The 42,175-nt window shown below is 32.5% G+C and carries 39 protein-coding genes; 25 read left to right on the top strand and 14 right to left on the bottom strand.

All coding sequences use genetic code 11. From position 1 onward, the window contains the following. Positions 1–107: 107 nt before the first annotated feature. The 3 genes from ACVC08_RS02770 to ACVC08_RS02780 all read right to left on the bottom strand — a co-directional run bounded on the left by ACVC08_RS02770 (position 108) and on the right by ACVC08_RS02780 (position 4,680). A complete protein-coding gene (locus ACVC08_RS02770; RefSeq protein ID WP_452600915.1) occupies positions 108–992 on the bottom strand; it encodes a hypothetical protein in 885 nt (294 codons plus the stop codon). A 119-nt stretch (positions 993–1,111) separates the two neighbouring features. After that, entirely contained in the window at positions 1,112–1,708 is a 597-nt protein-coding gene (locus tag ACVC08_RS02775) for an alpha/beta fold hydrolase (protein ID WP_452600916.1), read from the bottom strand. 122 nt (positions 1,709–1,830) lie between these two features. Continuing rightward, positions 1,831–4,680: a WD40/YVTN/BNR-like repeat-containing protein gene (locus tag ACVC08_RS02780; protein WP_452600917.1), complete on the bottom strand. Its 2,850-nt coding sequence runs from the start codon at positions 4,678–4,680 to the stop codon at positions 1,831–1,833. A 207-nt stretch (positions 4,681–4,887) separates the two neighbouring features. Between ACVC08_RS02780 and ACVC08_RS02785 the strand changes: the two genes are divergently transcribed. Further along, positions 4,888–5,472 (top strand): Crp/Fnr family transcriptional regulator, encoded by a 585-nt coding sequence (locus ACVC08_RS02785; protein WP_452600918.1) that lies wholly within the window; start codon positions 4,888–4,890, stop codon positions 5,470–5,472. Positions 5,473–5,585: 113 nt separating this feature from the next. Beyond that, the gene (locus ACVC08_RS02790) at positions 5,586–6,878 is read left to right on the top strand and encodes an aminopeptidase P family protein (RefSeq protein ID WP_452599495.1); all 1,293 of its coding nucleotides are present in this window, start codon (positions 5,586–5,588) and stop codon (positions 6,876–6,878) included. Positions 6,879–6,950: 72 nt separating this feature from the next. Here ACVC08_RS02790 and ACVC08_RS02795 read toward each other — a convergent pair whose 3' ends face one another. Further along, the gene (locus tag ACVC08_RS02795; protein ID WP_452600919.1) at positions 6,951–8,288 is read right to left on the bottom strand and encodes an aspartate kinase; all 1,338 of its coding nucleotides are present in this window, start codon (positions 8,286–8,288) and stop codon (positions 6,951–6,953) included. A gap of 304 nt (positions 8,289–8,592) precedes the next feature. Here ACVC08_RS02795 and ACVC08_RS02800 point away from each other — a divergent pair, with 304 nt between their 5' ends. Both ACVC08_RS02800 and ACVC08_RS02805 read left to right on the top strand, forming a co-directional pair. Next, the gene (locus ACVC08_RS02800; RefSeq protein ID WP_452599497.1) at positions 8,593–9,240 is read left to right on the top strand and encodes a hypothetical protein; all 648 of its coding nucleotides are present in this window, start codon (positions 8,593–8,595) and stop codon (positions 9,238–9,240) included. Positions 9,241–9,453: 213 nt separating this feature from the next. After that, positions 9,454–10,767, top strand: coding sequence for an APC family permease (locus tag ACVC08_RS02805; protein ID WP_452600920.1), 1,314 nt, complete (start codon positions 9,454–9,456; stop codon positions 10,765–10,767). 99 nt (positions 10,768–10,866) lie between these two features. Here the strand turns inward: ACVC08_RS02805 and ACVC08_RS02810 are convergent, their stop codons facing one another. Continuing rightward, on the bottom strand, positions 10,867–12,771 hold the full coding sequence (locus ACVC08_RS02810; protein ID WP_452600921.1) for a flavin monoamine oxidase family protein: 1,905 nt from the start codon (positions 12,769–12,771) through the stop codon (positions 10,867–10,869). 217 nt (positions 12,772–12,988) lie between these two features. Here ACVC08_RS02810 and ACVC08_RS02815 point away from each other — a divergent pair, with 217 nt between their 5' ends. Beyond that, positions 12,989–13,360, top strand: a complete 372-nt coding sequence (locus ACVC08_RS02815; protein WP_452600922.1) for a nuclear transport factor 2 family protein — start codon at positions 12,989–12,991, stop codon at positions 13,358–13,360. A gap of 71 nt (positions 13,361–13,431) precedes the next feature. Here ACVC08_RS02815 and ACVC08_RS02820 read toward each other — a convergent pair whose 3' ends face one another. From ACVC08_RS02820 to brnQ, 4 genes are all read right to left on the bottom strand, one after another. Further along, positions 13,432–13,812: a cupredoxin domain-containing protein gene (locus tag ACVC08_RS02820; RefSeq protein WP_452599501.1), complete on the bottom strand. Its 381-nt coding sequence runs from the start codon at positions 13,810–13,812 to the stop codon at positions 13,432–13,434. A gap of 60 nt (positions 13,813–13,872) precedes the next feature. Continuing rightward, positions 13,873–14,430, bottom strand: a complete 558-nt coding sequence (locus tag ACVC08_RS02825) for a carboxymuconolactone decarboxylase family protein (protein ID WP_452600923.1) — start codon at positions 14,428–14,430, stop codon at positions 13,873–13,875. 417 nt (positions 14,431–14,847) lie between these two features. Beyond that, complete coding sequence (locus ACVC08_RS02830) at positions 14,848–15,687, bottom strand: helix-turn-helix domain-containing protein (RefSeq protein ID WP_452599503.1); 840 nt, start codon at positions 15,685–15,687, stop codon at positions 14,848–14,850. 7 nt (positions 15,688–15,694) lie between these two features. Then, positions 15,695–16,999 (bottom strand): branched-chain amino acid transport system II carrier protein, encoded by a 1,305-nt coding sequence (gene brnQ, locus ACVC08_RS02835; protein WP_452600924.1) that lies wholly within the window; start codon positions 16,997–16,999, stop codon positions 15,695–15,697. 64 nt (positions 17,000–17,063) lie between these two features. On the opposite strand from brnQ, the gene ACVC08_RS02840 reads away from it, so the two are divergent. Together ACVC08_RS02840 and ACVC08_RS02845 are read left to right on the top strand one after the other, a co-directional pair. Next, entirely contained in the window at positions 17,064–17,837 is a 774-nt protein-coding gene (locus ACVC08_RS02840) for an alpha/beta fold hydrolase (RefSeq protein WP_452600925.1), read from the top strand. A 96-nt stretch (positions 17,838–17,933) separates the two neighbouring features. Then, positions 17,934–18,176: a DUF1660 family phage protein gene (locus ACVC08_RS02845; protein WP_452600020.1), complete on the top strand. Its 243-nt coding sequence runs from the start codon at positions 17,934–17,936 to the stop codon at positions 18,174–18,176. Positions 18,177–18,179: 3 nt separating this feature from the next. Here ACVC08_RS02845 and thiL read toward each other — a convergent pair whose 3' ends face one another. Next, a complete protein-coding gene (thiL, locus tag ACVC08_RS02850; RefSeq protein ID WP_452600021.1) occupies positions 18,180–19,226 on the bottom strand; it encodes a thiamine-phosphate kinase in 1,047 nt (348 codons plus the stop codon). Positions 19,227–19,442: 216 nt separating this feature from the next. On the opposite strand from thiL, the gene ACVC08_RS02855 reads away from it, so the two are divergent. From ACVC08_RS02855 to sufD, 11 genes are all read left to right on the top strand, one after another. Beyond that, positions 19,443–20,942 (top strand): choice-of-anchor B family protein, encoded by a 1,500-nt coding sequence (locus ACVC08_RS02855; RefSeq protein ID WP_452600926.1) that lies wholly within the window; start codon positions 19,443–19,445, stop codon positions 20,940–20,942. A gap of 182 nt (positions 20,943–21,124) precedes the next feature. Beyond that, the gene (locus ACVC08_RS02860; protein ID WP_452596619.1) at positions 21,125–22,621 is read left to right on the top strand and encodes a choice-of-anchor B family protein; all 1,497 of its coding nucleotides are present in this window, start codon (positions 21,125–21,127) and stop codon (positions 22,619–22,621) included. Positions 22,622–22,632: 11 nt separating this feature from the next. After that, complete coding sequence (locus tag ACVC08_RS02865; protein WP_452596620.1) at positions 22,633–23,952, top strand: choice-of-anchor B family protein; 1,320 nt, start codon at positions 22,633–22,635, stop codon at positions 23,950–23,952. A gap of 8 nt (positions 23,953–23,960) precedes the next feature. Then, a complete protein-coding gene (locus ACVC08_RS02870; RefSeq protein WP_452596621.1) occupies positions 23,961–25,307 on the top strand; it encodes a hypothetical protein in 1,347 nt (448 codons plus the stop codon). A gap of 9 nt (positions 25,308–25,316) precedes the next feature. Next, the gene (locus ACVC08_RS02875) at positions 25,317–26,099 is read left to right on the top strand and encodes an MbnP family protein (protein WP_452600927.1); all 783 of its coding nucleotides are present in this window, start codon (positions 25,317–25,319) and stop codon (positions 26,097–26,099) included. Positions 26,100–26,101: 2 nt separating this feature from the next. Further along, a complete protein-coding gene (locus tag ACVC08_RS02880) occupies positions 26,102–27,178 on the top strand; it encodes a cytochrome-c peroxidase (RefSeq protein WP_452596623.1) in 1,077 nt (358 codons plus the stop codon). 111 nt (positions 27,179–27,289) lie between these two features. After that, positions 27,290–27,619 (top strand): HesB/IscA family protein, encoded by a 330-nt coding sequence (locus ACVC08_RS02885; protein WP_452596624.1) that lies wholly within the window; start codon positions 27,290–27,292, stop codon positions 27,617–27,619. Positions 27,620–27,706: 87 nt separating this feature from the next. Beyond that, entirely contained in the window at positions 27,707–29,155 is a 1,449-nt protein-coding gene (gene sufB, locus ACVC08_RS02890) for a Fe-S cluster assembly protein SufB (protein ID WP_452596625.1), read from the top strand. 63 nt (positions 29,156–29,218) lie between these two features. After that, entirely contained in the window at positions 29,219–29,638 is a 420-nt protein-coding gene (locus ACVC08_RS02895) for a hypothetical protein (RefSeq protein ID WP_452596626.1), read from the top strand. A 4-nt stretch (positions 29,639–29,642) separates the two neighbouring features. After that, positions 29,643–30,395 carry a Fe-S cluster assembly ATPase SufC gene (gene sufC / locus ACVC08_RS02900; RefSeq protein WP_452596627.1) on the top strand — a complete coding sequence of 251 codons (753 nt, stop codon included), beginning with the start codon at positions 29,643–29,645 and terminating at the stop codon, positions 30,393–30,395. A gap of 56 nt (positions 30,396–30,451) precedes the next feature. Next, complete coding sequence (gene sufD, locus ACVC08_RS02905) at positions 30,452–31,765, top strand: Fe-S cluster assembly protein SufD (RefSeq protein WP_452596628.1); 1,314 nt, start codon at positions 30,452–30,454, stop codon at positions 31,763–31,765. A 30-nt stretch (positions 31,766–31,795) separates the two neighbouring features. On the opposite strand, the gene ACVC08_RS02910 is transcribed toward sufD, so the two are convergent. Together ACVC08_RS02910 and ACVC08_RS02915 are read right to left on the bottom strand one after the other, a co-directional pair. Further along, positions 31,796–33,454, bottom strand: a complete 1,659-nt coding sequence (locus tag ACVC08_RS02910; RefSeq protein WP_452600928.1) for a serine hydrolase domain-containing protein — start codon at positions 33,452–33,454, stop codon at positions 31,796–31,798. Continuing rightward, positions 33,448–33,621, bottom strand: coding sequence for a hypothetical protein (locus tag ACVC08_RS02915; protein WP_452596630.1), 174 nt, complete (start codon positions 33,619–33,621; stop codon positions 33,448–33,450). Before ACVC08_RS02915 ends, ACVC08_RS02910 begins: the two co-directional genes overlap by 7 nt. A gap of 189 nt (positions 33,622–33,810) precedes the next feature. Between ACVC08_RS02915 and ACVC08_RS02920 the strand changes: the two genes are divergently transcribed. The 7 genes from ACVC08_RS02920 to ACVC08_RS02950 all read left to right on the top strand — a co-directional run bounded on the left by ACVC08_RS02920 (position 33,811) and on the right by ACVC08_RS02950 (position 39,184). Then, positions 33,811–35,025 carry an aminotransferase class V-fold PLP-dependent enzyme gene (locus ACVC08_RS02920; RefSeq protein WP_452596631.1) on the top strand — a complete coding sequence of 405 codons (1,215 nt, stop codon included), beginning with the start codon at positions 33,811–33,813 and terminating at the stop codon, positions 35,023–35,025. A gap of 150 nt (positions 35,026–35,175) precedes the next feature. Then, on the top strand, positions 35,176–36,252 hold the full coding sequence (locus ACVC08_RS02925) for a M43 family zinc metalloprotease (protein ID WP_452600929.1): 1,077 nt from the start codon (positions 35,176–35,178) through the stop codon (positions 36,250–36,252). A gap of 89 nt (positions 36,253–36,341) precedes the next feature. Beyond that, on the top strand, positions 36,342–36,833 hold the full coding sequence (locus ACVC08_RS02930; RefSeq protein ID WP_452600930.1) for a hypothetical protein: 492 nt from the start codon (positions 36,342–36,344) through the stop codon (positions 36,831–36,833). A gap of 49 nt (positions 36,834–36,882) precedes the next feature. Continuing rightward, complete coding sequence (locus ACVC08_RS02935) at positions 36,883–37,308, top strand: SufE family protein (protein ID WP_452600931.1); 426 nt, start codon at positions 36,883–36,885, stop codon at positions 37,306–37,308. 42 nt (positions 37,309–37,350) lie between these two features. After that, on the top strand, positions 37,351–37,680 hold the full coding sequence (locus ACVC08_RS02940; RefSeq protein WP_452599570.1) for a DUF59 domain-containing protein: 330 nt from the start codon (positions 37,351–37,353) through the stop codon (positions 37,678–37,680). A 6-nt stretch (positions 37,681–37,686) separates the two neighbouring features. Next, positions 37,687–38,193 (top strand): DUF2480 family protein, encoded by a 507-nt coding sequence (locus tag ACVC08_RS02945; protein WP_452600932.1) that lies wholly within the window; start codon positions 37,687–37,689, stop codon positions 38,191–38,193. A gap of 103 nt (positions 38,194–38,296) precedes the next feature. Next, on the top strand, positions 38,297–39,184 hold the full coding sequence (locus tag ACVC08_RS02950) for a DUF3078 domain-containing protein (RefSeq protein ID WP_452600933.1): 888 nt from the start codon (positions 38,297–38,299) through the stop codon (positions 39,182–39,184). Between the two features lie 645 nt (positions 39,185–39,829). Here ACVC08_RS02950 and ACVC08_RS02955 read toward each other — a convergent pair. Together ACVC08_RS02955 and ACVC08_RS02960 are read right to left on the bottom strand one after the other, a co-directional pair. After that, positions 39,830–41,746: an OmpA family protein gene (locus ACVC08_RS02955; RefSeq protein WP_452600934.1), complete on the bottom strand. Its 1,917-nt coding sequence runs from the start codon at positions 41,744–41,746 to the stop codon at positions 39,830–39,832. Between the two features lie 29 nt (positions 41,747–41,775). Then, positions 41,776–42,175 (bottom strand): type IX secretion system membrane protein PorP/SprF (locus tag ACVC08_RS02960; protein ID WP_452600935.1); only part of this gene is annotated, 400 nt, incomplete at its 5' end.

The raw sequence follows: 42,175 nt of genomic DNA on the forward strand, positions 1-42,175 counted from the left end.
ATTTAATTAGGAGACCAATATAGTCATCAACAAAACGCAAACTTTACGCCTTTAGTTTATTTTAACAGAAAAAAAACAGGATTTAGAATAACTCTAAATAATTTTATTTAATTAGAAATTGTTGGTATCAACCCTCTAATACCCATATCTACAACTTGTTCACCTGCAGCTGGTTCATACTTTCCATCTTCAGTAACTTCTGTCCATTCAAAACTATTATTTACAGAAAAAGACAAAACAACTTCTATATCTTCTGTTTCTTCTCCTGTTACAGTAAAAGTGCTCTCAAATTGCCCTGTCACTACACAGGATCCATCTGGTATTGGAGAGGTATCAAATAATGGATTTGGCACTGTAGTTGCCCCTACCGGCGCTTGCCCTTGTGTTGTAATCCCCATAGTTTCAAAAGCCCAAAAACCTTGTAATTTATTATCATTTACTTCTAATGCGCTTCCATTTAAATCGAATGTAGTTATATAATTATTATACCCTACAAAACTTGCCAATGTTCCAGTGTAATCATTTCCATCTGCTGCTAAAAAGTCTATTGCTCCTTCTTGATACGATAGTGATATACGCACCCAGTTATAATCTCCAACAGATAATTGACTTAATGGTATACTTACATACGTCTCATTATCTCCTGCAAATGATGCATTTTGAAAATCTATAGCTAAATCCCCTCCAGCTTCGGTTTCTACTCCCGAAAAGAGTACAGCACCTTCTCCCAATAGTGTTGTTGCATTTGGTGAAAACTCTATATAGTTAGCACTCATTTTGCTTATTACAGGAGATTGCGCTGCATTACCAGATGGAATTGTTGAGGGTTCTCCTAAATTGTTTAATCGCTCTTGAGTTGGATCGAACTTAAATTTTATAATAAGATTTGCTGGTGGTTCTGGAATAACCTCATTTAAAGACTCATCATTATCCACAACACATGATGTTAGCGTAATTACTAATAATAGTACAGCAAGTTTTAAGTATTTCATTATTTTAAAATTTTATTCAATGACTAATATATGCTAAAATAGTATTTAATTTTCTCAAAAAAAATGAGAACCAAATAGATAACGCATAAATTCAGGTTATATTCTTGACTGAATTTTAATTAAAAAAACTCTCGAATAGAACCTTGTATTGTTTCTGGTGATTCCAAAGGCAACATATGGCCACTATTATCCACAATAGTTAATGTAGCATTTGGCATTTTACTCTGCATTTTTCTCACTGCATTTATAGGCACTAATTTATCTTCTACAGACGCAATTATATGTATCGGGTTTTCTAAACCCGCTAACTGCTCCAACAAAGAAACTCGTTGAGATGTTGCTTTAAGCTGTTTAATTAACACCTCTTTTCCTAAAGTCGCATCCATTTGTTTAATAATTTGAATAAGCTCCTTATTTTGGTAATTTTTTGGATGTAAAAACTGTAATACTCTTGTTTTAGAAATACCGCTATATTTATGAGTCTCCAAAAACTCTATAGTATTTTTTCGTAATTGCAATTCCTCTTTACTTAATCCATTAGCCGAAACCGCAATAATCATAAGTTTTGCTATTCTTTTTGGGTAAGTTATTGCAAAATGCAATGCAGCATACCCACCCATAGAAAAGGCTACAACAAAAGCATTTTTGCTTAAGATACTATCTAGCATCGCATCTATTTCTATAAACGACGTCGCTAAAGTAGTATCTACATACATTCAATTGTAAGTAGACAAATTAGATTGAACTTTACTCCAAAGTTCTGGAGTACACATAGTACCTGATATAAAATAAAGCTTTGGCTTACTATTCATTAATTAAAAATGACTACAGTAAAAAATTATTCTATTATTAAATCTGTGTTTCTTTTTAATTTAGCACTAGATATTTCTACAGTATAATTCCCTTTTGGCAAGTAATACTTTCCGTTTTTAGCTTTATTAATGTCTATACTTGTATTTTCTTTCAATAGTTTTTTTCTTCCTTTTTCAGAAATAGTTAAATCGTAATCTACATAATTAAAACCTTTACTAACGTCTACTTCAATTGTATTTAAAAGTGTATTTTGACTTGAACGGATTTGCACAGTTTGCTTACCTGATTTAGCAGAATAAAATTTAATTATTGTTGAAGGTTCATAAGGTTTTAACCACTTACTCCAAGAGCTTCCCCAACGCGACGAATACCGAATTTTATTTATATCAAAAAACACGATTTCGTTAGTATTTGTTAATATATTTTTATGTTGTAATGGTGCTATGTTGGCTGTGTATATACTACGCCCATGGGTTCCAATTAATAAATCGTTAGTAGCACTTTGTATTATCATATCGTGTACTGCAACCGCTGGCAAGCCATTAGAAAAGGCTTCCCAAGAACTGCCATTATTAAAGGAAACATACGCTCCATTATCAGTTCCTAAATATAATAGCGCATCGTTTACAGGGTCTTCTCTTATAACATTTACTGGAGAATCTGGCACATTGTTATTAATTGCTTTCCAGTTTTTACCATAATCATCACTCATATATACATAAGCCGTAAAATCGTCCCATCTATAACCATTTAGGGTTACATACACTCTGTTTTTATGGTGTTTTGATGCTATTACTCTTGTTATCCATAAGTTTTCAGGGAAAGATGATGAGACATTTTCCCAACTTCCTCCAGAGTTTTTAGTAACTTGTACTAGACCATCATCTGTACCTACATATATAACTCCAAACTCAAAAGGCGATTCGCTAATACTGGTGATAGTACCATAAGCTACATTCCCTTTTTTACCTCCTTTGGTTAAATCTGGAGAAATAGCTTTCCAATTATCTCCTTTATCCATAGAACGCATTAACTTATTACCGCCTAGATATAAAATATCTTGATTATGCTTAGATAATTGTATTGGTGTTTGCCAATTAAATCTATACGGACTTTCGCCTAATTCATGTTTTGGCTGAATATATTTTTGCCTCCCTGTCTCTCTATTTATTCTGTAATAGTTTCCAAATTGGTAGCCTGTGTAAACAATGTCTGGGTTTCTTTCATCAATTTCTATTTGCATACCATCTCCACCCATAATACTCTTCCATGGGTATTGTCCGTTTTGGTGCCACGCTTTATTCTCTCTTGCATTATGTGGTCCAACCCAAACACCATTATCTTGCAATCCTCCATAAACATTATATGGGGTTTGATTGTCTACATTAATAGCATAAAATTGCCCAACCGATGGTGAGTTATTCTTTATCCAGTTTTCTCCGTCATCGTAAGAAATATTTACACCTCCATCGTTTCCATTTATTAAATGATTAGGGTTTTTAGGATTTATCCATAATGCATGATGATCGGCATGTACGTTTTCTTTACTTATTGAGGCAAATGTTTTTCCGCCATCTTTAGATTTTAAAATTGGCACACCGTAAACATATATATTATCTTTATTATTTGGAGCAACGTAGATATGTCCAAAATAATATCCGTAGCTGTAATACAGACCATCTAAATAATCATCATGTGTTTTTTTCCAAGTCTTTCCGCCATCTATACTTTTATATATTTCAGCGCCAATTACTGGTGTATCAAACAGCATAGAGTTTGCATCTTCAAGATAGTTTGCTAGGTCAACGGGTTTTACGTTACCGCTCCTTACCATTTGTTTTACGTTTTCTGCTCGGTATTTTTCTTGAAATCCATTTTGTTTTAAAAACCTATTTAGCTTTTTATCTTCTAAATTTAAGAATTTAGAGACTGCCATGGTTTTAAAGTCTTCTTTAGTTAACCCTCTTTTTTCTTCTTTATCCGCTTCTGGCTCTCTTCTAAATTGACTGTCGTGAATTGCATAAATAGTAGTATCATCGTACATAGCAACACCTATTCTACCAACGCCTCCCCCTGTTGGAAAACCACTTTTTTTGGTAGATACGTGCTCCCATGTTTCTCCAGCATCGGTACTTTTAAAAATAGCTGAGTTATTACCACTTCCATTAAAATTCCAAGCTTTTCTATCTTTTGTCCACGATGTTGCAAACATCACATTATAATTATTAGGTGCGTGTTGTAAATCTATTACTCCACTAACTTCATCTACAAAGAGGGTTTGAGACCATGTTTTTCCACCATCTTTAGTTTTGTATATTCCACGTGCTTTATTTGGAGAGTACAAATGCCCTGTTACACCTACAACTAGCTCATTTGCATTATTAGGATTTATTAAAATTCTACCTATATGGTGAGAGTCCAACAACCCCATATTCTCCCACGTTTTTCCATTATCTGTAGATTTTAAAAGACCAATTCCTGCATACGATGATCGTGAGCTATTATTTTCTCCTGTACCAACCCAAATAGTCCTAGTTTTCCAATCTACAGCAATATCTCCTACATTTTGTGTTGGTGCTGAATCTAAAATTGGGGTAAATGTCGTACCGTTATTTACAGTATGCCAAACACCTCCCGATGCGTAGCCCACATAAAATTCGGTTTCATTTTCAGGGTTTACAGCTAAATCTGTAACACGTCCACTCATTACAGTTGGTCCTATATTTTTAAACGGAATGTTTTTTACTATAGATTGTTCTTGCAATATTGCTTTTTGCTGCAATGCTTCGGTAACTGTATTTGCTGAGGAAGTTGTTTGCTGTGCATTAGATAATACTGCAATAGTAAATAGAAGTGTAAATAGGTTGGTTTTCATTAGTTTTTGTATTGTTTTATCTGTTTAGGGCGTAACATTATAACAAAGGCCCTTCATTTTTCAGGTTAATACTATTAAGGTATGAAAGGTAATTAAAAGTTATTTTAGTAACAAAGTTCCCTAGTTAAAAGACCTTTATTAGCCTAATAATTAACATTTATTGAATTTATATTTTTAAATTCGACATACGAAACTACAGTATATGTAATGACTATCTCAAAAGCACATTTAGCACTTTATTTAAAACAGGGGATTAAAAACAATGCTTTACAGGAACGTATTCCTTCAATTTTGGAGCATTTTTCTCTTCTAGAATTAAAGAAGCATTCTTTTTTTGTTGAAGAAGGCCAAATTTGCAAATACTTTTGCTATATAGAAACTGGAATTTTACAACATGCTATTAGGGTTTTAGACGAAGAAAAGACTACTTATTTAGCTTTAAAGAATTCGTTAACTTCTGCTTTAAACAGTTTTAAAAACCAAATTCCTTCTCGAAAAAGCATCCGTGCCTTAAGTGATTGTAAACTTTGGGTAATAGACTTAACTACGTTTAATGATTTAATTAAAAATAATCCTGCGTTTTATGCGTTCTACTACAACTTAATTGAAAATCAGATTTTTCTAATTGACGATTATCGTATCGATTTACTCACTTTAACTCCCGAAGAGCGTTATAAAAAACTATTGCTTAATGAGCCCGAATTGCTTCAAGAAGTACCACTACACTATTTAGCTTCTTTTTTAGGAATTTCATCAAGACACATGAGCAGAATTCGTAAAAACATAAAATAGTGCCAAATGGCTACCAGATTACACATGGTATTTAATTATTTTTGGGGAACATCAAAAAAAAAATCAAATAACAAAAAATTCTCTTTTTAAGAGGACTAAAAATACATTTTCCAATGAAATATCATAAAATAGATCGTAACCTCTTCATTAAAAACCGTAAAAACTTTGCTGCAAAAATGCAACCCAATAGTATTGCTGTGTTTAACTCTAACGATATTTATCCTGTAAGTGCAGATAGTACATTGCCTTTTGAACAACACAGAGACATCTTTTATTTAAGTGGTGTAGACCAGGAAGAAAGTATATTAGTGTTATTTCCAGATTGTCCAAATCCAAAACATCGAGAACTACTATTTTTAACAGAAACTAACGAGCATATTGCCATTTGGGAAGGCGAAAAACTAACTAAAGATGCAGCTTTTGAAACCAGTGGTATAAAAACCGTGTACTGGCTACAGGATTTACATAAGGTTATGGCAGAAATTATGTCGCAATGCGAAACAGTATATATTAATACTAACGAACATTATCGTGCTAATGTTGAAACTGAAACTCGAGAAGACCGCTTTACAAAATGGTTAAAAAATAAATATCCTGCGCATCGCGTAGCAAAAAGCAATCCTATTTTACAACGTTTACGCTCTGTAAAAGACCAAATAGAGTTAGATTTAATTCAAAATGCCTGCGATATTACTGAAAAAGGGTTTCGTAGAATTTTAAATTTTGTAAAACCAGATGTTTGGGAATTTGAAATTGAAGCCGAGTTTATGCACGAATTTTTAAGAAACCGTTCTAAAAAATTTGCTTACACACCTATTGTAGCTTCTGGTAATAATGCTAACGTATTGCATTATATAGAAAACAATCAGCAATGTAAGGCTGGCGATTTAATATTATTAGATGTCGGTGCCGAGTATGCTAATTATTCTAGCGATATGTCACGTACTATTCCTGTTTCTGGAACATTTACAGCTAGACAAAAGGATGTTTATAATGCAGTTAATAGAGTAAAAAATGCTGCAACCAAATTATTAACTCCAGGAACTATTTGGGCAGATTACCATGTAGAAGTTGGTAAATTAATGACGAGTGAATTATTAGGTTTAGGTTTAATTGATAAAGCCGATGTACAAAATGAAGACCCTAACTGGCCTGCTTACAAAAAGTATTTTATGCACGGAACCTCTCACCACATGGGCTTAGATACTCATGATTATGGTATTTTAACCGAACCTATGCAAGCCAACATGGTATTTACTGTAGAACCTGGCATTTATATTCCAGACGAAGGTTTTGGTATTCGTTTAGAGGATGATGTTGTTATACAGGAAAGCGGAGAGCCATTTAATTTAATGCGTAATATTCCTATTGAAGCAGATGAAATTGAAGAGCTTATGAATTCTTAAATAAAGAGTTTATAAAAAAACAGGAGCTATATGCTCCTGTTTTTTATTGCCTTATCTTCTTTTTCATCATTTTTATATTGAAGCTAATACTGGTGGAAATGTTTCAAAAACGTAGCGCTGTAGTTTTTGTAATGTTTCTAGTTTATCGCTAGTATTTACCAATAACGATATATTATTATTACTTCCACCATAGGCTATCATTCTTACGTTTACATCTTGCAACACCTGAAATAAACTAGGTGTGTCTGGGTGGTATATAATAGTATTGCCTACCAAACAAATAATACTCATATAGTCATCGACTTCTACGGCTGCAAACGTTTCAAGCTCAGCAACTATGGCTTCTAAATGGGTTACATCATCTATAGTTAAGGACACGGCTATTTCCGAAGTGGTTATCATATCTATAGACGTCTCAAACCTTTCAAAAATTTCGAACACCTTTTTAAGAAATCCATGCGCCAGCAACATTCTAGCCGATTTAATTTTAATTGCAGTAATATTATCTTTTGCGGCTATAGCTTTAATACCTTCTCCATGAATAGTATTAGTTATTAAAGTTCCATAAGCTTCTGGAGCCATTGTGTTTTTTAAACGTACAGGAATGTCTAATGCACGAACAGGCATTACGGTTTGTGGGTGTAATATTTTAGCACCAAAATAAGCTAGTTCTGCTGCCTCATCAAACGATAAATTAGAGATTGCTTTAGTATTATTTACAAACCTTGGATCGTTATTATGAAATCCATCAATATCGGTCCATATTTGTACTTCTCTAGCTTCTAAAACTGCCCCTATTATTGTTGCTGTATAATCGCTTCCACCTCTATTTAAATTAGAGATTTCTCCATCTGCATCTAGCGAAATGAATCCTTGCGTTATATAAATATCTGCTTCTGGAACTGTTTTAAATAAACGATTAAGATTTTGTTTTATATAAAAATTATCTGGTTCATTATTTCTATCTACACGCATAAAATCTAATGCAGGTAGCAATACAGCATTTAAGCCTTCTTGCTGTAAAAAACGACTAAAAATAAAGGTGGATAATAATTCGCCTTGTGCTACAATGGTATTATGTAAAACTAATGTATGCAGTGTATTTACCGAGCGTTCTAATGCATTAAATATAGCGTTTACATAACTAGTAACCTCTGCTTTTATAGTTTTGTTATTAAACAACTCGTTAAGAGTTATTGTATAAGATGCTCGCAACTTTTTAAGGCAAGCTAATGCGTTTTTTACTTCTGCTTGTTTAATGTTTTCCGATAGCTCTACAAGTGCGTTTGTAGTTCCAGACATTGCAGATAATACCACGACCTTTTTAGTAGTGTCATTAATGATATTTTTTACAGTAATCATATTTTCTACAGATCCTACCGATGTTCCACCAAACTTTAATACTAACATATTTTATTATTTAATATACTGGATATATCAGTAGCGTCAATCTGAACTCGTTATAGCATCTCATATAAATTAATTAACCAAAATGAAACCTATGAGATTCTGACCTACTATAATCAGAAAGCTAAACAAGTTCAGATTGACGCACTGACTGTTTTAGAAGATAAAAGTACATTTAGTTCTTCCTTTATAATTAAAAATGAAAAAATTAGTCTAATTTTACACATCATGTTAATTATTTAACAATAAATAATGTGTAATTGTAGATCTAACTCTTTCATTAATGAAAGGTTAAACAATAATATTTATGAAGACAATTGCCTCTTGTGTAGAAGACATTTTAATTACCCAACCTTTTCTAGAAGAAGCTTTATCTAGAAGCATTATTAATTTTTCTGCCTTAGCCGAAGAGTTACAAACACCTGTAAGCAAAATGCTACGAAAACCTGTAAAAACAGGCGCCATAATGATGGCTTTACGGCGCTACAACCCACCTAAATACCTCCGCCATTCTAAAAAACTAAGGTCGGTTTTAAAAGATTTGGGAGATATTACTGTACGGTCTAATTTAATCGATTTTACTTTCGAAAACTCAAAAACCCTAATCCATAGCCATGCTAAAATATTAGAGAGTATTAATACAGAGGTATTTTATGGATTTTCAAGAGGTATTTTCGAAAGTAATCTTGTTATTTCTAGCTCAGAAAAACAAACCGTTTTAGAGGCTTTTAAAAACGAGACTAAAACTGGTTTACAAGAACAGCTTTCTGCTATTAGTATTCGTTTACCAAAAGACAATTCTAAAATATCTGGGCTATACTATCAAATTTTTAAACGGTTTGCATGGGAGGGTATTGCTATCTACGAAGTAATTTCTACAACCAATGAGTTTACTGTTTTGGTAGAAGACCACCTTGTAGATCAAGCGTTTTCTACTATAAAACGTTTGCATTAATCCTTTTATTAATAACTAATAATAGCTTATTTAAAATATATACATATACAACTTAGCAAAAAAACCTATAATTAACCTAACTTTCAAGTTCATAAAAATACTATTCGGTTTTTATTTGTTAATTTGGATATTTAACTACGTAACTATAAACATACTACAAAGACTTTATATCTCATTACAAGAAAAAACGAATAAAAATGATAATAACAACCAATGACTCAACATAGAAATAGAAATAAAAAATTAGGTCTAGCAGAATTAATAGCTATTGCTCTAGGCGGTATGGTTGGTGGTGGAATTTTTACTATTCTAGGTATTTCTGTATCAATGATTGGTAATTTAACCCCAATTGCAATTATTATTGGCGGATTAATTGCGGCATTAGCGGCATATTCTTATGTAAAACTAGGGTTATATTATCGGGATGAGGGTGCAACTTATTCTTTTTACAAAAGAACCTATCCAAACTCAAGGTTTTCAGCTTCTGCTATAGGTTGGTTTATTATTTTTGGCTACATAAGCACGCTTGCTCTGTATGCTTACACGTTTTCTTCTTATGCTATTAGTAGTTCTGATTTTGCAGATAATGTTTGGATTAGAAAAGCGATTGCAATTGGGGTTATTGGCATTTTTACCCTTATAAATATATGGAGTGTTAACGGGATGGGAAAGATTGAAGACTTAATGGTCTACACAAAATTAATCATTTTAACCATTATTTCATTTGTTTTAATGCAACACGGAACAACCGATTTTGAAACATTTATTGACAATTTAGCTTTAGATACCAAAAACTCTAGTCTTTTTTCTATTCTTATTGTTGCTTCTATAACATTTGTTGCCTATGAAGGTTTTCAGCTAGTTATTAATGCTGTAAATGAAATGACTAAGCCAGAAAAAAACATTCCAAGAGCCATATATTCTGCAATTGCTTTAGCTATTTTAATTTATGTAATTATTTCAATTGGTGCCTTATTTGCAATTCCAACTGAAGATATTGTAAAAAACAAAGAGTATGCCCTTGCAGCTGGAGCTGGAGAAATATTAGGAGATTTAGGCACCTATCTTGTAATAATTGGTGCACTTTTAGCATCTAGTAGCGCCATTAGCGGTACAGTTTTTGGATCTTCAAGACAACTATCTGTAATAGCCAAAGATGGTTATTTCCCTAATTGGTTATCTATTAGAAAAAACAATAGCCCACAAAATGCTATTATTGGAATGGCTGTTATGGCTAGTCTTTTAATTCTTATTGGTGGGCTAGAATTAATACTAGAGTTTGGAAGTATTACCTTTCTTTTAGTATCATTATTAATGGCTGTTGCCAATTATAGAATAAGAACTAAAACTAATTCATCAAAACTATTAACAGTATTATCAATAATAGGTTTGGGTAGTGGTGGCATACTTATTTTATATTATGAGTTTACAACCAAATGGGAACAAATGATTGCTATAGTAGTCCTTTATGTTTTATTAGGTATTGGGGCTTGGTTCTATTCTAAGAAAGAAGAAAAAAACAAGTAACATCTTACTAATTATAGTCTCTTTTAAAAGGGTATAAAAATCAAAAAAACCACTTAACAGATGTTGTTAAACGGTTTTTTCTTTTGATAATACTATTTATTAAATACCTTCTACCATTAAACGTGTATCTGGTAGTTTTGCTAATGGTGCAATTTCTACATCTGGTTTTGCCATACGACTAATAACATTAATTGCTGCTGCTATCGCGCCTTCTTGCCAACCTGGCAAAGACGAGATTTGATCGCCTACAATAAAAAAACAAGGATCATTATAAGTCTTACTCTTCTCATTATATATGCCAGTTCCTTGAGTAATAGCGTTAAATTGCCTTGTAGAGTATTTAGAGTCTCCCACTGCTTGCCAATACGCCCAACCGCCTTTTATATGTGGCATGTTTTGCCATGCAATTGCCAAACCATCATCCAATCCTTCTGCAAATTTCTCATTAAATTTACTAGCATCTTTTCTCGCTTTGTCTAGCCTTTCGCTTATTGGTAATTTTCCCCACTCGTTAGCTATTTTATCAAAATTGTAAGCTCCTGTTAAAACGCCTTTTTCATCTTGATATCCTGTAGACGGATACCAAATTTGTTGAATTTCGCTATCGGTCCATGAAATTCCCCCAAAGATAGGGACGACACCTATTTCAGATTTTTTAACGCCTCCTGCTTCTGGTTTTATCGAACTTCCTTGCCATAATTCCCTATTAGCCTGCCAACCAACTTTAGAGGTACTTGCTAAAAATTTTGGTACGTAACCATCTTCTCTTGCTTTGTAACCAGGAGCCTTAGTAGGAGTAAATTGTGCAACATAAACTGCTTCAAGTGCTTCTTTAAACCTATCTTCGAACCCAGTATTCCCAGTTTTCATCAGTTTGTCTGATACTATATTTTTTAAAAACGGCATTGCAAGATTACAAATACAATAATCTGCCTTATATTCTATTAAATCTTCTGTTCCTACTTGACTTACATAGATTTTAAATTTCTGACTTTCTTCGCACCAGTCAATTTTTTTAACAGGGCTATTTAAATGAATATCGCCACCCAAAGCTGCTACTTGCTGTGTAAAAGCATGTTGTACTTGATCCATACCTCCTACTGGCTGAAATAGTGTTGGCTGCCATAAAAAATCTGCGGGTTGATAAAACTTAGTGCCTTCCCAAAATTTAGATTTCAATAAATTATCAAAACTCAGCACATCTGTCACAATCCCTGCTGCTACACCTGGTAGTACAGAATAACCTGCTCTTGTTTTACCGTTTTCAAAACCTACAGAACCAGCAGTAGCCTCATACTTTCCATTTGCATCAAGTTCCCCAAAACTAACCATTAAGCTCTGTAGCTCTTCTACACGAGTTTTTAAATCGTCTTTGCTAATATTCAATTCTGGGTCACTTAATAGTTTTTCTGCTTTACTATAAACTATTTGTGCTAACCAACCTCGTGTATTATGATCTAAATGACGATATACCATGGCCTCGCCACCAAAACTACTATCTTTTTGTACTAAGTTAGACTCTGAGTTCATAACGTAAACCTCAACATCTACAGAGAATTTTTTCAAATAATCTAATAACCGTTTATGGCTACTTGGTATTCTACCAGGTCCAGCATTAAGATAAGGTTCTGAGTCTCCTACTGGTCTTTTAAAGCGTACAACTTGTGTTTCTCCTGGGGTAGAGTTAAATAAATCGCTATTAATATCTTCTGTTAATGTATCTCCTGTTCGCAAGCTTAAACAACGCCCTCCTGTTCTGTTTAAGGCTTCTAATACCGTTACTTTTGCACCAGATTTTTGTGCCAATATCTCGTAAGCAGTGGTAAGTCCTCCAACTCCAGACCCTATAACAATAACGTCCTTTCCTTTTAGTTGACCTGGCTTTAATTGTATTGCTTGATCTGTAATTTGTTTTTGTCTGCGTGTAGCCTTATCTAATGCAGCAAATGCAGATGCTTTTGGGTTGTTCTGCAAAAACTCTTTACGACTTTTATACTGTGTCATTTTAAATTTATTTTATTTGGTTATACATATTATGGGTTGATATCATAAAACTACTATATTCAAGTATTACCAAACAAGCGTATAAATACCCCTTTTTGCTATTAAGTATTTTAAAATAGGCCTCTGAGCAAATGAAATAACAGTAAAAAACAACTGCGTATAAAAATAATGCTTAGCTTTATTTTTCTTCTAAACTATTAAACCCATTTATTTCATTATGACAAAAAAAGAAATCGCTATTAAATACATAGATTATCTTGAAAAAGGAGACATTAAAAATGTAGTTAATTTATTTAATATAGATGGAATAGTCGACTCCCCTCTGTATGGTATAAAAAAAGCAGATGAATTTTATTATGAGTTAAGTAGTGACACAACAAACTCTCAACTTCACTTATTAGGAATTTTCGAAGATGGTGAGTCTAATAATCTAGCGCTATACTTTACATACAAATGGACCTTAAAGAACAATGAAAGGGTTGAGTTTGATGTTGTAGATATTATAGAGTTTGATTTGGAAAATAAAATAAGCAAATTAAAAATTATTTACGATACTGTAATTGCTAGAACATTAAAGGAACAATTATAGCCTTTAAAAAGCAACAAAAAAGCGAACTCTAATTAAAGAATTCGCTTTAAAATAATAAACTAAATAACTAACTACTCTACAGTTAATGTGTACTGTGGTGTTTTATTAAAAGGACAGAAATACTTATATGTTCCTTTTTTAAGTGTCACCGCTTTTGATGATTCTGTTTTACCATGCTTTACCATTTGAGATACGTAAGCATCTGCTATGTGATTTTTTGGGTTAGTTCCATCTTTTCCATCTTGTATTAATACTAATCCAACTTCTGGTGCCGCATTGCTATTTGTTACATTAAAAACATAAGTTCCTTCAGATAATGTTAATCCTTTTTGAGTAAATTCTCCTTTTGTTTGTTCTAAAGCTACTGTTTTTACTGCTTTTTTCATTTTGTCTTGTGCCTGTGCAACAAATGTGAAGGCTACTAAAAATACTCCTAATACTAAATTTTTCATTGTTTTTGTTGTTTGTGTTCCCTTCAAATAGGGGTTTATTGATTATTGTTAATTATTATTTTATTGAGTTACTGTAAATTTACCTGCTTCTACAGATGGAAAATCTACTTCTGTTTCTGCGATGTGGTTAACATAGTTTGTTAATGTATTAGAAACCACATTTAATACAATTTCTAAAATATCGCCATCGTTAAATCCTGCAGCTTTTACTTCTGCAATAGCTTCTGAAGAGACTTGACCTCTATTTTCTGTTACTGCTTTTGCAAATTGTAATCCTGCTTGAGCTTTATCATCGTTTGCAAATCCTTGGCGACTTTGTTCTGCCTGCTCTTCGCTTAAACCATTCATTTTTCCAATTGCTGTGTGCGCAGATAAGCAGTAATTGCAAGCATTACTTTCTGCTATTGCTAATGCCAGTTGCTCTCTATATTTATTAGAAAAATTTCCGCTTCCTGTTAATTCCCCTAAACTTAAATAGGTTTGTAATGTTGCTGGAGAGTTACCAAACACTTTAATTAAATTAGGGATAAAGCCTAATTTACTTTGTACTGCATTAAATAATTCTTTCGATTTACCTGTTGTTGTTTCTGGGTTTAATGTTTCAATTCTTGTACTCATATTATTATTATTTTTACCTACTAGAATAGGTTTTTATTTATTAATTTATTTTCTATTTATTTTCTTTTGTGCATTCGCACATTTTTTGCTGTGGTTGTTTTTCGTTATAAACTTGATATCCCCAACAATTAGGACACTGATTTTTTTCTATTGCTTCCATTTTATGTTGTGTTTAATTGTTACTATTTAATTACACTGCAAAGATGCAACACGAATACACCTTAAAAAATGGACAAAAGTTCCTTATGCTTGGACTTGCCTAATTTTACTAGCATTTTTTTTGCGTGAAGGATGGAAATGGCATCCTTTTTATACCCAAAAAGGGATAAAAAGATATAGTGGACAGCCTGACCCTTGTGGTCACGCCTTAATAATTAATATAACATTGAGAATGATTAAAAATATAACACGTACGCATTAATACTCTTTTCTAAACTGCAGTGGCGATTTTGAAGTTGCTTTGGTAAAAAATCGTGTAAAATAGGCAGAATCGTTAAAACCTAAACTATAGGCTATTTGTTTTACGGGTTCGTCTGTATAGATTAGTTGGCGCTTGGCTTCTAATACTATTCTGCTTTTAATAAAATCGCTAGGGGTTTGCGCTCCTACTTTTTGAAAGTTTTTGGTAAGCGATTTTGGAGACACACCTAAACGATTTGCATAATCGGTTACTGAATGTAGTGTTTTATAGTTTTGCTCTACCAACACGCTAAAATCTTTAAAAAGTTTAGTTTCTACTGCATCTTTTATAGGATGATTCTCCTTTTTTATTCGTACCGAGTGTATAATAAACTGCTTTAAATAGGTTTGTAGCATATCGTACTGCGCAGTATTGTCGCTGTTAAACTCCTCTACTAAGCTTTCTAAAATAAAATTTAGTTTTTTAGTATCGTTTTCACAAGGTTTTACAAATGGGGTTTCGTAAACATTATTAAACAGTACGCCATTACAGGCTACAGCTTTATCATGGGTTTGTATGCAATAAAAATCGCGTACAAAAGTAAGTTTATAGGCTTCTTTTATTTTTTCGGAATCTACCGAAAATACTTGCCCTGGAGATAGAAAGAACAACACATTCTCGTTAAAAGTGTAACTTTTAAAGTCTATATTATAAGTTCCTCGGCCTTCTTTAATCCAATATATACTATAGGCGTCTATTTGCTCTGGCTTGTTTACAACACAAGCGTTTTCGAATTGAACAACGCTTAACGTAAATATATCTTTAAATGTATAGGTTGTAATGTCTTGAACTGCCATTGGTTTATTAAATAGATGCTGTTGGTTTAGTCGTAAATTTTTTAAAATTTAACACTAGAAACATAATTAAAGCTGGTAAAACCCAGCCAAAACTATATTTAGCTAAAGGAATACTATTTATAATTTCTTCTAAATACTCTGGATTTATTATAAATTTCAAGAAATCTGGAATACTAAACAAAAAAGTTACAATAACAACTCCTCTAAATACTAGTTTTGATGCATATTGCTCTGGCACAACGTTTAATAAAATTAAAACTATAGTTATTGGATAAATAAACATTAGTATTGGTAAGGCTATCATTATTATAGAATGAAAATTTAATTGCCCAATAACGACACCTACAACACATGCTATAACTGCTGTAATTGTATATACTATTTGAGAGTTATTTAATAAACCTTTAAAATAATCTGCTGTACCTGCTATTATACCAACAGCTGTTGTAAAACATGCTAAGGATATTAAAACACTTAATATAGTATTTCCAAAACTCCCTAATGATGCTATGCTTATTCCTCTTAATAAATTAGCCCTTTGCATATCGCTACTTAAAGCTGTATCTATATTTATTTCTGCTCCATAAAATGCGCCTACCGAAATTAACCCTGCATAAATAACAAATAATCCTAGCCCAGCTATAAAGCCCGATTTTTTAATGAGCGTTTTTCTATCTTCAAAAGAGTCTTCTTTTTTAAAATTTAAAGAGATAATTATAACTGCCCCAACTACTACTGCTCCAATAGCATCAAACGTTTGGTAACCTTCTAAAACACCACTTACAATTGGCGCTTCAAACGTTGCAGGATTCATTTCCATTGTACTAGAAAACAACCCTATTCCTATTACTAAAAGCAGAGCGATTACTATTAATGGGGTTAAAAATTTACCTATTAAATTTAATATTTTAGAACGATTTAAAACAAATACTAATACCAAAGTAAAATATATAGCGCTTGTAAGTAATGGGCTTGTCTCAAATACAGGATGAATGGCTATTTCATGTGTAGCAGATGCTGTTCTAGGAGATGGTATAGCTACAGATATAACATATACTATAACACAATAGACTAAACTAAAAATTGGAGATACTTTTTTACCAAAATCGAACATAGTACCTTGCAGTTTTGCATGTGCTAAAATGCCAAAAATAGGGATGACCACTGCTGTTAACATAAAGCCTATTGTTACCCAAAACCAATCTTCTCCTGCGTTATAACCTAAAAGCGGCGGTAATAATAGATTACCAGCTCCAAAGAACATGGAAAACAATGCAAAACTCGTTACAAATAAATCTTTTCTTTTACTCATATTTTTTTAGTAAAAACTTGCTACTACATACTTAAACTTATATTTTGCCTAATATACTTTAAAAATGATTTTAGAATACAAAGGAATTAATATTTTTTATACCATTTCTGGTAAAGGCGCTCCTATTGTTTTATTACATGGTTTTTTAGAAGATCATTCTATGTGGAATGATACTATTTCAGTTTTAGCTAAAAACCACAGTGTTATAGCCATAGATTTGTTAGGTCATGGAAAAACTAACTGTATAGGTTATATACACACTATGAGCGATATGGCAAACGCAGTAAAAGCTGTTTTAGATTATTTAAATTTAACAGATTATATTTTTGTAGGTCATTCTATGGGGGGCTATGTTGCTTTAAACTTTTCAAAACGTTTTACAAAAAACATAAAAGGTCTTTGTTTATTAAACTCTACTTATGAAGCTGATGATAACGAACGAAAACTATTAAGATCTCGTGCTAATAAAATGGTGCAAACTAATTTCGAGAATATGGTACGCATGTCTTTTGCAAACCTTTTTAGCACTGAAAGCAAGAAAGTGTATCAAACTGAGTACAAAAATGCTATGCAAACCGCTCTAAAAACTTCCCTACAGGGTTACATGGCTGGACAGGAAGGCATGAAATTACGAGAAGATTTGTCTACTTTTTTTGCCAGGGCACCTTTTAAAAAAATCATTCTGTTAGGAGAAAAAGATACCGTTTTAAATTCAAAATCTATAACTCAGTTTGCTGAAAAACATAATATTAAAACATGCGTGTTCTCTCAAGGACACATGTCTCATATTGAAAACAAGGAAGAATACTTACAAGAACTAGTGCATTTTATCGAATAAAAACAACTTTTAGTCGGAGATTATTATTTTTTTATTATGTTTAACAACCTTTAACTAAAATCATGATTATCATCACCTTATATCCTCCCACTATCTATGCGATTAATATGTAATTTATTTGGACACCACTTTGAAGTATCACGAAATGTAACTTATCATGTAAAAGAGTATAAATGCTCTCATTGCAATAAGGAATTAACAACTAATAGCAAAGGAAACTTAACGCCTTTAACTCCTAAATACAAGGAGATAAATTCTATCTTATCAAGAATTCACACAAAACGTCAATCTAGACTTAATAAAGAAGAATTACGTACAGCTTATAAAATGACATCGTAGTTATTAATTGTCAAAGTTTTTCCAGCCTTGGGCTTGTAATGGTATTTTGGTTTCTGCTCTAGTTACCAAATTAGCACCTGCATTTTCTTCAGTCATAAAACCAATAACTGTTAAGTTAGGGTTCCCTTTTATTTTTGGGAAGTCCTTTTGAGAAATTGTCATTAAAAGCTCGTAATCTTCACCTCCATTTAAAGCAATGGTTGTACTGTCTATATTAAACTCTTCGCAAGTAGAAATAACTTGAGGATCTAAAGGAATTTTGTTTTCGTACAAATCGCAACCTACTTTGCTCATTTTACAAATATGTAATATCTCAGAAGACAATCCATCACTAATATCAATCATAGCTGTTGGTTTAACATCTAATTCTTTTAACAACTTAACAATATCTTTTCGCGCTTCAGGCTTTAATTGACGCTCCATAATGTATGTATAAGCATCTAAGTCTGGTTGATTATTTGGGTTTACCTTAAAAACTTCTTTTTCTCGTTCTAAAACTTGTAATCCCATATAGGCACCTCCTAAATCTCCTGTAACAACTAATAAATCATTAGGCTTAGCTCCATTTCTATAAACAACATCTTCTGCACTTACTTCTCCTAATGCAGTAACAGAAATAAGTAATCCAGAAGTAGAAGACGTTGTATCCCCACCAACTACATCTATGTTATATATTTTTGAAGCAGCCTCTATACCTGCATACAATTCTTCTAATGCTTCTAAAGAAAATCGATTAGATACAGCAATAGATACTGTTATTTGAGTAGCTTCTGCATTCATTGCATAAACATCTGATAGATTGACAACAACGGCCTTATAGCCTAGATGTTTTAAAGGCGCATAACTTAAATCGAAATGCACGCCTTCTACTAATAAATCTGTGGTAATGACAACTTGTTTATTTTTAGGGTTAATAACAGCAGCATCATCCCCTATACTCTTTACTGTAGATTCGTGTTTTATTTCGAAATTTTTTGTTAAATGATCTATTAAACCAAATTCTCCTAAATCACTTAATTGTGTACGTTGTTGATTTTTATCTTCTATCATAATGCAAAAATAAGGACTTGCAGTAAAAAAGCAGAAGAATCTTATTTTTAATTGTTATTAAATACTAATTAATTAAAATTGAAAACAAGTATTGTTAATATAAATATTGTTCAGATATTTTATAAAATCAAGACTGTTAATATAGTATTCAAGGACTTTTAATAGTTTCTTTGTTTTATTACTCCCTATTTAATTTCAGCTAAAAAACTTAATCCTATGACAAAAAAGTACCTTATTATTACTACCGTTTGTATTTTACTAAACTCACTTTATGCTCAAACAATTTGCGACCCAAATACAGGTATGGCAGGTATATACCCCTGTAATAATTACGATTTCTTATCTAGAGTTCCTGTTTCCACATTAGCTACTACTGCGGGGAACCCAGAAGGTAGTGACATTTGGGGATGGACAGATCCTCTAGACGGTAAAGAATATGCTATTGTAGCTATGAGCAATAGTACAGCTTTTGTAGATGTATCTAATCCTGTAAATCCTATTTTTTTAGGAAGAATTGAAACTGCAGCTGGGAATAATTTTTGGAGAGATGTTAAGGTTTATAATAACTTTGCTTTTATTGTTGCAGATGGCGTGGGGCCACATGGTATGCAGGTGTTCGATTTAACAATACTTAGAAATGGTATTGATCCTGATTTAACTTACGATGGCGCTCAGGTTTTAAAGTATATAGGGGATGGAGAAATTGGAGATATTATTATTGGAAGTTGTCACAATATAGTTATTAATGAAACGGAAGCTGTTGCCTATTTAGTTGGTTGTAATTCTGCAAATGGAGGCGGCCCTATTTTTATAGATATATCAGACCCAAACAATCCAACAACTTTAGGTGACTACACTAATGGCGGTTATTCTCATGATGCACAAGTAATTACTTACAACGGCCCTGATACAGACCATACAGGCAAACAAATATACATTGGTAGTAATGGAAACTCTAACAAAGTTGTTATTTTAGATGTTACAGATAAAAACAATATTATAGCTATAAACGAGTTCTCGTATCCACAAATAAGTTATGCTCATCAAGGCTGGTTTACAGACGATCAACGTTATTTTATTTTAGGAGATGAAGGAGACGAGTTAGACTTTGGTGTATCTACAAAAACTATAGTCTTTGATTTTAATGATTTAGATGCCGATTTTACCGATCAAGCATTAATAAATGTATATACAGGTCCTACAGGAGCCATAGATCATAACGGTTATGTTAAAGGAAATGAGTTCTTTTTAGCAAATTATAGTGCAGGGTTGAGAGTGTTAGACGTTTCAACATTGGTGTCTCCCACAAATACAAATGCAGAAATTGGGTACTTTGACACTTACACAAATAATAATAGTGCTAGTTTTCATGGAGCCTGGAGTGTTTACCCATATTTTACAAGTGGAAATATAATTATAAGTGATATTGAGAGTGGTTTAATTATAGTAAGAAAAAGTAATAGTTTAACCACTCCTGAGTTTGAAAGCACAAATTTTACTCTATCTCCTAATCCTACCACTGCTTCAACTTTAATAAAAGCTCCAAAAAATAAAACAATAGACACTGTTTCTGTGTACAACATTTTGGGTCAAAATGTTTACACAAAAAATAATATTAATGCCAATAAATTTTACTTACCAATGGCATCGTACTCTAAAGGAATTTATTTAGTAAAAATAAACAATACGACTTCTAAAAAACTAGTATTAAAGTAAAAGTAGGGTAATCTTAATGTAAATTGTTATTATTCTAGTCTAGTTAACCTTAATTCTCTAGCTAAATTTTTACTTAAAAATTAAAATAAGACATTTTTAAACAGTAGTTTAACGTTTAAAGTGTGCATTTTATCGCTTTTTGTTATACTTTGCGTATCTTATTTTACTCAAAACCAATACAGATGATTAAAAGTTACCCCTTTACTATTATTTTTTGCTTTTTATTTCAAGCAATTTTTGCCCAAACACCTTGTAATACAACTACAGGAATGGCTGGAATTTACCCATGTAATGATTACGATTTTATGTCTAGAATACCCGTATCCACACTAGCTACTACATCAGGAAATCCAGAAGGTAGTGATATTTGGGGTTGGACAGATCCTTTAGATGGTAAAGAATATGCTATAATAGCAATGACTAATAGTACCGCTTTTGTAGATGTAACAGACCCAGTAAATCCTGTTTTTTTAGGAAGAATAGAATCGGCAGCAGGAAATAATTTTTGGAGAGATGTTAAGGTTTATAATAACCATGCATTTATAGTAGCCGATAACGTTGGCGCACATGGAATGCAAGTTTTTGATTTAACAATTTTAAGAAATGGAGTAGATCCAGATTTAACTTACGATGGCGCTCAAGTGCTTAAATATACAGGAGATCCAGGAGATGTTACCATTGGAAGTTGTCACAATATAGTAATTAACGAAAGTGAAGGAATTGCTTATTTAGTAGGTTGTGTATCTGCTAATGGTGGAGGCCCAATTTTTGTAGACATAACTAATCCTGCAAGCCCAGATACTGTTGGTAACTATACTGCTGGAGGTTATACTCATGATGCTCAAGTAATAACATATAATGGACCAGATTCTGATTACACAGGAAAGCAAATTTTTATAGGAAGTAATGGTAACTCTAACAAAGTAGTAATATTAGACGTAACAGATAAAAACAATATAATATCAATAAATCAGTTTTCTTATCCACAAATAAGCTATGCACACCAAGGGTGGTTTACAGACGATCAACGTTATTTTATTTTAGGAGATGAAGGTGATGAGCAAAGTTTTGGAGTACAAACAAAAACTGTAATTTTCGATTTTAATGATTTAGATGCCGATTTTTCTAATACATCATTAATTAAAACATACACTGGCCCAACAAATGCTATAGACCACAATGGTTATGTTAAAGGCAATAAATTTTATTTAGCAAATTATAGTGCTGGATTAAGAGTATTAGATGTACCAACTTTAGTATCATCTAACAACACAAATTCTGAAATAGGACACTTTGATACTTATACAAGTAGTAATAGTGCAAGTTTTCATGGAGCATGGAGTGTTTATCCTTATTTTGCAAGTGGAAATATAATTATAAGTGATATTGAAAGTGGTTTAATTATTGTTAGGCAAAGTAATACTTTAAGCACTAATGAATTTGAAGACCCAAAAGCATTTTCTTTATCACCAAACCCAACAACCTCTGTAGCTACAATTAAATCGCCATCAGGGAAACAAATTAAAAGTGTATCTATTTATAACATATTGGGTCAAAATGTCTATTCAAAAAACAATATTAATAAGGACACATTCGTTTTACCTACAACAGATTACTCTAAAGGGATATACCTTATTAAAATAAATAATACTATCACTAAAAAATTAGTGTTGAAATAAAATTTATAAACATGAAATACTCCAGTACCGTTCTACAACTATCAAGAGTACTCTTTTGTACTACGCTTCTATTGTCTACAGCCTTAAGTTGCTCAGACGAACCGACAGATATAGTAATTGAAACTCCAAATGGAGGTAATAATGGAAATGGAGGTAACGGGGGAAATAACGGAGGGAACACTATTGTCCCTTTGCACCCATGCGAGAACGGTATGGCTGGACCATACCCTTGTAATGATTATGATTTGCTTGGCACTGTTAGTGCTGAAGTATTAGGAGGAGACCCTGACACAGAAGGAAGTGATATATGGGGATGGACAGACCCTAGTAATGGTAATGAATATGCATTAGTAGGTTTAACTAATGCAACAGCATTTGTTAATGTAACAGACCCAACAAACCCAGTGTTTTTAGGACGATTAAACACTTCAGCTGGAACTAATTTTTGGAGAGATGTTAAAGTTTATAATAATCATGCCTTTATTGTTGCAGATGGCGTAGGACCACATGGCATGCAAGTATTCGATCTTACTCGTCTAAGAAATGTAGCTAATGCACCAGAAACATTTACTGCAGATGCTATTTATACAGGAGTTGGAAGTTGCCATAATATTGTTATTAATGAAAGCGAAGCAGTAGCATATCTTGTTGGCTGTAATTCTACTAATGGAGGTGGGCCGATTTTTATAGATATTTCAAACCCTACTAATCCAACATTATTAGGAGACTATACTGCTGGAGGTTACTCTCATGATGCCCAAGTTGTAACATACAATGGACCAGACACAGAACATGCTGGAAAACAAATATATGTAGGTAGTAATGGTAATACAGATAAAGTTGTAGTACTAGACGTAACAGATAAAACAAATGTTATTGCTATTAGCGAGTTTACATACCCACAAACAGCTTATGCACACCAAGGGTGGTTTACAGAAGATCATCGTTACTTTATACTAGGAGACGAATTAGATGAACAAGGTTTCGGATTCAATACCAAAACATTAGTATTCGATTTTAGTGATTTAGACAACCCTACAGCTTCTTCTACATATTTAGGGCCTACTGCCGCTATAGATCACAACGGCTATGTTAAAGGAAACAAATACTTTTTATCTAACTATAGAGCAGGAATGCGAGTACTAGATATAACAAATATAGGCGCAGCAACCAACTCAATGACAGAAATAGGCTACTTTGATACTTTCCCTTCTAGTGATAGTGCTAGTTTTAATGGTGTATGGAGTCTATACCCATACTTTGCTAGCGGAAATATTATTTTAGGAGACATAGAAGGAGGCTTATTTATTGTTAGACAAAGTGGTACATAAAAAATAATATGAATTTAAAAAAATACATACCCATAATTGCTGTTTTATTATTGTTTAGTTGTTCTAAAGATGATAGCCCTGGCAATGTTAACCCTACCCCTTCTCCAGAAGCAACCGGAGAGATAGAGTTTGTAAAAACTTATGGAGGTTCTAAAAATGAAAGTGCCAGATCTGTAATTAATACAACAGATGGTGGTTATGCCGTTTTAGGTTACACACAAAGCATGGATGGAGATGTTACAGATAAACAAAATATAAGTTACGACTATTGGGTTTTAAAGTTTAATGCTGCAAGCCAATTGCAATGGAACAAGACTTATGGAGGAACAGATGACGATAGAGGAAATGAAATAATACAAACTCAAGATGGCGGTTATGCTATTTTAGGATACAGTTTTAGTAACGACGAAGATGTTTCAGTAAATGAAGGCGCTCAAGATTATTGGATAGCAAAATTAGATGCCTCAGGTAATATAACTTGGCAAAAATCTTTTGGATTTTCTGGATCAGATACTGGTACAGCCTTAACACAATCGTCAGATGGTGGCTATTTAATAACAGGTGTATTAGATGTCACAGCATCTGGTGGCCAAGGTAACACTAAAACCAATGCTACATTACATGCAGGAGGAGATTACTGGGCGATTAAATTAAATGCTACAGGAGAATTACAATGGAGTAAATATTTTGGAGGTAATTTTACAGATACACCAGAAGGTGTTGTAGAAACAGCAGATAATGGATTTATTATTGCTGGACGATCAGACAGTCAAGATACCGATATTACAGGAAACAAAGGAACTTACGATTTCTGGGTTATTAAAATCTCTTCAGAAGGCGCTCTAGTTTGGGAAAAATCTTTTGGTGGTTCAGAAATAGATGAAGCCAGAGGCATTACTAAATCTGGAGACGGCAATTACCTAATTGCTGGAGATACTAGAAGTACAGATACCGATGTTTCTAACAACAATGGAGCGGCAGACTTGTGGTTAATTAAAATTTCGCCAGCAGGTGAATTATTATGGGAAAAAACCATAGGAGGTACAAGTTTCGATGTGGCACGATCTATTACTAGAACACAAGACAACGGTTTCTTACTCTCAGGAAGCTCTCGTAGTGATAATGGAGACGTAACAACAAATCAAGGTCAAAATGATGCTTGGGCTATAAAAGTTAGTAGCACTGGAGAATTACAATGGCAAAAAACTATAGGTGGTACCGAAATAGATTTCGCCTATGGTATTACCGAATTAAATGATAAAACAGTTGTTCTTGTTGGTGAGACTTCTAGTAACAATGCCGATATAACAGAAAACAAAGGTTTTACAGACCTATTACTCGTAAAAATTAAATAAAAATTGAAAATGAAAAAAATATTTATTTTGTTAATAGCTGCGGCTATTAGCTTTACTTCATGTGGTGAAGATAATGATGATAACATTAAAGCATCTGCAAAAACAAGTCTTAGATTCTCTCATAATTGGGACGGAACCTCTATTACTAATGCAGATTTTGAAAACACAGAATACACTAATGCTAATGGCGAAGTCTTAACCATTACAAGATTACGCTACCTAATTTCTAATGTAACATTTACCAAAACAAATGGAGAAAAAATTGTAATAAATGGGCATAATTTAATTGATGTTACCAATAATAATAATAATAGATTAACATACAATCTTGATACAAATATTCCAACAGGAACATATACTAATGTATCTTTTACATTTGGATTTAACAACGAAGACAATGCTGAAAATTATACAGACTTGAACAGTGAAAACTTTAACGTACCTGCTATGATGGGAGGAGGTTACCATTATATGCAGTTTGATGGGAAATTTACAAACGCTTCTAATACCGAACAAGGATTTAATTATCATGTAATTAGAGCTGTAGATAACCCTGGTATGAATCCTACATTCCCGCAGGACACTTTTTTTAACGTAGATCTTGGTGCAGTATCTATAACAAATGATGCAACAATAGAAGTAAAAGCAAATTTAGCAGAATGGTTTAAAAACCCTAACACATGGGATTTAAATGTATTAAACCAAATGTTAATGCCAAATTCTGCAGCACAAATAATGATGAATGCTAATGGAAAAAATGGTGTGTTTACTTTAGGAGAAATCACTCAATAAAAATGAAAAAATACGGATTACATATTGTTTATTTAACTTTCCTCATCTTAGTATCATCATGCTCAGATGAGGAAAGTCAATTAAATCAAGGGTACGAACCTACGCCTTTAGCGTTAGACATTCCTCCTTTATTTGAGCAAAATATAATCCCTCCAGTTATTCCTAGTAATAACCCACAAACAGTAGAAGGTGTTGCTTTAGGTAAAAAGCTATTTTACGATAACATACTCTCTGGAGACCAAACACAAGCATGTGCAACATGTCATGCTCCACAAAATGCTTTTACAGACAACACAGCATTTAGCGAAGGTATAGATGGTAATTTGGGTACACGTAACTCTATGCCTTTATTTAATCTAGCTTGGAATTATAATGAACGTTTTGCTTGGGATGGTAAAGAACTAAGTTTAGAAAGACAAGCCCTAGAACCCGTTCAAAACCCTATAGAAATGCATAGTGACTGGGATAATGTCGTAGATAGACTATCTGCCGACTCAGAATATCCAGAACTATTTAGAAAAGCGTTTAACACCACAACAATTACAAAAGAATTAACAGCCAAAGCCCTTGCACAATTTGAACGCACACTAATCTCTTCAAATTCAAAATTCGATAAATATCTACTTGGCCAAGCCACATTAACACCAGAGGAGTTAAATGGGCTAGACGTTTTTATGCAAGAATCTAAAGGAGATTGTTTTCATTGTCATGGAAGCCCTAATAATCCATTATGGACAGATAATATTTTTCATAATAACGGCTTAGATGCTACATTTACAGATCTTGGTCTTGGTGGCGTTACAGGAGACCCTACAGACAATGGTAAATTTAAATCGCCTTCTATACGTAACCTTGCCTATACTGCTCCTTATATGCATGACGGACGCTTTAACACGCTAGAAGAAGTTATAAACCATTATAGCGAAGGCTTACAAAATTCTCCAACCATAGATCCTTTAATGAAAAAAGTAGACCAAGGAGGCGTTCAACTATCTGCTCAAGATAAAGCCGATTTAAAAGCTTTTTTATTAACACTCTCCGATCCTTCTTTCCTAACAAACCCAGACTTTACTAACTAATAGGTTTTTGTTATAAAACCATTTATTAATATAATGTCATGTTATATGGTTAAAAGCGACTGATGTTGTATATTTGCACACTATTTAGATCAATTCTATAACTAAAAATTTATGATAAAGGTTTCTGAAACAGCTAAAAAGAAAGTCATTGAGTTAATGACTGATGATGGCTATAATGCTACTACAGACTACGTACGCGTGGGTGTTAAGAGTGGTGGTTGTTCTGGTTTATCTTACGATTTAAAGTTTGATAGAGTACAGGAAGAAGGCGATAAAGTTTTTGAAGATAATGGTGTAAAAATTATAGTCGATAAAAAAAGCTTTTTATACTTAATAGGAACTACCTTAGAGTATTCTGGTGGATTAAATGGAACTGGGTTTGTTTTTAATAACCCTAACGCAAACCGAACTTGTGGTTGTGGAGAAAGTTTCTCTTTATAATTAAATAATTAAAAATTTGAAAAAGAACGAAAATCATTAACACTATATATAGTAATTACGTTTTTCAATCTTTCAATTCATAAATAAATGAGCAAATATACCGAAGACGATTTAAGGGAAGAATTAAAAACCAAAGAGTACGAATATGGTTTTTATACAGATATAGAATCTGAAACCTTTCCTATTGGTTTAAACGAAGATATTGTTCGTGCCATTTCTAAAAAGAAAGACGAACCAGAGTGGATGACAGAATGGAGACTAGAAGCCTTTAAAATTTGGAAAACCATGGAAGAGCCTGAATGGGCTAATGTACATTACGAAAAACCAAATTTTCAGGCTATTTCATATTATTCGGCACCAAATAGTAAGCCTAAATATGATAGTATTGATGAAGTAGATCCAGAGTTATTAGCAACTTTCGAAAAACTAGGCATATCTCTAGACGAGCAAAAAAAGTTAGCAGGCGTAGCAATGGATGTTGTTGTAGACTCTGTTTCTGTTGCAACAACTTTTAAAAAGACCTTAGGAGAAAAAGGAATTATTTTCATGAGTATCTCTGAAGCCATTAAAGAGCATCCAGAGTTAGTAAAAAAATATATAGGAACTGTTGTTCCGCAAAAAGATAATTTTTATGCAGCATTAAATTCTGCTGTATTTAGCGATGGTTCTTTTTGTTATATTCCTAAAGGTGTACGTTGCCCTATGGAATTATCTACTTACTTTAGAATTAACCAAGCTGGAACAGGTCAATTTGAAAGAACACTTGTTATAGCAGACGAAGGTAGTTACGTATCCTATCTTGAAGGGTGTACAGCACCAAGTCGTGACGAGAACCAATTACACGCTGCTGTTGTAGAACTAATAGCTTTAGATGATGCAGAAATAAAATATTCTACAGTACAAAACTGGTATCCAGGAAATGCAGAAGGAAAAGGAGGAGTTTACAATTTTGTTACTAAAAGAGGACTTTGCGAAACCAATGCAAAAATTTCTTGGACACAAGTAGAAACAGGAAGTGCTGTAACATGGAAATACCCATCATGTGTATTAAAAGGAGATAACTCTGTTGGAGAATTTTACTCTATAGCAGTTACAAACAACTACCAGCAAGCAGATACAGGTACTAAAATGATTCATTTAGGAAAAAACACTAAATCCACAATCATTTCAAAAGGTATTTCTGCAGGAAAATCTCAAAACTCCTATAGAGGTTTAGTACAAATAAGTTCTAGAGCCGAAAATGCACGTAACTTCTCTCAATGCGATAGTTTATTAATGGGTAACGAATGTGGCGCCCATACTTTCCCATATATAGAAGCCAAAAACAAAACAGCTCAAATAGAACACGAAGCTACAACTAGTAAAATTGGTGAAGATCAAATTTTCTATTGTAACCAACGTGGTATAGATACAGAAAAAGCCATAGCATTAATAGTTAATGGTTTTAGTAAAGAAGTTTTAAATAAATTACCAATGGAATTTGCTGTAGAAGCACAAAAACTATTGGAAATAAGTTTAGAAGGCTCTGTAGGTTAATATAAAAATTAAAAACAATCCGTTTTTTCGGAAGTATAAAACCCTTTAATAGTTATAATAATTATGAAGAAAATTTTCATCTTACTTTTAGGTCTTTCAGTATTTACAAGTTGTAAAAACGATACAAATACAACTGAGGTTACTACAAAAACACCAACAGATTTAACAGAGAAAACAGCAAAGCAAAATGATGGTTTAACATTATTAGCAGGCGAGTTTATATACTATGCAGATGCTGCTGTTTTACAATCTGGAAGCTCTGTATATGGTGTAATTATAGATGATAAAATGCACGAATTATATAACATGGGTAAAGCATTTAGAAAAGAAGCAACAGATGGTGTTGCTGTTCAAGTTCGTGGAAAAATAACACCAATCCCAGAAGGAGAAGAAGGTTGGCCATATAGAATAGAAATTAAAGAAATAGTAAGCGTAAAAGCACTAGATCCAAAAGCAAACGAAGTCATTAAAATAGGACAATAATACGATGTTAAAAATAAACAATCTACACGCTAGTGTTGAAGATAAGTCGATTTTAAAAGGAATTAATCTTGAAGTAAAAGCAGGAGAAGTACATGCCATAATGGGACCAAATGGTTCTGGAAAAAGCACATTAGCTTCTGTTATTGCTGGTAAAGAAGAATACGAAGTAGAAAAAGGTGAAATCATTTTAGAAGGTGAAGATATTAATGAATTAGCAGCAGAAGAGCGTGCTCATAAAGGTATCTTTTTATCATTTCAGTACCCCGTTGAAATACCTGGAGTATCTGTAACTAACTTTATGAAAACATCTATTAACGAAAATCGTAAAGCAAAAGGTTTAGAGGATATGCCTGCAAAGGATATGCTTAAATTAATTCGCGAAAAATCGGAACTATTAGAAATAGACAGAAAGTTTTTATCGCGTTCTTTAAATGAAGGGTTTTCTGGAGGAGAGAAAAAACGTAATGAAATCTTTCAAATGGCTATGCTAGAACCTAAGTTAGCTATTTTAGATGAAACAGACTCAGGTTTAGATATTGATGCCTTACGTATTGTTGCCAATGGTGTAAATAAATTAAAATCTAAAGACAATGCTGTAGTAGTTATTACACACTACCAACGTTTATTAGATTACATAGTGCCAGATTATGTACATGTATTATATAAAGGTAAAATTGTAAAATCTGGTGGTAAAGAATTAGCTCATGAGCTAGAAGAAAAAGGATACGACTGGATAAAGGAAAAAGTAGACGCTTAAAATTAGTTTACAGCTCTTAGTTATTATAGAGTTTTGTAAAACTGAATACTTAAACAATGGATTTAAAAGAAAAATTAGTATCATCCTTTTTAGCTTTCGAAAACCACGTAGATATAGATTCTCCTGTTCATGATATTAGAACAGAAGCTATAAAAACATTCGAAGCTACTGGCTTTCCATCTAAAAAAGAAGAAGCTTGGAAATATACCTCTCTTAAAGGGATTTTAAAGGAAGATTATAGTGTATTTCCTAAACAGGAAGATGCATTAGATTATAAGGATATAAAAAAGTATTTTTTACATGATATAGATACTTATAACATTATTTTTATCGATGGTAAATACTCATCACACTTATCACAAACAACACATGATAAAATGGATGTGTGTTTAATGTCTTCTGCATTAAACAAAGATAAGTACAAAGCGGTTATAGATAAGTATTTTAATAAAATAGCTACCAAAGATAGCTTGACATCTTTAAATACTGCGTTTTCAAGTGAAGGTGCATATATACATATTCCAAAAAGTAAAATTGCAGAAAAGCCAATTCAAATTATACATTTCTCTACTGGAAATGAGTCGGCTTTAATGTTACAACCCCGCAATCTTATTGTTGTAGAAGAAAATGCACAAGTACAGATAATAGAACGCCACCAAAGCTTAACCGATAATCCTGTATTAACAAATAGTGTTACCGAAATTTTTGCTAACAAAAATGCAATTGTAGATTATTACAAAATTCAAAACGATAATAGCCATGCCTCTTTAATTGATAATACATTTATCGATCAAAAAAGCGATAGCCATTGTTTAGTACACACCTTTTCTTTTGGAGGGAAACTAACACGTAATAATCTTAATTTTTACCAAAATGGAGAACATATAGATTCTACCATGAAGGGTATTACTATTATTGGAGATAAACAACACGTAGACCACAACACATTAGTACACCATATAGAACCAAATTGCGAAAGTCATCAAGACTATAAAGGTATTTTTGGAGATAATGCTACTGGCGTTTTTAATGGAAAAGTTGTTGTTGAAAAAGAAGCTCAAAAAACCAATGCTTTTCAAGCTAATAATAATATATTAATTAGCGATAAGGCTACAATTAATACAAAGCCTCAATTAGAGATTTTTGCAGACGATGTAAAATGTTCTCATGGATGTACCATTGGACAGCTAGACGAAAGCGCTATGTTTTACATGCGATCTAGAGGAATCCCTAAAAAAGAAGCTAAAGCACTTTTAATGTATGCTTTTAGCAATAATGTTTTAAGTTCTGTAAAAATTCCAGAATTAAAACAACGCATAAATAAGTTAATTGCCATGAAATTAGGTGTTAATATTGGTTTTGATTTGTAAACAAAACCTCTTATAAAACAAAAAAGGCCGCTATAAGCGGCTTTTTTGTTTTACAAACTCTATATTACTTACTTGCCCATCGCAAGACAAATACATACTAATAACGCTATTATTCTTATCTTTTATAAATTGGTATAATGTTCTATCGTTATTACCAAATTCGTTCAACTTAACTGGAGAAAGAGCAATACCCATATTATTTGTATAAGACAATTTTAGCGTATTACCTTCAATATAAAACCTATAATTAGTCTCTAATTCTTCTGAATAAAAATCACCAGTATACTCATTTAAATTAACAGATGCTGGGTTTACAAATTTTGCTTTTTCAAAATAAAATGGAGTCCCTCCAAAAGATATAACCAGATCATAATTAGAGCGTTTAGAAAAATCATATTTTACAGATTGACTTTGTAGTCTACAAAATTTATCCTTTGCAAAAGGAATAAGTGGTATTGCATTTCTTCCCAAAGAACTCAATGCCTTTAAGGTATCGTTTTCCATAGAAATAGTCATTTTCATATCGCTAATAACCTCTTTGTATTCTCCTATAAATTTTTTAAAAACTGTGGCTTCAACGTTATAGTCAGTCTTTACCTCTTTTTTTTCTTCTAATTTTTCAGGTAACAAAACATCTAAAATCTTATAAGATATTGGTGTAGGATTAATAGATTGTAGATTAGTCATTATAATAACACCTATCCCCTCTTCAGGAATAGTTATAAGTTGAGATTGGCCACCAAAACCATAACCACTATGACTAACTGTTTTATACCCCTTGTAAGTGTCTACCATTACACCTCTGGCATAATTTGCTTCCTCTCCATTAAGTAGTACCTCTGTGGTTTTTAAAAATTGTGAAAGCGATTTAAATGCAGGATTATTTCCATTAAGCATCTGCATCCAAATTGTCATATCAATAACACTAGACCCCATACTTCCAGCACCATAACTCAACTGGTTTGATGTAGAATATATATAACCATCATCTTTATATTTATACCCTATGGCTTTATGCTGTATTGGTTTGCCATGCTCTACACGAACAAACGTTTGATTCATTTTAAGAGGTTTAAGTATATGCTCTTTTAAATAATCATTTAGGTTTTTTTTAGTGATTCGCTCAATTATTATTGTCAAAAGATTATAATGAGTGTTTGAATACACTACCTTCTCTCCCGGTCTATTATTTAAGTTCTTTTGCCTACAAGCTAATTGTAGTACCGTTTCATTATCATAATAAACAGTATCATAATCAAAACCAGACAAATGCATTAATGTGTGGTAACCCCTAATTCCACCGCTATGATTTAACAAATGCTTAATCTTTACTGTCTCACCATAATTAGGAAACTCTGGTAAATATTTTCTAATATCGTCCTCTAAACTAATTTTATTAGCTTGTAATAAGGACCAAATCGCAGATGCTGTAAACTGCTTACTAATAGAAGCTAAAGAAAATACTGTTGAATCTGTATTTTTAATTCCGTAATCTAAATTAGAAACACCATAAGCTTTAGAGTAAATAATACTGTCATCTTTTACCACTCTTATACCTAAACCAGGCTGGTTAGGTTTATTATATGTGTCTAAAATAGCATCTATTCTAGTTTCTATAGTTTGTTGCGCATATAAGTTTGCACTTAATATAGTTATTGCAACTATTAAATACCTTAACATAACTAACATTGCTTATATTTTTGATAGAAGTATGTTGGTATCAATCCAAAGTTTAAAAACAAGAAGCCTATAAATACTATAATACCTCTATAGGGCCAAGTTAAAAACTCAAACATGGCTCCTATACCTAAAATAAAAAAGGTTATAAACCCTAATACATAAAATGATTTCTTCATAATGATTTAATTTATCTGTTCTTTTTTAACAGAACATCAGTTATACATTTTTCAAATATACATTTTATTAAAATGCATTTAAAATAAATATTAAAACATTTTTAAAAGAATAGACAATTCAATATTATAAATAGCATCTTTCTATTTTCATTATGTGTCTTTTTAACAAACAAACCTTAAATTTGTAACATGTTAGACCTTGATAAAATTAGAAAAGACTTTCCCATACTTTCTAGACAAGTAAATGGTAAACCTTTAGTGTATTTTGATAATGCTGCAACATCGCAAACACCACAACAAGTTATCGATGTTATTGTAGATTATTACAGTAACTATAATGCAAATATTCATAGAGGAGTTCATGCTTTAAGCCAAGAGGCAACCGATAAGTATGAACAAGCCAGACAAATTATTAAGGACCATTTTAATGCAAAACATGCTCACGAAATTATATACACATCTGGAACAACACATAGTATTAATTTAGTCGCTAATGGATTTACATCCCTATTAAAAAAAGGAGATGAAATTATTGTATCTGCCTTAGAGCACCATAGTAATATTGTGCCTTGGCAAATGCTTTGCGAACGTACAGGTGCTATTTTAAAAGTTATACCAATGAACCTAAACGGAGAGTTGGAAATGGACAGTTACGATGCATTGCTAAATGAAAACACACAATTAGTCTTTGTAAATCATATTTCTAATGCTTTAGGTATAATTAACCCTATAGAATATATTATAGAAAAAGCACACCAATTTAATGCAGCAGTATTAATAGATGGCGCACAAGCTTGCCCACATATTAAACCCGATATGCAAGCTTTAAATGCAGATTTCTATGTAGCCTCTGCACATAAAATATGCGGCCCTACTGGTGTTGGTATACTCTATGGAAAAGAAGAGTGGCTTAATAAATTACCCCCTTATCAAGGCGGTGGTGAAATGATTGCCGAAGTTACTTTTGAAAAAACTACTTATGCAGGTTTACCTCATAAATTTGAAGCAGGTACACCAAATATATGTGGTGGTATCGCTTTTGGAGCTGCTTTAAACTACATGAATACTATTGGTTTTGAAGCTATATCTAGTTACGAAAACGAGCTTTTAAAATATGGTACAGAAAAACTTTCGGAAATAGAGGGTTTAACAATATATGGTAACTCTAAACAAAAAACCTCTGTTATTTCTTTTAACCTAGAGGGCATACACCCTTACGATGTAGGTACTATTTTAGATAAATTAGGAATAGCTGTGCGTACAGGGCATCATTGTGCGCAACCAATAATGAGTTTCTTTAATATACCAGGAACAGTAAGAGCTTCTTTTGCTTTTTACAATACAAAAGAAGAAATTGATATTTTGGTCTCTGGTGTTAAAAAAGCACAAATGATGCTGTCTTAATTATCATTCTAATAACCTGAAAGACAATACTTACGAATGAACATTCGGTTAATCGGTATCTTTTTATCGATTAAAATATTATGAATTTGTTATTTTTTTTACATTTATTTTATATATTCGTCAACATATTAACCAATTTATAACCAAATTATGAAGAAGCCACTTCTAGCATTAGCCTCTATAGCTATGCTTTTTGCATCATGTAGTGATGACAAAAATGAAATTGCAACCGAAAATCAATCAAAAGTAGACATGTCGGATTTTTATGTTTATACAGATGCAACGTCTGAAGAAGGCGCTAGGCTAGCACTAGGTAAACATGCATGTTATTCTATGGTAAACTTAAACCGTCAATTAAGTGAAAATCCAGGATTAAAGGATAAAATGTACGATATAGAATATCACACACGTGCATTAGCACTAAACCATAAACCAGGAAATGGTGGAGGTAACGGCGGCGGCGGAAACGGCGGCGGTGGCGGCGGAGACACTGATGTATTACCAATAGAAGATGGATTAGGTATTATTAACATTCCTGTTTATGTTCATGTTGTATACAGTAACTCTAACGAGAATATTAGCAATGCACAGATTACGTCTCAAATTAATGTTTTAAACGATGATTTTAGAAAAACAAATAGTGATGCTAGTCAAGTCCCAGCAGAATTTGCAAATGATATTACAGATAGTGAAATAGAATTTACTTTAGCTGGAACATTTAGGCATGCTAACTCTACATCATCATGGGGAACTAATGATGCTGTTAAAGCTGCTTACCCTCCAGTAACACCAAATACACACTTAAATATTTGGGTATGTAACATTGGTGGAGGCATTTTAGGATATGCACAATTTCCAGGAGGACCTTCGTCAACAGACGGTGTTGTAGTAGGGACACAATACTTTGGAACTACAGGATTTGTTTCTGCTCCTTTTGATGGTGGAAGAACTACAACTCACGAAGTTGGTCATTACTTAAACTTACGTCATATATGGGGAGATGGAAGATGTCGTCAAGACGATTTCGTAGCAGACACACCAACATCTGATGCTCCAAACTATGGTTGCCCATCGTACCCAACAGTAAACTGCAAGTCTAACGACATGACAATGAACTATATGGATTATGTTGATGATGCCTGTATGTACATGTTCTCAGATGGACAAAGAAATAGAATGCGTGCTCTTTTTGCTTCTGGTGGAGCAAGAGAAGATTTAGGAAACTAATCACCCTATTTACTTTTAAAAACATATAAAGACGTCAACTTTGGCGTCTTTTTTGTATTATTATAATACAAACAACAAAATTAAAAACCATGAAAATAATTACTTTACTACTTTTTACTGTTATTTTAAATGCTTGTGGAGGTGCAAAAGAGGCTTCTAACTCTGCAGCAGCACAATCCAGTGAAGAGGCACAAAATGAGACACTAATGAAAAATCTACAAAATTTAAATGTTGCTTTAGAATATTCTGCAATTACAAGAGGTAGTTTTTACGAGCTAAAAATGAGTAATAAAAAAGCCACTATTCAAAAAAATAGAAACGATAAGCCTACAGAAAAAACAATTAATGATACAGATTGGAAAGACTTAATGTTACTTGTAGATATTACAGACTTAAAAGGTATGCCTGCTATGGAAGCACCAAGTAAAGCCAGATTTTATGATGGAGCGCCAATAGGAGAGTTTAAAATTATTAAAGATGGAGAAACTTATGCTGTTCCTAATTTTGATGCAGGTAAACCTAACAAAGGCGTTGCAGACCTAATTAACAAAATGTTAGCCATTGTAAAAGATAAAGAGTAGTCTTCGTCGTCATAATTGCTTATTTTTGCAAAAGAAAAATTTAGTATTCATGCAAAGTATACAAGAAATACAAGATGAAATAATAGACGAATTCTCAATGTTTGAAGATTGGGAAGAGCGTTACCAATATATGATAGATTTAGGTAAAGACTTACCTTTAATTGATGCACAATACAAAACAGATAATAATATAATAAAAGGGTGCCAAAGTAAAGTTTGGGTACATGCAGAGTTACAAGACGATAAAGTTGCATTTACAGCAGATAGCGATGCCATAATTACAAAAGGGATAATAGCTATTTTAATTAGAGCATTTTCTAACCAAAACCCTAAAGATATTATTGAAGCCAATACCGATTTTATAGACAAAATAGGCTTAAAAGAGCATTTATCTCCTACTCGTGCTAATGGTTTAGTAAGTATGATAAAACAGCTAAAAATGTATGCTATTGCATACCAAACACAATTAAATTAAAATGCGTTTTTTCACTAAATGTGAAATTAAAATAGGTTAGCCATGAGCGATATAACAACAATAGATACAGCAGAATTAGGAGAAAAAATAGTTAACGTTTTAAAAACTATATACGACCCAGAGATTCCTGTAGACATATATGAATTAGGTTTAATCTACGATGTTTTTGTAAATGAAGATTACGATGTTAAGGTTTTAATGACTTTAACAACTCCTAATTGCCCAGTAGCAGAAACCCTACCTCTAGAGGTTGAAGAAAAAGTAAAGTCTTTAAAAGACGTTAAAGATGCCGAAGTAGAAATTACATTCGATCCGCCATGGACTCAAGATTTAATGAGCGAAGAAGCCAAATTAGAATTAGGAATGTTATAACCACTTATGGCAGAAGAAATAGTAAATAGAGTAGCTAATAGTAAGTTAATGACTTTAGATCTTGAGGACTATTATCCTGAAGGTAAACGTGTAGTTTTTGATATTAAAGATTGGTTATATGAAGGTCTTGTTCTAAGAGAAAAAGAGTTTAGAACTCAAATAAAAACCTATAATTGGGCTCAACATAAAAACCAATATGTTGCTTTAAGCTGTAGTAGTGATGCTATAGTACCCGCATGGGCTTATATGCTTATTACAATTCATTTAGAGCCTTTTGCCACACTCACTGTATTAGGCAACTTAGATAGTTTAGAAACCATTATATACCAAAACATAATAAACGACTTAGACGTTTCTCCTTTTAAAGATAAACCGGTAATAGTAAAAGGTTGCTCTAAAAAACCTGTACCAGACAGCGCTTATATTATGCTTTCCTCTAAATTAAAACCAGTTGCTAAATCTATAATGTATGGAGAGGCATGCTCTTCTGTACCTTTATACAAAAACAAGTAATCGAAAAAAATAGTAGTTTATCGATTACACGTTTACTCTATTTTCGCTATTTATTTATAGCATTATTATTTACCATACTTTTGCAATATCTAATATTTTAAACATGAAAAAAATACTTTTACTATCTGCATTTTTTATTGGAATTTTTTCAATACATGCACAAGATGAAGCTGCAGCAGATGCCCCTAAAGAAGGTTGGACAAGAACCGGAAACATCTCATTTTTATTTAATCAATCATCATTCGAAAACTGGACTGCTGGTGGAATAAATAACATTTCTGGGACTTTAGGTTTAAACTACGATTTTAACTATGTAAATAACAATGGGCTGCTTTGGGATAATAAAATCATTGCTTCTTATGGTATTACTAAAATTAAAGGAGCAGACAAACAAAAAACAGACGATCGTTTAGAGTTTAATTCTTTAGTGGGTAAAAAAGCAAGCGAATTTTGGTTTTATTCTGCATTTTTAAACTTTAAAACGCAAATGGACTCTGGCTTCGATGCAGATACGGGTGTTAAAAATACACACTTTTTCTCTCCTGCATTTTTACAATTTGGTCCAGGTATGTTATGGAAAAAAAGCGATAACTTAAAAGTAAATTTTGCTCCAGCTACGGCTAAAATGATATTTGTACACGATGAGTTTACAGCTGTTCCTGTAGGTGCCGAAAGCGCTTTTAATGAAGCTGGTGGTTACTTTGGTGTAGAAGCGAACAAAACGTTTCGTTTTGAGCTAGGTTTTGCTTTAGGAGCATACTACAAGGTTAAATTAATGGAAAACGTTTCTATGGAAAACATTTTAAACCTATACTCTAATTACTTAGAAGACCCACAAAATGTAGATATAGATTATACTATGAATTTAGTAATGTCTATAAATAAATATTTATCTGCAAATTTAGCTTTTCAAACAATTTATGACGATAATGCTTTTAAAGGTTTCCAAACGAGACAAGTATTTGGTTTAGGTATGAATTACGGATTCTAATAACAATCGTTTATAACGTATACTTAAAAGTAAGTATAGAATATATTTTATATTAATAAAAATAACCCCAGAATTCAATGTGAATTCTGGGGTTATTTATTTAAAATTTTAAGTCTTTAACTATTACATTATACACCTAACTAACTATTAAAGTTACTTAGTCTACTTTAACTGGTTTTTAAGGTGGTTTTATTATAAATTTCAAATATACATTGCCACCTCTTAATTCTATATCCTAAAAAACGAGATTTACTTTAGGCTAGGTTTTCTGGTTAATGAAGGTTTTGGTTTCCTCAACTGTTTCTAATTCTGCAATAATTTCGTAAAGGTTACACATTTTTAGGAATAAATATTTTTAGTTTTTTCATGTCTTTGTTGTAATAGTTTAATAATGCTTTTAGGCATTATTAAGGCCCAGAAATTGAAAAAATAAGTATAGGAAAACAACAAATAAACTAAGGAAATTATACTTTAAATAACAAATTTTAGAGTCTTCTAAATAATAGTTTTAAAAAATATATAGTATTTAGTGAGTAATGTATAAAGGAGCCATAAAATGCTTTAAAAAAGGTTAAGGCATAAAAAACCAGCTTCAAAATAAATTTAAAACTGGCTTCTAGACAATTCGCTGTGTTTATAAAATAATTATTGATTATTTTTTGGACCTCCGCTCATGATTAAAAATTCTGAACGACGATTAGCCTGGTGTTGCTCTTCAGTACAACCAGTACCACAATCTACAGCTAGTTCATTTTCACCTTTTCCAGCTCCAGATATTCTTGTTGTGTCTATTCCTTTAGAAATAATGTATTGTACAGTCGTTTTTGCACGACGATCTGATAGTTTCTCATTATAAGAAGCAGAACCTCTATTATCTGTATGAGATGTAGCATAAATAACCATGTCTGGATATTTATTCATAACCTGTACTAATTTATCTAACTCAAAAGCTGCTTGCGCAGTAATATTAGATTTATCAAACTCAAAGAAAATTGGGTTTAATACAACTTCATCATCTTTAACGATTACTTCAATTGGGTCTAAAGCAACATCTACAGTTACTTCTTCTTCAGACGAACCAGGGATTTCTACTTTTTTACTTTCGTACTCATCCATAGTTACTTCTAACTCCGTTTCGGTTTCACACTCAACAATAAACTCAACAAGTCCTAATGCGTTTGTTGGCTTAGAAGATAATTTATTTCCTTGATTATCGTATAATGTAGCCATTGCTCCCTCTAAAGGTTTTCCTGTTTTATTATCTGTAACATTAGCTGCAATTAAAACATCACAAATAGGTTGTAATTTTTTAACACCATAAATATCGTCTCCTCCTTTTCCACCTTCTCTGTTAGAGGATACAAAACCTTCTCCTGTTTCATCGTTCATAGAAAATGCGAAATCATCTCCATTACTATTTACTGGTATACCTACATTACGTATTGGTGCCATTTTTCCATCTATTTCTTTAGTATGGAATACATCCATTCCTCCAAGACCTAAATGTCCTGTTGAAGAGAAATATAGTGTGTTATCGTCTCCAATAAAAGGAAACATTTCTTGTCCTTCTGTATTTACTTTTTGTCCTAAATTTACAGGTTCTCCAACTTGTCCTCCATTACCTATAGATGCTTTATAGATATCAAAGTTACCGTAACCTCCAGGCATATCTGAAGCAAAATATAATATTTTTCCATCTTTACTTACCGATGGGTTTTTAATAGAATAGTTTCTACTATTCATTGATAATGCTTCTACATTTTTCCATTCGTCTCCACTCTTTTTAGCAACATACATGTGTAATACACTGTACTTTGTGTTAGATAATGAATCTTTCTCATAAATGTTTTCGAAAAAACTTTCTCTTGAAAAATACATTGTTTTTCCGTCTGGTGTAAAAGACACAACACCTTCATGATATTTTGTATTAATATCATTACTTAATAGTTCTTCTCCTTGGTATGTTCCATCTTCTGCTACAGTATACTCATAGATGTCAAGAAAAGGCTGTTCATTCCATCCGTAAGTTTTTCTAGAATCATTTCTAGCAGAAGTTATATATAACTTACCATCTTGTAGGGTTCCTCCAAAATCTGAAGTTGCCGTATTGATATCTAAATTTTGAACATTAAACTTTTTACCTCTTTCTAATATTTTAGGTAAGTAGTTTGGGTTAGCTAAAAAAGCTTGAGCTCTATCATCTCCAGGGCGCATAGATGCAAACTTTTTCATTTGTACATTTGAAGCTTCGTACTTTCCGTTTGCTTTTAACATTTGAGAATACTTATAAGTCATTTCTGCATCACTTGAAGTTTCTAATGCTTTAGCATACCAGCGTTCTGCTTCTACTGTATTAAAGATATTATAGTTAGATTCTGCTAAACGCCCGTAAACATAAGCGTCTCCTTTTCCGTTTTCTATTAATTTGTTATACGCTTCAGCAGCTTCAACAAATTCGAATTTTGCAAAGTACTTATCTGCTTTTTTTGTAGCTTTATTTTGAGCTGTAACTGTAAAGCCACTCAAAATTGCTAATGCCATAAATAATACTATATTTTTCATCTGATAATTTTTATCTTTTCTTTTAACTATTAAAAATAACGTGGTGAACGAGAGACTTTCTTAGGTAAGAAAATATCGAAGTTTATAAATATCTCATGAGACGAGTTTGTAACAACATTTAAGTCTGACTGTATACTATCGTAAGCATAGCCTATTCTTAAATTAGGAGATATCATAAAGTTTATCATACCACTAAATGAGTCTTCTAAACGGTAACCTGCTCCTATTTCTACTACATTGTACATAAATAGGTTTAAGTTAACATCGTAACTTACTGGAGCATCAAAGGCTAACTTTGCTAATGCATGAGGCTTTAACTTAAAGTTTTCTGATAAATCAAAGACATAACCTGCTGCTGCAAAGAAATGCTCTCTCTCAGACCCTATTTTTGTTCCATTTAAGTCTAAATGCACACCATTTAATATATTT

The organism is Pontimicrobium sp. MEBiC06410 (assembly GCF_053601615.1).

Bases quoted from the DNA above. Each gene is read 5' to 3' on its own strand.
- ACVC08_RS02860 (WP_452596619.1), top strand. From the start codon at position 21,125: ATGATTAAAAGTTACCCCTTTACTATTATTTTTTGCTTTTTATTTCAA.
- ACVC08_RS02920 (WP_452596631.1), top strand. From the start codon at position 33,811: ATGTTAGACCTTGATAAAATTAGAAAAGACTTTCCCATACTTTCTAGA.
- ACVC08_RS02915 (WP_452596630.1), bottom strand. From the start codon at position 33,621: ATGAAGAAATCATTTTATGTATTAGGGTTTATAACCTTTTTTATTTTA.
- ACVC08_RS02810 (WP_452600921.1), bottom strand. From the start codon at position 12,771: ATGACACAGTATAAAAGTCGTAAAGAGTTTTTGCAGAACAACCCAAAA.
- ACVC08_RS02910 (WP_452600928.1), bottom strand. From the start codon at position 33,454: ATGTTAGTTATGTTAAGGTATTTAATAGTTGCAATAACTATATTAAGT.
- ACVC08_RS02805 (WP_452600920.1), top strand. From the start codon at position 9,454: ATGACTCAACATAGAAATAGAAATAAAAAATTAGGTCTAGCAGAATTA.
- ACVC08_RS02815 (WP_452600922.1), top strand. From the start codon at position 12,989: ATGACAAAAAAAGAAATCGCTATTAAATACATAGATTATCTTGAAAAA.
- ACVC08_RS02885 (WP_452596624.1), top strand. From the start codon at position 27,290: ATGATAAAGGTTTCTGAAACAGCTAAAAAGAAAGTCATTGAGTTAATG.
- ACVC08_RS02930 (WP_452600930.1), top strand. From the start codon at position 36,342: ATGAAAATAATTACTTTACTACTTTTTACTGTTATTTTAAATGCTTGT.
- ACVC08_RS02940 (WP_452599570.1), top strand. From the start codon at position 37,351: ATGAGCGATATAACAACAATAGATACAGCAGAATTAGGAGAAAAAATA.
- ACVC08_RS02925 (WP_452600929.1), top strand. From the start codon at position 35,176: ATGAAGAAGCCACTTCTAGCATTAGCCTCTATAGCTATGCTTTTTGCA.
- ACVC08_RS02875 (WP_452600927.1), top strand. From the start codon at position 25,317: ATGAAAAAAATATTTATTTTGTTAATAGCTGCGGCTATTAGCTTTACT.
- ACVC08_RS02955 (WP_452600934.1), bottom strand. From the start codon at position 41,746: ATGAAAAATATAGTATTATTTATGGCATTAGCAATTTTGAGTGGCTTT.
- ACVC08_RS02945 (WP_452600932.1), top strand. From the start codon at position 37,687: ATGGCAGAAGAAATAGTAAATAGAGTAGCTAATAGTAAGTTAATGACT.
- thiL (WP_452600021.1), bottom strand. From the start codon at position 19,226: ATGATAGAAGATAAAAATCAACAACGTACACAATTAAGTGATTTAGGA.
- sufC (WP_452596627.1), top strand. From the start codon at position 29,643: ATGTTAAAAATAAACAATCTACACGCTAGTGTTGAAGATAAGTCGATT.
- ACVC08_RS02780 (WP_452600917.1), bottom strand. From the start codon at position 4,680: ATGAAAACCAACCTATTTACACTTCTATTTACTATTGCAGTATTATCT.
- ACVC08_RS02935 (WP_452600931.1), top strand. From the start codon at position 36,883: ATGCAAAGTATACAAGAAATACAAGATGAAATAATAGACGAATTCTCA.
- ACVC08_RS02790 (WP_452599495.1), top strand. From the start codon at position 5,586: ATGAAATATCATAAAATAGATCGTAACCTCTTCATTAAAAACCGTAAA.
- sufD (WP_452596628.1), top strand. From the start codon at position 30,452: ATGGATTTAAAAGAAAAATTAGTATCATCCTTTTTAGCTTTCGAAAAC.
- ACVC08_RS02855 (WP_452600926.1), top strand. From the start codon at position 19,443: ATGACAAAAAAGTACCTTATTATTACTACCGTTTGTATTTTACTAAAC.
- brnQ (WP_452600924.1), bottom strand. From the start codon at position 16,999: ATGAGTAAAAGAAAAGATTTATTTGTAACGAGTTTTGCATTGTTTTCC.
- ACVC08_RS02880 (WP_452596623.1), top strand. From the start codon at position 26,102: ATGAAAAAATACGGATTACATATTGTTTATTTAACTTTCCTCATCTTA.
- ACVC08_RS02865 (WP_452596620.1), top strand. From the start codon at position 22,633: ATGAAATACTCCAGTACCGTTCTACAACTATCAAGAGTACTCTTTTGT.
- ACVC08_RS02870 (WP_452596621.1), top strand. From the start codon at position 23,961: ATGAATTTAAAAAAATACATACCCATAATTGCTGTTTTATTATTGTTT.
- ACVC08_RS02950 (WP_452600933.1), top strand. From the start codon at position 38,297: ATGAAAAAAATACTTTTACTATCTGCATTTTTTATTGGAATTTTTTCA.
- ACVC08_RS02800 (WP_452599497.1), top strand. From the start codon at position 8,593: ATGAAGACAATTGCCTCTTGTGTAGAAGACATTTTAATTACCCAACCT.
- ACVC08_RS02830 (WP_452599503.1), bottom strand. From the start codon at position 15,687: ATGGCAGTTCAAGACATTACAACCTATACATTTAAAGATATATTTACG.
- ACVC08_RS02795 (WP_452600919.1), bottom strand. From the start codon at position 8,288: ATGTTAGTATTAAAGTTTGGTGGAACATCGGTAGGATCTGTAGAAAAT.
- ACVC08_RS02895 (WP_452596626.1), top strand. From the start codon at position 29,219: ATGAAGAAAATTTTCATCTTACTTTTAGGTCTTTCAGTATTTACAAGT.
- ACVC08_RS02825 (WP_452600923.1), bottom strand. From the start codon at position 14,430: ATGAGTACAAGAATTGAAACATTAAACCCAGAAACAACAACAGGTAAA.
- ACVC08_RS02840 (WP_452600925.1), top strand. From the start codon at position 17,064: ATGATTTTAGAATACAAAGGAATTAATATTTTTTATACCATTTCTGGT.
- ACVC08_RS02845 (WP_452600020.1), top strand. From the start codon at position 17,934: ATGCGATTAATATGTAATTTATTTGGACACCACTTTGAAGTATCACGA.
- ACVC08_RS02785 (WP_452600918.1), top strand. From the start codon at position 4,888: ATGACTATCTCAAAAGCACATTTAGCACTTTATTTAAAACAGGGGATT.
- ACVC08_RS02770 (WP_452600915.1), bottom strand. From the start codon at position 992: ATGAAATACTTAAAACTTGCTGTACTATTATTAGTAATTACGCTAACA.
- ACVC08_RS02820 (WP_452599501.1), bottom strand. From the start codon at position 13,812: ATGAAAAATTTAGTATTAGGAGTATTTTTAGTAGCCTTCACATTTGTT.
- sufB (WP_452596625.1), top strand. From the start codon at position 27,707: ATGAGCAAATATACCGAAGACGATTTAAGGGAAGAATTAAAAACCAAA.
- ACVC08_RS02775 (WP_452600916.1), bottom strand. From the start codon at position 1,708: ATGTATGTAGATACTACTTTAGCGACGTCGTTTATAGAAATAGATGCG.